We start from the raw sequence: 57671 nt of genomic DNA on the forward strand, positions 1-57671 counted from the left end.
GGCGTATAATACGCTTTCCCTCCTCAGAGTCAACCTCTTTTTCAGAAGCTTTTCTCCGGCGACTCAGTCTCCTGAATCTCTCAACCCGTCAGCCCGTTGCCGGTTTGCCGTGTCAGTGGAGGCGCATTATAGGGAACCATTCTGAGAGCGCAAGTGCGAATTCAAACTTTTTTGCTGTTCGCCTGAATTTTAATCACAATGCCTATTTTAAGCGCTTTTAATCCGCTCAGCGAGGTCTGCAAGGCTATTAATTACCCAATCCGCTGCCGCTTCACCTTCAGCTGTTACGGGTTTACCAGTGCGGACCAATACTTTTGTTCCAACACCAGCAGCTTGTCCTGCAAGCATATCCTCAACTTTGTCACCGACTATATAAGAAGAAGCCATATCGATATCCAGTTCTTCCTGGGCGGAGAGCAGCATTCCGGGTTGCGGCTTACGACAGTCACATTGTTGACGATAGGCTTCAACTGACCCTTCAGGATGATGCGGACAGAAATAGATACCATCCAGGTCAACATCACGATCTGCCAGCGACCAATCCATCCACTCGGTTAGCGTCATAAACTGGTCTTCAGTAAACATACCGCGCGCTATGCCTGACTGGTTTGTTACGACTACAAGGGCAAAGCCCATTTTCTTCAATTCTTGCAGCGCCTCGATGGTGCCATCAATGAACTGGAAATTATCGATTTCATGGACGTAGCCATGATCAACATTTAGGGTGCCATCGCGATCAAGAAAAATGGCTGGGACTTTATTCGCCACGTAGAAACTCCTGCTATAAAAATTACCGTTCAGTATCGCATGATTGCAATAAAAGGGAGAACGGCAGATTGAATGACTTTGATTGATTTAGACGTCTGGATGCCTTAACATCCATTGGGCTCTCTTATGGCTAAGCTTATAGAAAGCATCCCACACCACGGACAACGTAATACGATAATAAATAACGCAATGATAAAACTCGAAAATATAACCAAAGTGTTCCAGCAAGGTACGCGTAAGATTCAGGCGTTATCTGACGTCAGTCTTCATGTCCCTGCGGGTCAGATATATGGTGTCATCGGTTCTTCCGGTGCCGGTAAAAGTACATTAATTCGTTGCGTAAACCTGTTGGAGCGCCCTACTTCTGGTCGCGTGCTGGTTGATGGTGCTGATTTAACTGCATTGAATGAACGCCAACTGACTCAAGCCCGTCGCCAAATAGGCATGATCTTCCAGCATTTTAATCTGATGAATTCACGCACCGTGGCGGGCAATGTCTCGCTTCCGCTGGAATTAGGTAATCTGTCGCGTAGCCAGATCAACCAACGTGTTACCGAATTGCTGGACTTAGTGGGATTGTCTGACAAGCACGATGCCTGGCCAGCTAACCTTTCAGGGGGCCAAAAGCAGCGGGTTGCCATTGCTCGTGCGTTGGCCAGTAATCCAAAAGTCTTGCTGTGTGACGAAGCCACCAGCGCACTTGATCCCGCAACCACGCGTTCCATTCTTGAGTTACTAAAAGATATTAATCGTCGCCTGGGCCTGACCATTCTCTTAATTACCCATGAAATGGATGTTGTGAAACGCATCTGTGATCAGGTGGCCGTTATTAGTCACGGCGAATTAATCGAGAAAGACAGCGTCAGCGAAGTGTTCTCACACCCTAAAACGCCGTTAGCGCAACAATTTATTCAGTCCACCTTGCATCTGGATATTCCTGACGACTATCAGCAACGCATGTCATCGGAAGCGAAAACCGATAGCGTACCGCTGTTGCGCCTGGAATTTACCGGTAAATCAGTGGATGCCCCACTGTTGTCAGAGGCCGCTCGTCGCTTCAATGTTAATAACAACATTATTAGCGCGCAGATGGATTACGCCGGTGGCGTTAAGTTCGGCATTATGCTGGCTGAAATGCACGGTACAGAAAGTGACACCAAAACAGCCATCGCCTGGCTGCAAGAGAACCATGTAAAAGTTGAGGTATTAGGTTATGTCTGACGCGATGATGTGGTTACTGGCGCGTGGCGTATGGGAAACGCTAATGATGACCTTTGTCTCGGGCTTTTTTGGTTTTGTGCTGGGCTTGCCGGTCGGCGTATTGCTGTATGTGACACGCCCCGGACAAATTCTTGAAAACCAAGGTTTGTATCGCGTGCTCTCAGCGGTAGTGAATATCTTCCGCTCCATTCCTTTCATTATCTTATTGGTGTGGATGATCCCCTTCACCCGCGTCATTGTAGGTACTTCGATTGGTTTACAAGCCGCTATTGTGCCATTGACGGTTGGGGCCGCACCTTTTATTGCACGTATGGTGGAAAACGCCTTACTGGAACTACCCACTGGTTTGATTGAAGCGTCCCGCGCCATGGGCGCAACGCCAATGCAGATTGTGCGTAAGGTGTTGCTGCCTGAAGCGCTGCCAGGTTTGGTGAACGCCGCGACAATAACGTTGATTACCTTAGTCGGTTATTCAGCCATGGGCGGTGCAGTCGGTGCAGGCGGATTAGGTCAGATTGGTTATCAGTACGGTTATATCGGATACAACGCTACCGTGATGAATACAGTATTGGTATTACTGGTGGTTCTGGTGTATCTCATTCAATTCTGTGGCGACCGCATCGTGCGTGCTGTGTCCCATAAGTAAGCAAGCAATATCAATATTAAGGAAAGGATATGTCTTTCAAGTTTAAAAACATTGCCGCTGTGGGTGCACTAATTGGCGCGATTGCGCTGGCTGGATGCGATCAGAAAGAAAAAGATCCAAACCACATTAAAGTGGGTGTGATTGTCGGTGCTGAACAGCAGGTTGCTGAAGTGGCTCAGAAAGTCGCTAAAGAAAAATATGGCCTCGATGTCGAGCTGGTGACGTTCAACGATTATGTTTTACCAAACGAAGCGCTGAGCAAAGGTGACATTGATGCCAACGCTTTCCAGCATAAGCCCTATCTGGATCAGCAAATCAAAGATCGTGGTTACAAGCTGGTATCGGTAGGCAATACCTTTGTTTACCCAATCGCCGGCTATTCGAAAAAAATCAAATCACTGGACGAATTGCAGGATGGCGCACAAATCGCCATTCCTAACGATCCGACCAATCTGGGACGTACCTTGCTGCTGCTGCAAAAAGTGGGCCTGATCAAATTGAAAGATGGCGTTGGCTTGCTGCCGACTTCACTGGATATCACTGAAAACCCGAAAAAATTAAAAATTGTTGAGCTGGAAGCGCCGCAGCTGCCACGTTCACTGGACGATGCCCAGATTGCATTGGCAGTGATCAACACCACTTACGCTAGCCAGATTGGCCTGACGCCAGCGAAAGACGGTATCTTTGTTGAAGATAAAGATTCACCTTACGTCAATATGATTGTGGCGCGTGAAGACAATAAAGACGCAGAGAACGTGAAGAAGTTTGTTCAGGCTTATCAGTCTGACGAAGTGAATGACGCGGCTAATAAAGTCTTTAACGGTGGTGCAGTAAAAGGCTGGTAATTCTGCCTTGCTCCTTCCCTCAGGGCGGCGCTATGCCGCCCTTTCTTTTGCTTAGCGCCTCGCTCGACTTGTTATTTATTCTGGTCCTTGTTTCAATAACGCCACTTTTTACAACATGAGGATGTTGCTATGCGTTTTTTACCGCTCTGCTTGTTAGCATTGATGCTGACTGGGTGTGTTCGGGAATATCACCCCATAAGCAGCGCACCTTCTCGCCCGCAGGCATCCAGCGAGCCGACACGTAAGCCTGCGTCGCGTCCTGCGCCGGTCAAAGTTTATACCGATGCTACCGATCTGGTCAGCAAACCGTTCCGCGATTTAGGTGAAGTGTCCGGCGATGATTGCCAGACCAGCACGCAAGATTCACCCCCCAATATCGCGACGGCACGCAAACGCTTACAAGTAAAAGCGTCTCAGATGAAAGCCAACGCCGTTTTACTGCACAAATGCGAAATTGTCAGCAGCACGCCAGGTTGTTATCGCCAGGCTATTTGCCAAGGCTCGGCGCTGAAAGTCAGTAATCAATGAGTGAATTCGCCTTTGCGCAAATTGGTGTAATCCGTTCACCGTGGAAAGAGAAATTCGCCGTGCCGCGCCAGCCAGGTCTGGTTCAGGATGGCGGCGGCGAGCTCCATCTTTTGCCCCCTTACAATCAGCCTGAGGCCGTACGTGGACTGGAAGATTTCAGTCACCTTTGGGTGCTGTTTGTGTTTCATCAAACGATGGAAGGTGGATGGCGGCCCACGGTGCGACCACCGCGCCTCGGCGGTAATGCACGCGTAGGTGTTTTTGCTACGCGTTCAACGTTTCGACCTAACCCAATTGGCATGTCGCTGGTTGAGTTAAAAGGTATTCGCTGCGCGAAGCAGCAGGTCATTCTGGATCTGGGTAGTCTGGATTTAGTTGATGGCACGCCAGTGGTGGATATCAAACCTTACCTGCCTTTTGCTGAAGCCTTACCGAATGCGCGTGCTGGCTTTGCTCAGGCTGCACCTGAAGCGGATATGCCAGTGCGTTTTTCTCTGCTGGCACAACAACAGCTTTTGCAGCAGCAAGTGAGCTATCCCCAACTCGCGCGATTTATCAGCGACGTTTTGGCGCAGGATCCCCGCCCCGCTTACCGCAAAGGCGAAGCGCTGGAGCGGGAATATGCTGCCTGGTTGCTGGATTTTAATGTGCGCTGGCGTATTGATGAAGCCGGCACTGAAGTCGTTGCTATCGACCCACGTTAAAACCCGCTTTTGAGCCAGAGATCTCGCTGGTACACTAGCCGCCAGCAAAATTCTGTCTGTGACTTTCCGATCAACTGGAATCGTAACCAATGCGTACTACTCAATATCTGCTCTCTACTCAGAAAGAGACGCCATCCGACGCTGAAGTGATCAGCCATCAGCTGATGCTACGCGCCGGAATGATCCGCAAACTGGCCTCGGGCTTGTATACCTGGTTGCCGACCGGTGTGCGTGTGCTGAAAAAAGTCGAAAACATCGTGCGTGAAGAGATGAACAACGCGGGCGCGATTGAGATTTCAATGCCGGTCGTTCAGCCTGCCGATCTGTGGCAAGAGAGCGGCCGCTGGGAACAGTATGGCCCAGAGCTGCTGCGCGTTGCGGATCGCCATGAGCGTCCCTTCGTGCTGGGTCCAACGCATGAAGAAGTGGTCACTGACCTGATTCGTAACGAGCTCAGCTCCTACAAACAGCTACCACTTAACCTGTATCAGATTCAAACCAAATTCCGTGACGAAGTCCGTCCGCGTTTTGGTGTGATGCGTTCACGCGAATTCATTATGAAAGATGCGTACTCATTCCACATTTCGCAGGAATCTCTGCAAGAAACGTATGATGCGATGTATCGCGCCTACAGCCAAAGCTTTAGCCGCATGGGACTCGATTTCCGCGCCGTACAGGCAGATACCGGCTCAATCGGCGGCAGCGCATCACATGAATTCCAGGTGCTGGCACAGAGCGGCGAAGATGATGTGATCTTCTCCACTGATTCCGATTACGCCGCTAACATTGAGTTCGCAGAAGCGGTGGCTCCAGCGGGTGAACGCGCTCTGCCAACGCAGGAACTGAGCCAGATCGATACGCCGAATGCGAAAACCATCGCGGATCTGGTTAATCAATTCCAGCTGCCCATTGAGAAAACCGTCAAAACGCTGATCGTCAAAGGTGCCGAAGAAAGCGGTCATGCGCTGGTTGCGCTGCTGGTCCGTGGCGATCATGCGTTGAACGAAATCAAAGCTGAGAAATCAGACATGGTTGCCTCACCGCTGGTTTTCGCCACTGAAGAAGAGATTCGTGCAGCCGTGGGCGCAGGTCCAGGCTCGCTTGGCCCAATTAACCTAAATATGCCGATTATCGCCGATCGTACAGTCGCGAAGATGAGTGATTTTAGTGCAGGTGCCAACGTTGATGATAAACATTACATTGGCATTAACTGGGAGCGCGATCTGCCCGCACCACATGTTGCGGATATTCGTAATGTAGTAGAAGGCGATCTGAGTCCAGATGGCAAAGGCACGCTGCAGATCAAACGCGGCATCGAAGTGGGACACATCTTCCAGCTAGGTACCAAATATTCTGAAGCGATGAAAGCCGCGGTTCAGGGTGAAGATGGCCGTAACCAAGTGTTGACCATGGGTTGTTACGGTATCGGTATTACGCGCGTAGTGGCGGCGGCTATTGAGCAAAACCATGATGAACGCGGCATTACCTGGCCTGCGGCCTTGGCTCCGTTCGAAGTGGCCATTCTGCCAATGAACATGCAGAAATCTTTCCGAGTGAAAGAAGTGGCAGAAGAGCTCTATAACCAACTGCGCGCCAAAGGCATCGATGTGATTCTTGACGATCGCAAAGAACGTCCTGGCGTAATGTTTGCTGATATGGAACTGATTGGCGTACCGCATACTATCGTTATTGGCGATCGTAACCTCGATAACCAAGAGATTGAGTACAAAGCGCGCCGCGACAGTGAAAAACAGATGATTAAGCAGGACGATATTGTCGACTTCCTGCTGAAAGCGCTGAATAAGTAGCATCTTCACGTTCAAACGCCCCGGTTATGGGGCGTTTTTTATTGCACTTTTCCACGCAACGCTTTGGTATTTGCACGCCGTGTTTTGCCTTCCAGACGCCGTACTTTTGATGCACGCGTAGGTCGCGTTGCGCGTCGCGTTTTCTCAACCGTAGTAAGTTCAGCAATCAAATTGACTAAACGCTGTAAAGCAGCTTCACGGTTCATCTCCTGACTGCGATATTCCTGAGCCTTAATCACTACCACGCCTTCGCCAGTAATCAAATGGTGATTAGCAGCCAGCAACCGTTCTTTGTAAAACGGCGGCAGGGACGATGAAGCGATATCAAAGCGCAGATGAATCGCCGTGCTGGCTTTATTCACATGCTGCCCACCCGCGCCTTGTGCACGGATCGCCGTCAGTTCGATTTCGTTATCGGGGAGCTCAATATTGCGCGACAGCATAATCATCTGTCACCTTCCAGAGCGAAATCGCTGCTTAAATGCCTTAACTGATTCATCAACTTAACCTTTTGTGCGGGTATTAATCTGGTGTCAAACAGCGGAATCTGTCACTTTAGCAGTGAATCGCGTGTCGATCCTGCTTTAGCCGGGCTGATTTCCTGTAAATGCCTGTGTTATAGTCGCCTATCATCCAGAGTATTTACGCTCTGCTGAGGAGGGGCTTGTGCAAAAATATTGTGAATTAGTTCGCCAAAAATATGCCGAAATCGGCAGTGGGGATTTAGGCTATGTCCCGGATGCAATTGGCTGCGCTTTAAAGGCGCTTGATGATATTGCCGCGAATTCTGCGCTAAACTCTTCTGTCAGGGAACAGGCGGCATACGCCGCTGCAAACTTATTGGTGAGCGACTATGTTGATGAACGAAGCTTATAAACCCATCAATTGCGATGACTACGATAATCTGGAACTCGCCTGCCAAAAGAATTGGATGCTGTCGCTGGAATTGAAGGATGGCGAGCAGCTCAAGGCAAAAGCTAATGTTATCGTGTCCCGTAAAAACGTGGAATATCTGGAGATTGACCTTTCTGGTGAAACGCGTGAATTGCGTCTCGATCACATCGCCAGTTTCAGCCACCCCGAACTGGGAAAGGTTGTCGTCAGCGAAGAGTAACTCAATCCTCATGGGCGGGATTCTATCCCGCCTCCTTCGCTACGGTTTCAAAGAGTTATAATAGGCCGCAATATCCGCCATATCTTCATCACTTAATCCCGCCACAAACGCTTTCATTACTTCCGCTTGCCCACCGCTGCGCTCACCTTTTTTATAAGCCTGTAAAGCATGATTAAGATAAGCGCTATTTTGCCCGGCAAGATTAGGATAGAGCGGTACCGCCGTTTTTCCTTCCGCACCATGACACGCCATGCAACTCGCGGCTTTTTGTGCGCCTGCATTCACATCACCCTCGGCAAAAGCCGGCACTGCCGTTACCACCAATAAGGCGGCAATAAAGTTTTTCATCATTGCTCTCCAGCACTATTATTGTTTGTGCCAGATCGCTTGCCAGCCGTGCGCATCCACGGTCGCGCCTTCCCGGGTAACAAACAAACCGGGCGCGCAGACAAGCGTCTGATTATAAAAAATTAAAGGAATGCGTTCGCGCTGCCATGGCGGAACATTTAATTCCTGCCAAAGCTTTTTCATTTCTCGACCACCCGCGCGATTAACCAGATGCAAATAGCCTTGTGCCTGAAAACGGACAAAGACGTGCTCACCAGCCGTTGGCTGCCGTAATACATTTTCCGAGTGATCAGCCTGCAGCGAGCCTAAATTAGGCGGAAGCGTCAGTGAGTCGTTGAGATCGGGCCAGCTCAATTCACTGTTACGCAAAGATTCCTGTACCGGCAGCCAGTAAAGTTGCTGGCGAAAGCGGCGTATTTCAAAATGGCCTAGCTGCAAACGCGGCTGAGCATCTTCCCGGCTCAACATCACTTCCTGATGAATACGCTTTAGCGCGTCACGGGAAGGCATCTTGCCGCCCTGCCCGGCAATCCAGCGGCGAAGCAGCGCATTAACACGCACATCGCTGAAATTCAGGAGTTCGGTGAACGTCAGGCTACCGTCGGCCTGAACCAGCGACTGTAATTGCTCAGACAATAACTCATCCAGCAGCTGTTCTTGTTCACCACATAACGCGGCGCTGCGCGCTGTCGCTTCGGCAAAATGGGGCCAACGCGTTAATAATTCAGGTAATAAACGCTGACGTAAAAAATTACGGTCATAACGTACATCCTGATTACTTTCATCCTCTATCCAGATGAGTTGATGCTTGTGAGCATAATCTTCCAGCACCTGACGGGAGATATCCAGCAGAGGACGCAGCAGGCGATGATTGCCCAACTGCATTGCTTTTGGCATTGCTGCTAAGCCTGCCGGGCCGCTACCGCGTTTCAACGCGAGCAGTAAAGTTTCACACTGATCGTCAAGATGCTGCGCGGTTACCAATATTTCATCTGGCTTTAACGCGCCACTCAACGCCTGATAACGTGCCTGACGAGCTGCCGCTTCAATGCCTTGCTCGCGGCTATCGACGTTTACCCGCAATACCTCACAACTCAGCTGCCACTGCTGGCAAATCGCTACGCAATGCGCAGCCCAAGCGTCAGCATTGGGGCTGAGCCCATGATGAACGTGTAAGGCACGTAAACGGATTTGAGGATGATGTTGCTGCCATGCCAGCATATGATGCAACAGCACAGTTGAATCCAGGCCACCGCTGAAAGCCACGACAAGCGCAGCGTCAGAATTCAACAAATGATCAAGCTGTGGCAAAGACATGGCGCAATCCAAAGATTCGGGCCGCCGAATGCGGCCCGTTGAAGCGCGCTATTTTACGCCTGATACAGCTCCAGCGGCAAACCATCTGGATCAGCAAAGAAAGTGCATTGCTTACCGGTAAGATCATCAATGCGAATCGGCTCGCAAGTTACCCCTTTTTCTGCCAGCGCCTGAACCGCGATTTCAACGTCTGCCACGGTAAAAGCGAGATGACGTAAGCCGCAGGCTTCGGGATGACTAACCCGAGCAGGTGGCGTAGGGAAAGAAAACAGCTCAATGGTGTACTGGCCATTAAGCGCTAAATCCCCTTTCCATGAATCGCGCGCTTCCCGATAGTATTCGCCTAACAGGCTAAACCCGAGCACGTCGCAATAAAAGGCTTTGCTGCGCTGGTAATCGGACGCAATGATAGCGATGTGATGGATTTGAGTTAACTGCAGCATGCTGGCTCCTTGAGTTCGGTAATTCATTACCTTACGGCCGAGACTCTACGCTGACAATGCGTAATCTTCTGAACTCATTCACTTTTCAGCACCCGCACGCGATATTCACCCTCTTCAGTCAGTGTTGCGCCATGAATATCGGTCTCGAAACCGGGATAATGACGGCCAATGCTGCAAAGCATTAACAGAAAATCGAGCACGGCACGGCTCGCCTCAGTGATCATTTCACCAGGCATGACCAGCGGAACACCTGGCGGATAAGGCAAAATCATATTGGCCGAGACACGCCCAACCAGTTCACTGATATCCACCGTTTCGATATTGCCTTTAACCTGTTGTTGAAAAGCCTGATGCGGCGTCATTTTCATCTCTGGCAAGACATCAAAAGCTTTCAGCATCAGGCGCGGCAGATCATGTTGACGGATCATCTGATGGATCCCTTGCGCCAGCGTCTGAATGCGCATGTTGCGATAGAAATCAGGATCTTCTGCATACAGATCCGGCAGCATATTTTTGACCCGCAAATTCAGATCGTAAGCGCGTTTAAACTCAGTTAAGCCCCGCAGCACACTCATCGCTTTAGTTTTATCGATGCCGATACTGAACAAAAACAGCAAATTGTACGGCCCGGTTTTTTCCACCACGATACCGCGCTCATCAAGGAATTTGGCTACCAGCGCAGCCGGAATACCGTCATCTGCCATCACGCCCAGTTCGCTCATGCCTGGCGTGAGGATGGTGACTTTGATCGGATCCAGATACATATGATCGCGATCGGCCTGCGTAAAACCGTGCCACTCCTCTTCACCCGGCTGGATCGGCCAGCACTGCGCTTCATCGACGTGCTCAGGCTGCCAGATATCAAAAAACCAGCTGTCAGACTCTTCTCGCAAACGCTGAATCTCACGACGGAAATGCAGCGCACGCTCGACTGAACGGTTAATTAAACGCTTGCCGGGATTACCGCGCAGCATTGCCGCTGCCGTTTCGATTGAGGAAACAATTGCATAGTTCGGCGATGTGGTGGTGTGCATCATGTAGGCTTCGTTAAACGTCTGCTCGTCGTAATCGCCTTTAATATGGATCATTGATGCCTGCGAAAATGCTGCCAGCAGCTTATGCGTCGACTGCGTTTCGTAGACCACTTTTCCCGGCGTGCGCTCGCCGCTCATGCCGCTTTTACCCTCATAAATAGGATGGAAATTAGTGTAAGGCACCCAGGCTGAATCAAAATGAATCGACGGAACGTCCAGCGTCTGTTTGATGTATTGCGTGTTGTACAGCAAGCCGTCATAGGTGGAGTTAGTGATGACTGCATGCACCGGCCAGGTCGCGCGGGGTGTTGCCGCCACCTTTGCTTCGATGTTCGGGCGAGTAAATTCACGTTTAGGAATACCGCCAAGAATGCCGAGTGCATTTCGTGTCGGCTTCAACCAAATCGGCACCAGATCGCTCATCATCAGCAGATGCGTGAGGGATTTATGGCAATTACGGTCAATCAACACCGTGCTGCCTGCGGGTGCTGCATACATCCCCACTATTTTGTTCGACGTTGAGGTGCCATTGGTCACCATGTAGCTCTGTTCCGCCCCGAAGGTTCGCGCAATATACTCTTCCGCTTCAAGATGCGGCCCGGTGTGATCGAGCAGCGATCCCAACTCGGTAACGGAAATTGAAATATCAGACTTCAGCGTATTCGCACCAAAGAAATCGTAAAACAAGCAGCCAACCGGGCTTTTTTGAAACGCGGTACCCGCCATGTGACCCGGCGTACAGAAGGTGTACTTGCCTTCTTTTACATAGGTAAACAGTGCTTTCGTCAGCGGCGGAGTAATGTGATCCAGATAGTCGTCAGTGTATTGACGGATATGCAGCGCAATATCTTCAGCAGCATTGAGCGCGTATTCAAAAAAATGCAGAGGCATACGCATTTCATTGATGCTGATGTCCATTTGCGAATGGGTGTTGATGAAAGCATACAGCGGCAGATATTCGTTCAGCTGATTGATTTCGCCACATAACTCCATGCTGTTATGCGCATCCCAGTCAAAAATCACGCCACTGATACGGGGATTGTGTTCGATCAGCTTGAGCAAATCGACGGCGTTTTTGGGATAGATGAGTTGGAAACCCTGCTGACTTAACGCAGCATCCAGTTCGCGCAACGGTTCATCTTTATAGAACACACCGTGCCCGCCCATGATTGCCAGAATATTCAATGCGCACCTCCTAAGTTGTTGTGGCATTGGCTAAGCATAGCGAATTGCAGGGCCGCTCTCAGTCAGAATTAAGGCATAAAAAAAGCGGACCGAGGTCCGCTTAGTTTTTTATCATGCAAAATCAGGCGTAGCCGTAGCTCATCAGACGCTGATAACGACGATCCAGCAACTCTTCAGTCGTGAATCCATCGAGATCGGCCAAGTCAGCCAGCAGTTGCTGTTTCAGCGAGATCGCCATATCCACTGGGCGACGATGCGCGCCACCCAACGGTTCTGGGATCACAGAGTCAATCAGCTTCAGCTCTTTCAAACGTTCGGCAGTGATGCCCATCGCTTCCGCAGCCAGTGGCGCTTTGTCTGCGCTCTTCCACAGAATTGACGCACAACCTTCCGGTGAAATCACCGAATAGGTGCTGTATTGCAGCATATTCACTTTGTCGCCAACGCCGATCGCTAACGCACCACCTGAACCGCCTTCACCAATCACGGTACAAATGACCGGCACTTTTAGGCCAGACATTTCACGCAGGTTACGAGCAATCGCTTCAGACTGGCCGCGCTCTTCTGCACCTACACCCGGATAAGCCCCCGGCGTATCAATGAAGGTAATGATTGGCATTTTGAAGCGCTCAGCCATTTCCATCAAACGCAGTGCCTTACGATAGCCTTCAGGTGCAGGCATACCGAAGTTGCGACGAATTTTCTCTTTGGTTTCGCGACCTTTCTGGTGACCGATGATCATCACCGGACGTCCATCAAGACGAGCAATACCGCCGACAATTGCTTTGTCATCAGCATAAGCACGGTCGCCAGCTAACTCATCAAAATCGTCAAACGCGTTGCGCACGTAGTCAAAGGTATAAGGACGCAAAGGATGGCGCGCCAGTTGAGCGATCTGCCATGCGCCTAAGTCGGCGAAGATTTTACGCGTCAGCTCAACGCTTTTTTCGCGCAAACGCTGAACTTCTTCATCCAGATTTACGTGTTTATCATCCTGACGACCAATCGATGTCAGCGAATCAATCTTCGCTTCCAGTTCTGCGATTGGTTGTTCAAAATCCAGGTAATTAAGACTCATAATGTTCCTGTTTTAGTCAAACTCCAGTTCTACCTGCTCCGATCCGATCAACGACCGCAGATCATTAAGTAAACGATCGCTGGGCGAAATTCGCCACGCTGCACCAAAGCGCAGCTTGGCACGCGCGTCGGCTCTCTGATAGTAGAGATGCACCGGAATGGTCCCTGATCGATGAGGTTCCAGGGACTGGCGGAGTCGGTTTAATAGCTGGTCATCAATTTGCCTGTCCGTCAGCGAGATAGCAAGACCACGCGCATATTTTTCGCGTGCTTCGTCAATGTCCATGATTTCGCGGGCGGTCATTTTAAGGCCTCCACTGAAGTCATCAAAGCTGACCTGTCCGCTGACGATCAGGATACGGTCTTTCTCCAGCAACTGCTGGTATTTATCTAACGCATCGGTAAATAACATGACTTCCAGACGACCGGAACGATCGTCCAAAGTACAAATACCAATTCGGTTGCCGCGCTTAGTCACCATTACACGCGCGGCAATCACCAGACCGGCCGCGACAGTAATTTTACCACGATCGGTGGGATGCATATCTTTAAGACGTACACCGCCGACATAGCGCTCAATTTCTTTCAAATACTGGTTGATGGGATGACCGGTAAGATACAGTCCCAGCGTTTCACGTTCACCATCCAGTTGGACCTGTTCAGGCCACGGTGTGACGCTCGCGTAAGACTTTTCAACCTGCTCCGGCTCTTCCGCCAATACACCAAACATATCCGCCTGGCCAATCGCTTCGGCTTTGGCATGTTGATCGGCAGCTTTTAGCGCATCGCTGAGCGAACTCATCAGCGCGGCGCGGTGCGGGCCAAGGCGATCAAACGCACCGGACATGATCAATTTTTCCATCACGCGACGGTTGATTTTTTTCGTGTCAGTGCGCGCACAGAGATCGAACAGCTCGCGGAAATAGCCACCTTCGTTACGCGCATCAATGATCGCTTCGATTGGGCCTTCGCCGACGCCTTTGATGGCGCCAATACCGTAAACGATCTCTCCTTCTGGATTAACATGGAACTGATACAAGCCAGAGTTAATATCTGGCGGCAAGACCTTCAGTCCCATGCGCCAGCATTCATCCACCAGCCCAACCACTTTCTCTGTGTTATCCATATCGGCAGTCATTACCGCTGCCATGAATTCGGCTGGATAGTGCGCTTTTAGCCACAGCGTTTGATAGGAAACCAATGCATAAGCAGCGGAGTGCGATTTGTTAAAGCCGTAGCCAGCAAACTTTTCGACCAAGTCGAAGATTTTCATCGACAGCTCGCCGTCGACGCCCATCCGCTCCGCGCCATCTTTAAAGACAGAACGCTGCTTGGCCATCTCTTCCGGTTTCTTTTTACCCATCGCGCGACGCAGCATATCTGCACCGCCAAGGGTATAACCGGAAAGTTCTTGGGCGATCTGCATCACCTGTTCTTGATACAGGATGATGCCATAAGTCGGTTCCAGCACTGGCTTCAGCGTGTCGTGCTGCCACTGAATATCTGGATAGGAAATCGCTTCGCGACCATGTTTACGGTCGATAAAGTTGTCCACCATGCCCGATTGCAGCGGCCCAGGACGGAACAGCGCCACCAATGCGATCATGTCTTCAAAACAGTCAGGCTTCAGGCGTTTGATCAAATCTTTCATGCCGCGCGATTCAAGCTGGAAAACCGCTGTGGTCTCCGCGCGCTGCAGCATATCGAAACTTTTCTTGTCTTCTAACGGAATCGCCGCAATATCGATGGGCGGCTCGCTCTGCTTCTCGCGTCGGGCGTTGATCATTTCCAGCGCCCAGTTAATGATGGTTAAGGTACGCAGGCCAAGGAAGTCGAACTTCACCAAGCCAGCATATTCAACATCATTTTTATCAAACTGAGTCAGTGGATTCTGGCCGTTCTCATCGCAATAAAGCGGTGCAAAATCGGTGATTTTAGTGGGTGCGATAACAACACCCCCGGCGTGTTTACCGGCATTTCGCGTTACGCCTTCCAGCTTGCGCGCCATGTCAATCAGCGACCGGACTTCTTCATCCGCCTCGTAAATTTCTGGCAACTGCGGTTCAGCAGCAAATGCTTTTTCCAGCGTCATGCCAGGATCAGGTGGAATGAGTTTAGATATGCGATCAACGAAACCGTATGGATGGCCCAATACACGACCTACGTCACGAATAACCGCTTTTGCCGCCATGGTACCGAAGGTGATGATTTGCGATACCGCTTCGCGGCCATACATATCGGCAACGTGCTCAATAACCTGATCGCGCTTCTCCATACAGAAGTCGACGTCGAAGTCTGGCATCGATACACGTTCCGGATTGAGGAAGCGTTCGAATAGCAGATCAAACTCCAGCGGATCGAGATCGGTAATTTTTAGTGCATACGCCACCAAAGAGCCAGCACCAGAACCACGACCCGGCCCGACGGGCACGCCGTTATCTTTCGACCACTGGATAAATTCCATTACGATCAGGAAGTAGCCGGGGAAGCCCATCTGGTTGATTACGTTAAGCTCTATTTCCAGGCGCTCATCATATTCTGGGCGTTTCTCAGCGCGAACGGCTTCGTCTGGGAACAAGAATTCGAGACGCTCTTCTAACCCTTCACGCGACTTCATTACCAAGAAATCTTCGGTGGTCATTTCGCCGGTCGGAAATTGTGGCAAGAAGTATTCGCCCAACCGCACCGTAACGTTACAACGCTTAGCAATCTCTACGCTGTTTTCCAGCGCTTCAGGGATGTCCGAGAACAGCTCGCACATCTCCTCTTCGCTACGCATGTATTGCTGAGGACTGTATTTGCGTGGACGTTTAGGATCATCCAGCGTGTAACCATCGTGAATAGCAACGCGGATTTCGTGTGCGTCAAAATCTTCTTCATTAATGAAGCAAACTTCGTTGGTCGCTACGACTGGAATGCCTTCGGCGATGGCTAGCTCAACGGCTGCATGCAGATAGCTTTCTTCATCCTGACGTCCGGTGCGTGTAAGCTCAAGATAATAGCGATCGGCAAAATGCTGTTGATAAAAATTCAGGCATTGCGAAACCAGACCGGTATTACCACGTAACAGGCAGCGGCCAACATCACCACAGCGTCCCCCTGAAAGCAGAATTAAGCCTTCCTGTAACTCAACCAACCAGTCACGGTCAATGACTGGGCCGGCAATGCCATAACCACGCTGGTAGGCACGCGAAATGAGTAAAGTAAGATTTTGATAACCGACATTGTTGCTGGCTAACACTGTCAACTGCGTTAATTCATCGCCCATCAGTTCGCTGGCAACGCTAAAGTCAGCACCGATTACGGGCTTTATCCCTGCGCCATGCGCGCTGCCATAGAACTTCACTAACCCGCACAGGTTGGTATAGTCGGTAATCGCAATAGCAGGCATACCCAAAGCAGCCGCTTTCTTGATTAATGGCCCGGTTTTCGCCAAGCCATCGACCATCGAATAGTCGCTGTGGACACGCAAATGTATAAAACGAGGTTCAGCCATATCAGTTTCCGATTAAAACAGTGTCAGGCTATTAAAGCGTGGTTGTCTGGCACGTAGCCAGTACTTCGGCGTCGATAAGGACATTACGCACCGGTGCAAAGCTGCGGCGATGGTGCGGTGTCGCACCGTACTGCGTCAGTTTTTCCATATGCAGCGCAGTTGGATAGCCTTTATGCTGAGCAAATCCATATTGCGGAAACAGCAGATCTAGCTCGGCCATTTCACGATCGCGCGTCACTTTAGCAATAATGGATGCGGCGCTAATTTCTGCCACCAGGCTGTCGCCTTTTATTACTGCTTGCGAAGGCATGGGTAACGCCGGGCAGCGATTTCCATCGATCAAGACATAATCGGGCATTATCGACAACCCCGCTACTGCGCGTTGCATCGCGAGCATGGTGGCGTGCAGAATGTTGATTTGATCGATCTCTTCTGGTTCAGCGCGGCCTAAACTCCATGACAACGCCTTCTCTTTGATTTCGTCATACAACGCCAGCCGACGTTTCTCGGATAACTTTTTCGAGTCAGCTAAACCCACGATCGGCTTCGCCGGATCGAGAATCACCGCAGCGGTAACTACCGCACCAACCAATGGTCCACGCCCGACTTCGTCTACACCCGCGATAAGGCTAGCAATAGGATAGATAAAATCAGACATCAGCGATCTCCAGTACCGCATCCGCCGCTTGCTCATCGGCATTCCAGCGGATCTGTTGGTGTAATTCATGGAAATTGTTCAGCAACTCGGCGCGCTCAACACCGGGGTGCAGCAACGGCTCTAAAGCCGCCGCCAACGCTTCAGGCTGACATTCATCTTGCAGCAACTCTTTAACGAGTTCACGTCCGGCCAATAAATTGGGTAACGATACATACGGCGTTTTTACCAGCCGTTTCGCCAACCAGAAAGTGAAAGGCTTCATGCGATAGCCAACAACCATGGGGCATTTTGCCAGCATACATTCCAGTGCGGCAGTTCCCGATGCCAGCAATGCGGCATCGCTCGCAATCATTGCTTCACGTCCTTTGCCATCCAGCAGATGCATAGGCAATTCTGGGGCAACTTCGGCTTTTATCAGCTCAAATTGTTCACGGCGCTTTGCGTTGACCAGCGGTACAACAATTTCCAACGCAGGATATTGCACGCGCAGCAGTTGGGCTGTTCTTAGAAAATCGCCGCTTAACATCTCGACTTCTGCCCCACGACTACCAGGCAATAGCGCGAGACAGAGCGCATCATCAGCAATACCCAGGTAGCGGCGAGCAGCAAGCTTATCTGGCTGTAATGGCATAGCATCAGCCATGGTATGGCCAATGAAACGGCAAGGTACATCAAAGCGATCATAAAAAGCTTTTTCAAACGGTAAAAATGCCAACACCAGATTGGTGTTGCGACCGATTTTGAATACACGTTTTTGCCGCCATGCCCACACCGATGGGCTGACGTAATGAATAGTGCGGATCCCCGCTCGCTTCAATCGTCCTTCAAGCGTGATATTGAAATCCGGTGCATCAATACCGACGAACACATCCGGTTTAAGATCGATAAATCGTTGGGTTAAATCGCGGCGGATTTTTAGCAGGCGCGGTAAGCGACCCAGCACTTCCACAATTCCCATCACCGCCAACTCTTCCATTTCGTACCAGGTTTCGCAGCCTTCCGCTTGCATCAACGGACCCGCTACACCAACGAAATGGGCATTAGGATGACGCGCTTTTAGCGCACGAATCAGGCCTGCGCCAAGAATATCGCCGGAGGTTTCTCCGGCGATTATGGCTATCGTTAAAGGACGCGATGACATGAATTAGCGAATTAATCCACGGGTTGAGCGGGCAAAGAAGTCATAGAATGGCTGCACTTCGCTGTGCTGCTTAGCGATTTCTTCAATTTCCGGCTTCACTTCATCCAGCGTTCTTCCGCTACGATAAAGCAATTTATATGCATTGCGTATCGCGTGCAGTGACTCTTTACTGAAGCCACGGCGTTTCAGACCTTCAATATTGATACCAAACGGTGTCGCGTGGTTGCCCTGCGCAATCACGTAAGGGGGCACGTCTTGTGCCACGCCTGAACAACCGCCAACCATCACATGTGCACCGATAGTGCACCACTGATGCACGGCCGTCATGCCACCAATAATGGCAAAATCATCCACGGTTACATGACCGCCAAGGGTTGCATTATTAGCAAAAATGCAACGATTGCCGACTACGCAATCATGCGCAATATGCGCATTAACCATCAGCAGGTTGTCGCTACCCAGCGTCGTGACGTGACCGCCCTGGATGGTGCCACGATGAATGGTGACGCTTTCGCGAATACGGTTGCGATCGCCAATCTCAACGCGAGTCGGCTCACCGGCGTACTTCAGATCTTGATTTACTTCACCAATCGAGGCGAACTGATAGATCTGGTTATCTTTACCAATGCGCGTATGGCCGTTAACGACCACATGCGATTTAAGTACCGTTCCTTCACCAATCTCCACATTTGCCCCAATAAAGCAGAACGGGCCGATGTGAACATTGGGACCAATAATGGCCCCATCTTCAATGACAGAACTGGGATGGATGTTGGCGGTTGGATCAATCACGAATTATGCCTCCCGGCTGCGGGCACACATCATGGTTGCTTCACAAACGATTTTACCGTCGACGGTCGCCACGCCTTTGAAGCGAGTCAGGCCACGGCGGGTTTTTTCGAAAGTGACTTCCATGATCATTTGATCGCCCGGTACGACTGGACGTTTAAAACGCGCATCATCGATACCGGCGAAGTAATACAGCTCGCCCGGCTCCAGTTTGCCGACGCTTTTAAACGCCAGAATACCGGTAGCCTGCGCCATCGCTTCAAGGATCAGAACGCCAGGAAAAATCGGTTTACCAGGGAAATGGCCCTGGAAAAACGGTTCATTTACGGAAACGTTCTTCACTGCACGCAGGTATTTGTGCTCTTCAAATTCCAGCACACGGTCAACCAGCAAAAACGGATAGCGGTGCGGCAGCAGCTCTAAAATCTCTTCAATTTTCAGAGTATGAGTTTCAGTAGTCAAAATACTCTTCCTGTCCTAAAAATCTGATGACATCAATAACACGGCCTGCACAGATCAACATGATCTTCCGCAGGCCGCAAATAGGTTCCGTGGCGCCTGGCTTCCTGCTTAACACTTTTATTATGAAAGCCGGGCAGGTTTGGGATGCCGCTTAGTCTTTACCGACTTTGCGTTCGATGGCTTTTAAGCGTTTGCTTATTTCATCGATGTTCATCACCAGCGCTGCAGTTTTACGCCAGGTTTTGTTAGGTTGTAGCGGAATGCCTGAGGAGTATACACCAGGCTCTGTAATAGGACGCATCACCATGCCCATACCGGTCACGGTCACCTTGTCACAGATTTCCATATGGCCGTTAATGACGCTGGCACCGCCAATCATACAGTAACGACCAATTTTCAAACTACCCGCCATGATCACACCACCTGCAACAGCGGTATTGTCACCAATAACCACGTTGTGGGCGATCTGACATTGGTTGTCTATGATAACACCATTGCCGATTAGAGTGTTATCCAAGGCGCCGCGATCAATGGTGGTACAAGCCCCAATTTCGACGCGATCGCCGATAATTACCGCACCCAGCTGTGGGATTTTCACCCAATTGCCGCGATCGTTAGCGTAACCAAAACCATCGGAACCAATTACTGTGCCTGACTGAATCAGACAATCCTGACCAATTTGAATCTCATGATAGATAGAAACGTTGGCCCATAAACGCGTACCGCTGCCGATGCGTGTTTTTTTACCCACAAAACAGCCTGCGCCGATAACAACGTTATCACCCAGTTCAACATCTGACTCGATCACCGCATTAGCACCAACTGAAACGTTGTTGCCTAATTTTGCACTGGGATCGATGACGGCGCTGGGAGCGAGGTTTTGGGCTGGCTGAGGTGTAGTATCAAGCAGCTGCGCCATACGCGCATAGGTCAGGTAAGGATTTTTCACCACCAACGCTGCCGAGTTGCACCACTCCAGATCCGCTTCCGTCAGCACCACGGCTGAGGCCTTAATCAGGGCGAGTTGCTCGCGGTAACGGCTGTTTGCAAGAAAAGTGATTTGGCCAGTTGTGGCGGATTGCATAGAAGCAATGCCGGAGATGACGATATCGCCATCTCCGTGCAATTCTGCATCCAACTGCTGGGCTAAATCAGCCAGTCGAATAGATGACATCGATTATTTAACCTGTTTCAGCACGTCTGCAGTAATGTCTTTCGCGTTTGAAGCGTAAGCCACAGCATTAGCGTCGATGACTACGTCGTAACCATCGTCATCAGCAACTTTCTTCACTGCGTCCTGAATACGGCTCAGCAGTTTGTTACGCTCTTCCGTCTGACGACGGCGATTGTCTTGCTCAAAAGCCTGCGCTTTGGTTGAGAAGGTTTCACGCTGTGACATGACGTCTTTTTCCATGCGGCTACGTTCGCTGGCCTTCATGGTAGAACCGTCACGCTGCAGGCGCTGCATTTTAGTCTGCAGATCGCGCTCCTGGCTTTGCAACTCGGTTGCACGGCCTTTGAACTCATTTTCCAGCTGTTTAGCAACAGTCGCACGTTGCGGTAACTGTTGGAAAATGCTGGACACGTTTACCACTGCAATTTTGTCAGCAGCCTGAACACCAGCGGAAACCGCTAAAGCAAGACCCAGACCGGCGGCACACAACAACTTTTTCACTATAAACTCCTTACCATCAACGTTTGTGTCAGCGACACAGTGTTTGCCCCGGAACAGCTGTTAGCAGCTGCCCGGCGGCAATACTCTAGCTTATGCATCCATGCTCAGAACATTACCAGGTTTTACCAATGTTAAACTGGAATTGCTCTGATTTGTCTCCCTCGTATTTCTTGATCGGCTGGGCGTAAGAGAACACCAGCGGACCCAACGGCGACATCCATTGCAAAGCGATACCGCTTGATACACGAATGTTACTTGGATCGCTGTAGTCCGGCACGTCAGCAGCGCGTGTATCGTCAGTATTTTCCCACTTGGTATCCCATGCGGTACCGGCATCAACAAACAGTGAAGTACGCACTGAGTTAGAGTATTTCTCACTCAGGAACGGCGTCGGTGTAATCAGCTCAAGGCTGGCGATCGCCATTGCGTTACCACCTACAGCATCATCTGAATTACAGATTTTGTTCGTGCCAGAACAAGTAGACGAGTTATCGTTCAAATACGCGGCTTTAGGACCAATCGTATTCGACTGGAAACCACGCACAGTACTTGAACCACCCGCATAGAAGTTCTCATAGAATGGCAATTCTTTGCCACCCAAGCCGTCACCGTAGCCTACACGACCACGACCTAACAGCACCCAAGTACGATCTTGGTTGATCGGCATGTACTGTTGGCTGTCCAGCGTCACTTTATAGAAGCTGTTATCAGAACCTGGAATAGTGACTTTACCATTCAGGTTAGTGCGGTTACCTGCGGTTGGGAAGAAGCCGCGGTCCAGCGTGTTGTACGTCCAACCATAGTTAAAGGTGAAGTCATCCGCAGAGAAATCACCTTCATCGTTAAGCTGTTGTGGTTTACCAACCGAGTCGAGATAACGCCACATAGCAACTTGTGGTTGCATGTTAGACAGGTCGTTGTGTACATAACCTAATCCCACGCGCAGCGTGTTGTTCTCGTTAATCGGGAAGCCCAGCGTACCGTCTAAACCGTAACTTTTGTTGGTGTAGTCGGAGAGATCAGCATCGTCAGCTTTAAAGTCGTTATAGAACAGACGACCGCCTAAGCTCACCCCATCAACCGTGAAATAAGGATCGGTAAGCGAGAACTCGGCATAGGTCTGGTAATCGTTTTTGGTACCGCTGATACCGACAGTATTACCGGTGCCAAGCCAGTTGTCCTGCGTGACGCCAACCTGGAAGCTGACGCCGCTTTCCGTCCCGTAACCCACACCAAAGTTGAAGGTACCGGTGTTACGCTCTTTAACTTTATAAACCACGTCGACCTGATCAGGAGAACCCGGCACGCGCTGCGTATCGACATCAACTGTCTCAAAATAGCCGGTGCGGTTCAGACGCTCTTTACCCTGATCGACCAAATCGCTGCCCAGCCATGCACCTTCCATCTGACGCATTTCACGGCGCAATACGGAGTCTTTCGACGTGTCGTTCCCTTCAAAGCGAATATTGCGCACGTAGTAGCGGTTGCCGGCGTCGACATTAATATGCAGTTTTACTGTTTTATCAGCATCGTTAATTTCCGGCTGTGTAACAACGCGCGGATAGGCATAACCATAACGGCCCAGCAGCTTTTTGATATCATCTTCCATCTGCGTCACTTTGGTGCCGTTATACAGCTCGCCCGCAGGGATTTTGGTCAGATGTTCGATTTCTGCCGAGTGGCCCGCCATGCTGCCATTCACAATCACGCCAGCAATCTTGTACTGATCGCCTTCGTTGATGTTCACGGTGATGTAAATGCCTTTTTTATCTGGCGTCAGGCTCACTTGCGTTGAGTCGATATTAAAGCGTGCGTAACCGCGATCAAGGTAGAAGCTGCGCAGGGTTTCAAGATCGCCCGCCAGTTTCTGTTTCTGATATTTGCGATCGCCTACCACGTTCCACCACGGCACTTCGTCGCGCAGCTGGAAACGTGAAATGAGTTCATCGGAACTGAACGCTTTGTTACCAACGATGTTTATCTGCTGAATTTTTGCAGAAACACCTTCAGTAAACACCAGCTTCAAGTCGACACGGTTGCGTGGCAACGGCGTAACGACCGCTTTTACGCTGGCGGTGTATTTACCGACGCTGTAGTAAAAGTCTTCAAGTCCTTTCTCGATTGAAGAGAGCATGGTGCGGTCCAGCGCTTCGCCGACACGAACACCTGATGCTTCAAGATTCTGTTTGAGCTGATCCTCTTTCACCGCTTTGTTACCGGTGAAGGTAATGCTGGCAATGGTAGGACGTTCTTTGACCTGGACAATCAGCGTATTACCGTCTCGCAGGACCTGAACATCCTCAAAGTTGCCAGTAGCGAACAGCGAGCGAATCGTATTTCTGACGTCATCGTCAGACACCGTATCGCCAACCCGTACCGGCATGCTCAGCAGAGCCGCGCCGACGGCGACTCGCTGCAGCCCTTCGAAATGAATATCCTTCACCACGAAACCGTCTGCACCGTAAACGGTGGCGCTGCTAAACAGCAGCGACGCTATGAGCAACTTTTTCATCGCCATCGTTATTATGCGTTTTCCTAACACATCCCTCGTCTATCCGCTATCCAGCTATTACAGACGTGAGAAATCATTGAAAAGTGCAAGCCCCATTAACAACACCAGCAAGATTGAGCCAATGCGATAACTAAAGTCCTGAACTCGTTCGGACACCGGTCCACCTTTGATCTTTTCGATCGCCAGAAAGAGCAAGTGCCCACCATCTAAAACCGGGAGAGGGAACAGGTTGATGATGCCAAGGTTGACGCTAATCAACGCTAAGAACATCAGGTAGTAAATCATCCCGTACTCTGCTGACAATCCTGCACCTTGCGCGATAGAAATCGGCCCGCTCAGATTGTTTAACTTCACATCACCGGTTATTAACTTGCCCAGCATGGAAACAGTTAGCTTCATCAGTTGCCAGGTTTTTACACTGGCCTCACCAACAGCTGCGAACGCGCCATACTGTCGTACCGTTTTATATTCTTCCGGCAGCGGAATGATACGTGGGATCACACCCGCAAATCCTTCCGTTTTTGCTCCCGGCTTCGCTTCAGGTGTCATGGCTAACTGCACCGATTCACCATTACGAACAACCTCAAGTGCCATGCTTTTGCCAGGATTATCTCTCACCTGTGTGACAAAAACCTGCCACTGCGATAATGGCTGACCATCGACTTTAACGATCCTGTCACCAGCTTGCAAACCAGCTTCACTGGCTGGGGAGTTCGCCTGCACTTCTGCCAACGTAGTTTCAAGCTGCGGTCCACGTGGTCGAATACCCAATGCCACAATCGGATCTTGCTTATCAGGCTCAAAATGCCAGTTACGCAGATCAAGCTGTTTCTGCTGAGTTGCCTGTTCACCAAAACGCGCCACCGTTAACGTGGTTGCGCTGTCGCCGATTTTTCCTACCAGCTCCATACGCACAGCATCCCAATCAGGCGTTTCGATACCGTCAACGGCCTTAAGTTCCATACCCGGCGCAATTTGCGCTTCAGCAGCGACCGATCCGTTTAATATTTCACCAATTACTGGGCGCACACCGGGTACGCCGTGAATAAACACAACCCAGTAAGCCAGGATAGCGAAGATGAAGTTTGCGACAGGACCTGCCGCAATAATTGAGGCGCGCTGCCATATAGCTTTGTTATTAAAAGCCTGATGGCGCAGCTCCGCAGGAACGCTCTCGACGCGCTCGTCGAGCATTTTGACGTAACCGCCAAGGGGAATAAGAGCAATAACAAATTCGGTGCCGTGACGATCCTGACGTCGCCACAGTGTTTTACCGAAGCCAACAGAGAAACGTTCAACGTGCACACCGCAACGGCGCGCTACCCAAAAATGGCCAAATTCGTGCACGGTAATCAATACGCCAAGTGCAACGATAAAGGCGACGAAACTCCAGAGTATGCTCAACATCTTTGCCTGTCCTCAGAGGGTGCGGAACACCAATAGCAATAAACAGGCAAAAACCGGCACGGCTGCGGTCAGACTATCAATGCGGTCAAGAATACCACCGTGGCCAGGAATCAAATTGCCACTGTCTTTAATACCCGCTTCACGTTTGAACATGCTCTCGGTGAGATCACCCAGCGCCGATGCTAATGTCGCGATGACGGCGCAAATGACCAGCGTACCGACAGGCACGCTCAACGGCGCCAGACTAGCAAATAATAATGCAATGATGGCTGAAGAAATCAGACCACCAATAAAGCCTTCCCAGGTTTTACCGGGTGAAACTTTTGGTGCCAGCTTATGTTTACCGAACAGTTTGCCGAACATAAACGCACCTGAATCCGCACCCCATACCAGAAACATAACAAACAGCAGCCACCAGGCTCCCGCGAAGTGATCGCTGTCGTAATGATATTGGCGCAGTGCAAGCATGCCCCAGAAGAAGGGGATAATGGTTAAGATGCCAAACAGTAGGCGCAGCGGGCGCGAATGACGCCATAATGCTGCAGAAGCGGGATAACAGAGCACCAGTAAAAGCGCTACAACCCACCACACTAATGACGCCCAAAGAGAAATTTCCACCTGCGGCAGATGGACATCATGCTGATAGGGGGGAAGTGTAAAAAGCATCAGCGACAGCAATAAGCCACAAAGTACGGCTAACCAGATGCGTTGTTGACGGGATGCCATGCCCGCAAGCTGCCCCCATTCCCAGGCGGCCAGCATGCAGATAATGATGGTTGTAATCGCAAAACCAACGGGCGGTAACCAGAACAGCGCAGCAATCACCAGCGGTATTAGAATAAACGCGGTAATCAGACGAGACTTCAGCAAAGGTTACCCCCAGATTGCTCAGGCGCCGCCTGGTGCAGCGCCGCCATAGCGTCGCTCCCGCAGAGAGAATGCATTCAGTGCACCTTCAAAAACGTGTTCATCGAAATCAGGCCAAAGAACATCGGTAAAATAGAATTCAGCATAGGCAATTTGCCACAGCAGGAAGTTGCTAATCCGATGCTCTCCCCCGGTCCTTATCACTAAATCCACTGGCGCTTGATCCTGCATACACAGGTGCGGTGCCAGATTCTCTTCGGTAATTTGGTCAGGACGTAATAATCCTTCCTGAACCTGTTCTGCCAGTTTTTTTACGCCTTCGATGATATCCCAACGCCCACCATAGTTGGCGGCAATGTTAAGGGTCAAACCATCGTTATTTTCAGTCAGCATTTCAGAACGACGAATACGTTCCTGGATGCGGGCACTGAAACGACTAATATCGCCGATAATACGTAAACGAACATTGTGTTTGTGCAGGCTCTTCACTTCACTGTCGAGTGCCCAGACAAACAATTCCATTAAGGCAGTCACCTCTTGCGCTGGGCGGCTCCAGTTTTCGCTACTGAAGGCGTACAGCGTCAAGGATTCTAAATTGTTGCTGACAGCAAAGCTAACGGCACGTCGTACCGACTTCACACCGGCTTTGTGACCGGTTATACGCAATTTTCCCTGATTTTTAGCCCAGCGACCATTGCCATCCATAATGATAGCAACATGACGTGGACCGTTTCCCTGTTGGTCATCGGTGTTGTTTTGATTGTTAGACGACATAACGCGTAATCAATTCCTTTCATCAGAAATGCTGTGGTTTCTGAATACATTGCGCTCGGTACAAATCCCGACACTCTATGTCGGGCCACACCGAATTCGGTGTCAGACCGTGAAACGCGAGCCAGCGACTATACCAGTTTCACCGGAAGTGAACAAACAGCCTCGGCGCGATCAACGTAATGACGTGACGCGCGGCAACATTTCTGTTGCAACTTTGCGCGCTATGCGATCGATTTCAAGGACTGCGTCCACCGAATCCGGTTCCTGACACGTTTGCGCTGCCAGCACCTCACTATTAAGTGCCGCAATATCAGTAAAGCGGATCTGGTGACTCAGGAAAGCCGCGACGGCAACCTCATTGGCGGCGTTAAGCGTGGTGGTCGCCGCTTGTCCGGCTTCACAGGCATCAATGGCCAGTTTCAAACACGGATAGCGACCATAATCGGGTTCTGCGAATGTCAACGCCGACATGCGGGTGAAGTCCAGCGGCGTGACGCCCGCCTTGATACGCGCTGGCCACGCCATGCTGTGAGCAATCGGCGTACGCATATCGGGAGAACCCAGCTGGGCTAACACGCTCCCATCGCAGTAACGCACCATGGAGTGAATGACCGATTGCGGATGCAAAATCACTTCCATCTGCGCTGCGCTAGCGTTAAACAACCAACGGGCTTCAATGTATTCAAGACCTTTATTCATCATGGTGGCTGAATCAACAGAGATTTTTCGCCCCATTGACCAGTTCGGATGTGCACATGCCTGATCGGGCGACATACCCGCCAGATCGGTTAATTGCGTGTCACGAAAAGGACCACCTGATCCCGTAAGAATAATCGACTCAATGCCATTATCCTGGAGGTCAGCGTAACCTAACTGATGCTGGATGGAAGCCGGTAAACTCTGAAAAATGGCGTTATGCTCGCTGTCGACGGGCAGTAATTGCGCGTTATGTTGGCGTACAGCCTCCATAAACAAACGGCCGCAGGTGACAAGGGATTCTTTATTCGCCAACAGGACAGTTTTACTGGCGCGAATAGCGGCCAGCGTGGGGAGTAAGCCCGATGCACCCACAATCGCCGCCATGACCTGATCGACGTCGTCCAATGCCGCCAGTTCGCAAGCCGCCTGAACGCCGGAGAGCACTTCGGTATTTACCTTGAGTGCTCTCAGTCGTTCACGCAGCGCCGCTGCTGAAGTTTCATCGGCCATCGCCGCATAGCGTGGTTGAAAAGTTGCGCACTGTTCAGCCATCAAATCAACGTTGCGGCCGGCAACTAATGCGGTTACCTGATATAAATCTGGATTAGCGCGAATTACCGCCAGCGTACTGACGCCAATCGAACCGGTTGAACCTAGCAGAGTTAGTCGCTTCATTATGCTGTCCATGTGGAGTCAAAAAGGCCGTGCTAAGAAGCACAATGTAAAACGCCGCCAGATAGCGTATTCGAGAGAATACTTCATCTGTACGGCGTTTTGTCTGGCAGTGATGGGATTAGAAATCCATCAGCTCTTTCTCTTTTTCTGACAGAGCAGCATCAACATTCTTGATGTGTGCATCGGTCATTTTTTGAATCTCGTCTTGCGTACGACGCTCGTCGTCTTCGCTGATCTCTTTATCTTTCAGCAATGCTTTGATTTTATCGTTGGCATCGCGGCGGACGTTACGTACCGACACTCGGCCCTGCTCGGCTTCGCCGCGCACGATTTTAATCAAATCTTTACGACGTTCTTCGGTTAACGCAGGCAGCGGAACACGGATGTCTGTACCGGCTGAACTTGGGTTCAGACCGAGATCAGACGTCATGATCGCTTTCTCAACGGCTGGGCCGAGTGAGCGATCAAACACGTTGATTTTCAGCGTGCGTGAGTCTTCTACGGTAACAGAAGCCAGCTGACGCAGCGGCGTCGGCGTGCCGTAATATTCGACGATGATACCGTCGAGCAGCGAAGGTGAAGCACGGCCCGTGCGTATTTTGCTGATGGTGTTTTTGAATGCTTCCACGCATTTGTCCATGCGCGTATCAGCATCTTTTTTGATGTCGTTAATCACGTTGAAACCCTTGGATTCGGTTTGACCTGGCCAGTTCCGGCATAACCGGAAGCGGGATCGATAATCATCGATAATCCTGACTGGTGCGCGATGAATTGTCACCGCGCTGACAGAATATACCTTATTTTATCTCGCCTCGGGTATTAATGCGTAATCAGGGTACCTTCTTTTTCACCCATCACTACGCGGCGCAACGCGCCAGGCTTATTCATGTTGAAGACGCGAATCGGCAATTTATGGTCACGCGCCAGCGTAAAGGCAGCAAGATCCATCACTTTCAGCTCTTGATCCAGCACTTCAGCATAGGTCAATTGTTCGTAAAGTGTCGCATCGGGATTTTTCACTGGATCGGCTGAGTAAACGCCGTCAACCTTGGTCGCTTTCAATACCACGTCGGCTTCAATCTCGATGCCGCGCAGGCAAGCTGCAGAGTCAGTGGTGAAGAAAGGATTACCCGTACCCGCAGAGAAAATCACAACACGGTTATTCCGCAACAGGCTGATAGCTTCGGCCCAGCTGTAATTGTCACACACGCCATTCAGTGGAATTGCAGACATCAGGCGCGCATTAACATATGCACGGTGCAGCGCATCACGCATCGCCAGGCCGTTCATCACGGTCGCCAGCATGCCCATGTGATCGCCTACAACGCGATTCATGCCAGCTTGTGCAAGACCAGCACCACGGAACAAGTTACCGCCGCCAATCACGACGCCAACCTGGATGCCCAGTTCGACCAGCTCTTTCACCTCTTGTGCCATGCGGTCAAGCACACTCGCGTCAATACCAAAACCTTCGGCGCCTTGCAGTGCTTCGCCACTCAGTTTTAGCAGGATACGTTGATAAACAGGTTTTGCGTTGGTCGCCATGGCAATTCTTCCTGGAAGATATGATGAAAAGGAGAAGTAAAATCTGATCGATCATCCGCTTACCGCAATGAAATTGCTATTGGGATGAGACTGAAAATGTATCTGTTGCAAATCACAGACAAAAAAGAACCGCCTTCTGGCGGTTCTTTCAGAACATTAAGACTGTTTAGACATTGCTGCAACTTCTGCAGCGAAGTCAGATTCAGCTTTCTCAATGCCTTCACCCACTTCGAAGCGGATGAAGTTGATAACGTCAGCGCCCTGCTCTTTCAGAGCCTGGCCAACAGTTTTGCTTGGGTCGATAACAAAAGCCTGACCGGTCAGAGAAACTTCGCCGGTGAATTTCTTCATGCGGCCTTCAACCATTTTCTCTGCGATTTCTTTTGGCTTGCCAGATTGCATCGCGATGTCCAGCTGAACCTGGTATTCTTTGTCAACCACTTCAGAAGATACGTCTTCTGGTTTAACAAACTCAGGCTTGCTCGCTGCAACATGCATAGCGATCTGCTTAATCAGCTCTTCGTTAGCGCCTTTGGTTGAAACCAGAACGCCAATACGTGCGCCGTGCAGGTAGCTGCCCAGCTCTTCGCCTTCCAGGATCGCAACGCGACGAATGTTGATGTTCTCACCGATTTTAGCAACCAGCGCCACGCGCTCTTCTTCGAATTGCGCTTTCAGAACTTCAACATCAGTAACGCGGTCGGTCGCAGCAGCTTCCAGAACTTTGTCTGCGAATGCCTGGAAACCACCATCTTTAGCGACAAAGTCGGTCTGGCAGTTGACTTCCAGAATCACACCGTAGTTGCCAACGATTTTGGTTTTGATCACGCCGTCAGCAGCTACGTTGCCTGCTTTTTTCGCTGCTTTAATTGCGCCAGACTTACGCATGTTTTCGATTGCCAGCTCAATGTCGCCATTCGCTTCAGTCAGCGCTTTTTTGCAATCCATCATGCCTGCGCCAGTACGTTCGCGCAGTTCTTTTACCAATGCAGCGGTAATATCAGCCATTCCAGAATCCTCGGTTCGTACCTGTGTACATTTGCACTAGCAGGCACTTATTGCGGAAAGATTACTCTGTCCCGCCTTCCCAATGGGGGCGTTACAGACTTAGATAAAATAAAGGGGCCAATCTTGGCCCCTTACAGATCACATCTGAATACTAAGGGCTCTTATGCAGAGCAAACCTTATTAAGCGTTTTCTAAAGACGCTTCTTCAGCTTGCTCAGCCAGATCCTGAGAACGGCCTTCGCGAACAGTGGTCGCAACGGCAGTCAGGTACAGGCTTACAGCACGGATCGCATCGTCGTTACCAGGGATAACGAAATCAACGCCATCTGGATCAGAGTTGGTATCAACGATAGCAAATACTGGGATACCCAGGTTGTTTGCTTCTTTGATTGCGATGTGTTCGTGGTCAGCATCGACAACAAACAGTGCATCCGGCAAACCGCCCATATCTTTGATACCGCCCAGGCTGTTTTCCAGCTTGGCCAGTTCACGAGCGCGCATCAGCGCTTCTTTTTTGGTCAGTTTGTCGAAAGTACCGTCCTGAGACTGAGTCTCAAGGTCTTTCAGACGTTTGATAGACTGACGAACAGTTTTCCAGTTAGTCAGCATGCCACCCAACCAGCGGTGGTTTACGAAGAACTGGTCGCAGCTCAGTGCAGACTCTTTTACCGCTTCAGCAGCAGCGCGCTTAGTACCAACGATCAGGATCTTACCTTTACGGGAAGAGATCTTGTTCAGTTCAGCCAGAGCGTCGTTGAACATTGGTACAGTTTTCTCAAGGTTGATGATGTGAACTTTATTACGTGAACCAAAGATGAATGGCTTCATTTTTGGGTTCCAGTAACGGGTCTGGTGACCGAAGTGAACACCAGCCTTGAGCATGTCGCGCATGGAAACAGTTGCCATGATTACCTCTATGAGTGATTGGGGTTGGGCCTCCATGTATCCCATACAACCGACCTCTTACAAGGCACCCCGGCGTATGTGTCGATACATGTGTGTTTTATTACACATAATGAGAGTTATGCGTTTCCTGCCGACCAAAACGGTCGTACAGAGAATCGTCGGCGCGCTTTATACCATAATCACGCCCGAGACACCAATAATAGTTCGCTAACTCAGGCCAGCGCGTTCTCTATTTGGCAGCCCATTTGCTGGCTGCTAACATGACAGCACAGAATTTATTATTGTCGATATTTTCGACAAATGCGGATTAATTTAATGGCAATCTCAATAAAAACCCCTGAAGAAATCGAAAAAATGCGCGTCGCGGGCCGTCTGGCTGCCGAGGTGCTGGAGATGATTGAACAGCACGTAAAGCCGGGTGTCACCACTGGCGAGCTGGATCGCATCTGTCACGACTACATCACCAACGAGCAGCACGCGATTTCCGCTTGCCTCGGCTATCACGGTTTCCCGAAATCCGTGTGCATCTCTATCAATGAAGTTGTGTGTCATGGTATTCCCAGCGATGATCGTCCCCTGAAAGATGGAGATATCATTAACATTGACGTCACCGTGATCAAAAATGAGTATCACGGAGACACCTCAAAAATGTTCCTTGTTGGCAAGTCGACTATTCAGGGCGAGCGTCTGTGCCGCGTCACTCAGGAAAGCCTTTATCTGTCGCTGCGCCTGATCAAGCCAGGCATTCGCTTACGCGAGCTGGGCCGCGCTATTCAAAAATATGTTGAAGCGAACGACTTCTCCGTAGTACGTGAATATTGTGGTCACGGCATTGGCAAAGGCTTCCATGAAGAGCCGCAAGTATTACATTACGATGCAGACGACAGCGGCGTTGTGCTGCAAGCGGGCATGACCTTCACGGTTGAACCGATGGTCAACGCGGGTGATTACCGCATCCGCACCATGAAAGATGGCTGGACGGTGAAAACCAAAGATCGCAGCTTGTCCGCACAGTACGAGCATACTATTGTGGTGACGGAAAACGGCTGTGAGATTTTAACCCTGCGTAAAGACGACACCATTCCTGCAGTGTTAGTCAACGAAGGGTGATTCCCCCACTTAAGAAAAGGCCGGCGCTATGCCGGTTTTTTTATGGCTAAAGAAGAGAAGAGCTGCATGAGTGTGAGCCTGTCGGATGATGTTAAAAATGGCCTAAAAGATTCCCCCGCGCATTGGGATGATGACCAGCTAACACGCGAACTGTTAAAACAGCGGCTGGAGAATTTTCAGCAATATTTAGCTGCGGCGTTCGACGCAGGTGAAGCGGTTGAAACATTGATCGATGCGCGTACGTTGTATATCGATCGCCTGCTGCGTCGTTTGTGGCGCTTCTTTGGTTTTGACAGCATGAAGTCTATCGCCTTGGTTGCGGTAGGCGGTTATGGGCGCGCCGAACTGCACCCCCTTTCCGATATTGATGTTCTGATCCTCAGCCGTCAGCCACTCGACGAACAGGCGGCGCAGCGCACCAGCGAACTGCTGACCCTGATGTGGGATCTCAAACTTGAAGTCGGTCACAGCGTCCGAACGCTGGAAGAGTGTTTGCTGGAGGGTTTGTCCGATCTGACTGTCGCCACCAACCTGATTGAATCACGCATGCTGACTGGCGATGTCGCGCTCTTTCTTGAATTGCAAAAAAATGTCTTCAGCGATGGGTTCTGGCCTTCCTCTGATTTCTTCGCCGCCAAAATTGAAGAGCAGCAAGAGCGTCATAAACGCTACCACGGCACCAGTTATAACCTTGAACCCGATATTAAAAGTAGCCCCGGCGGATTACGCGATATTCACACGCTGCAATGGGTTGCGCGACGCCATTTCGGTGCCACCACGCTGGATGAAATGGTTGGGTTTGGCTTCCTCACGGAGGTTGAGCGCAACGAACTCAATGAATGTCAGGATTTTCTCTGGCGCATCCGCTTCGCCCTGCACCTCTCGCTGACGCGTTATGACAACCGTTTGTTATTTGATCGCCAGCTAAGCGTGGCTCAGCGCCTGAATTATCAAGGCGAAGGCAACGAGCCGGTTGAACGCATGATGAAAGATTTTTATCGCGTCACCCGTCGCATCAGCGAACTGAACCACATGCTGCTTCAACTGTTCGATGAAGCGATTTTAGCCCTTTCTACCAGTGAAAAACCGTGTCCAATAGATGATGATTTCCAGCTACGCGGTGACTTGATCGATCTGCGCGATGAAACCCTGTTTGGTCGCGAGCCGCAGGCGATTCTGCGCATGTTCTATGTGATGGTACGCAACGAAAATATCAAAGGTATCTACTCCACAACCTTGCGCCATTTGCGTTATGCACGTCGTCATCTTAAGCAACCGCTGTGTCAGATTCCCGAAGCGCGTCAGCTGTTCATGGCCATTTTGCGCCATCCAGGCGCTGTTAGCCGTGCGCTGGTTCCTATGCATCGCCATAGCGTGCTGTGGGCTTATACGCCGCTTTGGGGACATATCGTCGGGCAAATGCAGTTTGACCTGTTTCATGCTTACACCGTTGATGAACATACTATTCGCGTGTTGCAGAAACTGGAAAGCTTTGCCAACGAAGCAACGCGCCCGCAACATCCTCTGTGCGTCGAACTGTGGCCGCGTCTGCCGCAGCAAGAACTGCTGCTGATGGCAGCATTGCTGCACGATATCGCCAAAGGACGCAACGGCGATCATTCGATTCTCGGCGCGCAGGACGCACTCGATTTCGCCGAACTGCATGGGCTCAATTCGCGTGAAACGCAATTAGTGGCCTGGCTGGTGCGCCATCATTTGTTGATGTCAGTCACCGCCCAACGTCGTGATATTCAGGATCCTACTGTTATTCAACAGTTTGCTGAAATCATGCAAAACGAAAACCGCCTGCGCTATCTGGTGTGTTTGACCGTAGCGGATATCTGCGCAACCAATGAAAGTTTATGGAACAGTTGGAAGCAGAGTTTATTGCGAGAACTGTTCTTTGCGACGGAAAAACAGCTGCGTCGCGGTATGGAAAATAGCCCGGATCTGCGCGAACGCGTACGCCATCATCGCCTACAGGCTTTGGCCCTGTTGCGCATGGACAATATCGATGAAGAACGTTTGCACCAGATTTGGAATCGCTGTCGCGCTGATTATTTCCTGCGACATACGCCAAACCAAATTGCCTGGCACGCTCGACATTTAATGGGACACGATCTGACTAAACCGTTGGTATTGGTCAGCCCGCAAGCCACGCGCGGCGGCACTGAGATTTTTATCTGGAGTCCGGATCGCCCTCACCTATTCGCGGCGGTTGCTGGCGAACTGGATCGCCGTAACCTCAGCGTTCACGATGCACAAATTTTTACCAGCCGCGATGGCATGGCAATGGACACGTTTATTGTGCTGGAACCGGACGGCAGCCCACTGGCACCGGATCGTCACCCCATCATCATTCAAGCGCTGGAACAGGCGATTACCCAATCAGATTGGGTTCCGCCACGCACTCGCCGTCAGTCCGCCAAGCTGAAACACTTTAGCGTTGATACCGAAGTCAACTTCCTGCCTACGCACACCGATCGGCGCAGTTATCTTGAACTGGTGGCGCTCGATCAGCCGGGCTTGTTGGCACGCGTAGGTGAAGTGTTCGCCGATCTCGGCGTCTCACTGCACGGCGCACGCATCAGCACCATTGGCGAACGCGTCGAAGATTTGTTTATTTTAGCAAACAGCGATCGCCTGGCGCTTGATGAGGAAATGCGCAAAGCGTTGCAACAACGGTTGACAGAAACCCTTAATCCAAACGATAAAGTGTGACCGCAATCGATTTGTGAAATTAAAACTCTTTACTTGTATCGGGTCATTACCCGGCACTGAACACGACAAATCAGGAAAAAAACATGCAACAGTTACAGAGCGTTATTGAATCCGCCTTCGAACGTCGCGCCGACATGACACCGAACAATGTCGATACCGAAACCCGTGATGCCATCAATCAAGTTATCTCATTACTGGACAGCGGTGCGCTGCGCGTTTCTGAAAAGATTGACGGCGAATGGATAACGCATCAGTGGCTGAAGAAGGCGGTACTGCTGTCATTCCGCATCAATGACAACCAGGTTATGGAAGGCGCTGAAACGCGTTTTTATGACAAAGTGCCAATGAAATTTGCCGGTTGGGATGAGGCGCGCTTCAAAGAAGCCGGTTTCCGTGTGGTGCCGCCCGCAGCCGTTCGTCAGGGCGCGTTCATTGCACGTAATACCGTGTTGATGCCTTCTTACGTCAACATTGGTGCTTTCGTTGACGAAGGAACAATGGTTGATACGTGGGCGACCGTGGGTTCTTGCGCGCAGATCGGTAAAAACGTTCACCTGTCAGGCGGCGTTGGTATTGGTGGTGTGTTGGAGCCGCTGCAGGCAAACCCAACCATCATTGAAGATAACTGCTTCATTGGCGCACGTTCAGAAATCGTAGAAGGCGTGATCGTAGAAGAAGGCGCTGTGATTTCAATGGGCGTCTACATTGGACAAAGCACCAAGATTTACGATCGTGAAACCGGTGAAGTGCATTACGGACGCGTACCAGCAGGTTCTGTAGTGGTTTCCGGTAACTTGCCGTCTAAAGATGGCAGTTACAGCTTGTACTGTGCCGTAATCGTTAAGAAAGTTGACGCGAAAACCTTGGGTAAAGTAGGCATCAACGAACTGTTGCGTACCATCGAATAAAGCATCAGACGGGCTGGAAATCAGCCCGTCATCTTTTCTTTACACTTCCCGCCCAACATCCTGATTCGCGCCACGAATTAACAGGTGCGTTTGTTTTTCAAACAGTTCATAATCCGCGCCAGTTAAATCCTGTCGCGCAATGTTCATCCTGTTATTAATGTCTACAGTTGTTAAGTCATGAACACATCTGCGCGCTTCTCAATCTTGGTGGAAACAACGCTATGTACGACAATCTTAAAAGCTTAGGCATCAATAATCCCGACGATATCGACCGTTACAGCCTGCGTCAGGAAGCAAACAACGACATTCTGAAGATTTACTTTCGCAAAGATAAAGGTGAATTCTTCGCTAAAAGCGTCAAGTTTAAATACCCACGTCAGCGTAAAACCGTGGTTGCCGATCACGCGAGTCAGGGTTACAAAGAAGTTCAGGAAATCAGCCCGAATCTGCGCTATGTGATTGATGAATTAGATCAAATTTGCCAGCGCGATCAGGTAGAAGTTGATCTGAAACGTAAAATTCTTGATGACTTGCGTCATTTAGAAAGCGTGGTTTCACACAAGATCACAGAAATTGAATCAGACCTTGATAAATTAACCCGTAATTCACGTTAATCTCACCGCTCTAATATAAAAGGCTGGCTGACGCTGGCCTTTTTTATTTTCGGCCGAATAACCCTTAATACACATGGTTTCTTCCAACATCGCTACGCAGCGGCTTGCTGCGTTTGCCGTCAAAAAGCGGGCTAGCCGCCCTGCTCATCAAGCTGTAGGGCCACATACAACAACAGCCGATCGTCAAAATGGCTCAGATTAAGCCCCGTTAATTCAGAGATACGGTTCAATCGATATTCCAGCGTATTACGATGTATAAACAGCGCCCGCGCCGTGGCGCTCGGTTGTACGTTATGGGTAAACCAGGCAATTAATGTACGGCGCAACAAGCCGTTATTATCCATGCTTTTAAGCTTCGCCAACGGCCGCGCCAGCTCGTTCGCCTGCCATCCACCACGCAAACTATCCAGCAATACCGGCAACACTAAATCCTGATAAAAATAACTTCTTACATCCGGCATCCGCTGTTTACCGACCATCATGGTAGTGCGAGCGGTACGATAAGATCGCGCAATGCTACCAGGCCCCGTAAAAAAGTTACCCAAGGCGATGCGCATACGTATTTGTCCGCTCTCTTTCATACGATGCAAAAGCTGTTCAACACGCTTACGGTGGTCTTCCTGATCGTAACGTCCGTGCGGATTAAGTGCCGGTTTCAGCACCACCATTTCTGTTAACGAAACAATAGCGATCAAGTTATCGCGCTCCGGCGTAGTAAGCAGCGTTTGCAGCTGTTGCAGTTCGGACATGGCACTGTCAACGCCGAGCTGTCCGCTGTCCACTTCCACGACTGCGACGACACGTGGCTGATTAAGATCGATGCCCAGCCGCTGCGCCCACTCGGTTAGCTGTGGCGATAAGGTATCGCTGCGAATCAGATTAAGCACCAGCTCTTCACGTAAACGGCTGTCCTGTGCCAGCATGTGCAGCAAGCGCGCCTGCTCCAGCATCATTTCTGCAGTCATACACACCAGCTCGCCATAATGACGCAGCGCGACTGGCTCGCCGGTCAGTCCGATCACTCCAACGATATCGCCATCAATACGCAGTGGCAGATTTATGCCTGGCCTGACGCCGTGCAGATGCTTAGCTACCGCTTCATCAATGTCTACCACCCGTCCCTGAGAGAGCACCAGCAAAGCGCCTTCGTGCAATTCTCCAATACGCTCCCGATCACCGCTGCCAATAATCCGTCCACGTGCGTCCATGACGTTGACATTGCTATCAATAATTCTCATGGTGCGTGCCACAATATCTTGGGCTAGTCGAGCGTCGAGGTGATAGGTAGCCATCCATTACTCCTGACAAAGAGGGGAATGACAGAATACGCGTAGGTTACGCACAGAACATTGTGCAACTGCACAGAGCCAGAGTGTCATTTACTCATTTTGCGGCGGCCATCACATTCTGATCGGTTAGCGCATGGGTACAAAAAAGGCGGGCCAAAGCCCGCCTGAATCAGATAATCGTGAATTTTTACTGCATCAGCAAGTAAAGGTTACTGTCGCCGCGCTTCACGTTAAGCGCGAGCACGGAGGGCTTGCTGTCGAGGATCTTGCGCAGTTCGCCCAGATTAGCGACGCTTTGCTGGTTCACGCCCATGATCACATCGCCTTTCTTCAGGCCAATGCGCGCAGCTGAGCTGCCCGGCTTAACATTATCGATACGCACACCTTTATCACTGGTGTCGCTGTTGCTGAGATCGGCGCCTTCAATACCGGTGTAAATGATGGCGGATTGCACTTTATCCTGCGTGCTTTGCTGCAACTGCACGGAAACGTCCATGGGTTTACCGTCACGCAACAAGCCCAGTTTCAAGGTTGTACCAATCGGTAATGTACCTACTTCGGCACGCAGCGCAGCGAAGCTGGTTAATGGCTTACCGTTCATCGACACCACGACATCGCCCGCTTTGATACCCGCTTTTGCTGCGGCGGAATTGGGCAGCACCTGGCTAACAAATGCACCGCGCTGGGCATCCACTTTCATCGCTTTTGCCAGTTCAGAGTTAAGCTCGGTGCCCATAACGCCCAGTTCACCGCGTTTCACCTGACCAAACTCCACCATCTGTCCGGTGAGGTTTTTAACCATGTTACTTGGGATAGCAAAACCGATACCGATATTACCGCCATCTGGTGCCAAAATTGCGGTGTTAATCCCAATCAGTTCACCGTTGAGATTGACCAGCGCTCCGCCGGAGTTACCACGGTTAATCGCCGCATCGGTCTGAATAAAGTTTTCGTAGTTTTCTACGTTCAATCCGCTACGACCCAGCGCTGAAACGATGCCCGATGTTACGGTTTCACCCAAGCCGTAAGGGTTGCCGATGGCGACGGTGTAGTCACCCACGCGTAAATTATCAGAGTCAGCAATTTTCACAGCAGTGAGGTTTTTGGCATCTTGCAGCTGAATTAACGCGATGTCAGAGCTGGGATCTTTACCAATCACTTTAGCGTCATAACGGCGACCATCGCTGAGCTGCACCTGAATTTTAGTGGCGTCGTTTACCACATGGTTATTGGTTACCACGTAGCCTTTTTCAGCATTAATGACCACGCCTGAACCCAGAGCCCGGAATTTTTCTTTCTGGGTATCTGGCGCGTTGCCCCCCTCGCTGCCGCCACCGTTTTGACACATTGGCGAGCTCTGGAACGGCGAACCGTCCTGGCAGAACGGTGAATCATCACCAAAGAATTGCTGGAACTGCTGCGGCATGCGCGGCGTTTTTACCGTAGTGCTGCCTTCAACGCTGATACTGACAACAGAAGGCATCACTTTTTCTAACATAGGAGCCAAGCTGGGTAATTGCTGACTGGTAGAAGAGGCCGTTTCTGCTGCGAGAACACTGACAGGCGTCAGTGCCATACCAAGACTCAGCGCCAGCGCGCTTAACATTAGAACTTTTTTTTTCATTTTTCGGTATCTCTCAAAAATTATCGTCCAGACCCTTGCTGTGGTCGTATGATGAGATAAATGTTTTAACGCGAAGTTCCAGCAAAAGTTTTAGGTAAAAGTAAAAATTTATGCGCGCTCTTTACAATTCGCCCTTTATTCCACCGCCATTAAGCGACGATACTCATCCCAGGCATAAAGGTCGGTCATGCCGCTAATGTAATCCTGAATAAGGCGGAAACGATAATAACGCTCCCATAACAGACGCTCATATTTATGTTTTACCACCAGCGAACGCATTGCCTGCTGATAAGCTTTACGATGTTTTCCTGAAAGCTTATGAAACAAACGGGTTTCAATGGGATGCTGAGGAAGAAAATCTTCATTAATCAATGCAGTGAAAGCTTCGTAATTCAGCTTCATCAACGGTTCATAAATTTCTAATAGTCCTTTAATGACGCGATAACCTTGTAACTCCAGCTGTTCGACTTCGGAATGGTTAAATACCTGCTGCCGCGCCACGGTTTTAAATATCTGAAGAAGCCGCCCTTCTTCCCCTTCATCCTCTAATAAAGCATGATTAAAGCTACCATCAAAAATAGCGGCAAGATTATCAACAAAACGTTTTACTGCGTAGCCCACCAAAACGTTTTGAACATTGACACGTAGCGACATAAAAAATTGATCGCTGCGGCTGCGGCGTTTTTTGCTGCAGGCTTCACGCCAGGCCTCACCAATAGTTCGGCTAAATGCATCGTTGGGTTTAATTGTTCCCCAGGCTTTACTGAGAAATTCATACAAACTGTCGACATTAAAAATGGCTTTTTCTACCGCATCATCCAGATCGGCAATGCAATAAGAGATATCATCTGCCGCTTCCATTATATAAGTCAGCGGGAAACGATGATGCTCATCCATATTCGTCTCAGCCCGTAGCTCAGCAATATAATCTCGCTCGGATAAATAGAAGCCCGGTTTTTTCATTAATACGCTATATTCAGCCGGTTTTTCGCCTTGCCACCAGGCGGGTGCTGTATATTTCAACACGCAGGCAACTTGTGAATAGCTGAGATTCAGCTGCAGCAAAGTATGCACCATGCGAATGGCCTGCGCGTTGCCTTCAAAATGACATAAATCCTGGCGAATCATGGCATTCATTTGATCAAAAGCGCTGCGCTGCTCATCGGTTTCAACGCCAGCAACCAGCGGATCCACCAAGTTTGCGGGTAACTTATCCTCAAACCAGTCGTTAATTGCCGCTTCGCCAAAATGGCCAAACGGCGGATTGCCGACGTCGTGCAGCAGGCACGCCATTTCCACTAAGCTCTCAAAGGCACCTTCCAGCTCATCCAGACCATATTGCGCCAGCCCGCCCTGCATTTTCAGGGTTTGCAGGATCTCTTTACTGATATAGCGTCCGGTTTGTTGCACTTCAAGCGAATGGGTTAAACGCGAGCGCACCGCCGCATTTCGCTCTAAAGGAAAGACCTGGGTTTTCTGTTGCAAACGACGAATGGCCGCCGAGTTAATTATTCGACCGCGGTCACTTTCAAAATGGCGGCTAATATAATATTCCCCTTCGGGATCTTTTCGGCTGGTATAAGGGCGAGTAAAGCTGATCTTCGTCCTGAAATTGATCGCTGCCATTAATTGCCCCTCTTTTTTTCGTGAATTAATCCCCTGTCAGCCATGGTAGACTATGCCTTAATTTCGGCGAAAACATCTACATTAGCGAGACTCTTTATGAAAGCAGGCATTATTGGCGCGATGGAGCAGGAAGTCACTCTACTGCGTGACAAAATTGAAAACCGTCAAACCTTATCACTGGCTGGCTGCGAAATTTACACCGGCACGCTTAATGGCGTTGAGGTGGCTCTGCTGAAATCGGGCATCGGTAAAACTGCAGCTGCGCTTGGTACGACGCTGTTGTTACAGCTCTGCAAACCCGATGTCGTCATCAATACTGGTTCTGCGGGCGGTTTAGCGCCTACGCTGAAAGTGGGCGATATTGTGGTTTCGGAAGAGGTGCGTTATCACGATGCAGATGTCACCGCCTTTGGTTACGCGCCCGGCCAAATGGCGGGCTGCCCGGCAGCATTTGTTGCCGATGCGAATTTGATTGCGCAAGCAGAAGCTTGCATTCAGCAGTTGGATCTCAATGCAGTGCGTGGTTTGGTGGTGAGCGGCGATGCTTTCATCAACGGCGCTGAGCCGCTGGCACGCATTCGTAACACCTTCCCGCAGGCCATTGCCGTAGAGATGGAAGCCACCGCGATTGGTCACGTCTGCCATCAATTCGCGGTACCTTTCGTGGTGGTTCGCGCCATTTCGGACGTTGCCGATCAAGAATCACATTTGAGCTTTGATGAGTTCCTCAGCGTTGCGGCAAAACAGTCGTCGCTGATGGTAGAAAACTTGCTGGCGCGCCTGGCGCGTGGCTAAACGTTTTCTGCTCTGCTGGCTGCTGCTGTTTAGCGGCAGCCTGTTCGCTTCAACCCCACGCGTTATCGCTCTCGCCCCGCATTTAACCGAATTGGCTTTCGCCGCAGGCATCACACCAATTGCCGTTAGCGCCTGGTCAGACTATCCGACTGCTGCGCAAAAAATCGAACAGGTTGCCAACTGGCAAGGCATCAAAGTTGAGCGCATTTTGCAGCTAAAACCGGATGTGGTGTTGGCGTGGCGTGGCGGCAATCCACAACGTCAAATAGATCAATTGCAGCAGTTGGGTATCAAAATTGAATGGATTGATCCCGCTAATCTGGCAGGCATGATCGATGCGCTGGCCGCGCTAGGGAAATGGAGTCCGCATCCTGAGCAGGCGGAAAAGGCGGCGCAACAGCTGCGCCAGCAGGAAGCTGAATTGCGTCAGCATTACGCTTCGCTGACATCAATTCCGCTGTTTTTGCAGTTTGGTCAGCAGCCACTTTTCACCGCAGCTAAAGCGACCTTGCAGAACGACATCATTGAGCTGTGCGGCGGCAGAAATATTTTTGCTGATAGCCGCGTCAGCTGGCCACAAGTCAGCCGCGAACAAGTGTTAATGCGCCATCCTCAAGCGATAGTGATGGGCGGAAACACGCAGCAGGCAAGGAACGTAGCGCGATTCTGGCAGCCGCAGCTTAGCGTGCCGGTGATTGCTATCAATGATGACTGGCTAAGCCGCCCGGGCCCGCGTCTGATGCTGGCAGCAAAACAACTCTGTACAGCGCTGCATCCAGCACAATAAAATTGGCTTAATCGATTAAAGAAAAAACAATTATTGCCGTTAATTACTACATGAGACGCGCGAGCCACGTATGCTCGCCGTCCTTTTGCGCATAAGCGCCTTTTGACTACACCAGGACCTAAACATGACCAGAACAGTGCTTCTGGCCATAGCGCTGTTGATGGCTGGCTCCGCGTCTGCAGGGTCAATCACCGGCTCTATTGGCGTTAAACTGACCATTTTTTCTCGCTGTGAAATCAACAGCGCCACGAGCCAAAGCCCGCCCCAGGTTGATTGCGGACGCCACTTCAGCGCGCAGCCGCGCATTATGCAAAGCGTGCTGAAACGAGATGCAAAGCAGAGAGAAACCGATCGGTTAGTAACAATAGAGTGGTGAGCGAGGCCGCTGAACAGCGGCCTGCAAAATCAGATACTAAATGAAGAACCACAGCCGCAGGTGGTTTTAGCGTTCGGGTTAGTCACGATAAAGCGCGAACCTTCCAGCCCTTCGGTGTAATCCACCGATCCGCCCACCAGATATTGCAGACTCATCGGATCAACCACCAGTGACACGCCTTGCTTCTCAATCGTCATGTCACCATCATTCATTTTGTCATCGAAAGTAAAACCATACTGAAATCCGCTGCAACCGCCGCCAGTGATATAGACACGCAGTTTCAGTTCTGGATTCTCTTCATCAGCAATCAGGTTCTTCACTTTATTGGCTGCTGCTTCGGTAAATTGCAACGGCAGTGCTGCTACTTCATCACTCATGTTTGACTCCAGTAAACGCCCAGGTCAGAAAACGACCTTAATACCGCTATTATCTGCCAGCACACCAGCGCAATCAAGTTTTGAGCTTCGCACTCTGTGCCGCCTTAACTATGGTTAGACATATTGCAGGGTTTTCCACCCTTTCGCCTGCCGCGCCTCTTACGTAGAATGGCGCGATATTTTATTGAACTGCTGGAGCCGAAAATGAGTAAGTCCGAAAACCTGTTCGCCCAGGCGCAACGCCTGATTCCCGGCGGCGTAAATTCGCCGGTACGTGCGTTTACTGGTGTGGGCGGCGTACCGCTGTTCATTGAGCATGCTGACGGCGCCTATTTGTATGATGCCGATGGCAAAGCCTATATCGATTATGTCGGTTCATGGGGCCCGATGGTGCTGGGCCATAATAATGCTGAAATTCGCAATGCCGTGATTGAAGCTGCCCAGCGCGGTTTAAGCTTTGGTGCGCCTACCGAAATGGAAGTGACCATGGCGCAACTGGTCTGCGACCTGGTGCCAAGCATGGAAATGGTGCGCATGGTGAACTCCGGCACTGAAGCCACCATGAGCGCGATTCGTCTGGCGCGTGGTTTCACCGGCCGCGATAAGCTCATTAAGTTTGAAGGCTGCTATCACGGCCATGCCGATCACCTGCTGGTTAAGGCGGGTTCTGGTGCATTAACGCTGGGCCAGCCTAACTCACCGGGCGTGCCTGCTGATTTCGCCAAACACACGCTGACCTGCACCTATAACGATCTCGATTCTGTACGTGCGGCGTTTAAACTTTATCCGCAAGAGATCGCCTGTATCATCGTTGAACCGGTTGCGGGCAACATGAACTGCATTCCGCCACAGCCAGGTTTCCTGTCGGGTTTGCGTGCATTGTGTGATGAGTTTGGTGCGCTACTGATCATTGATGAAGTGATGACGGGCTTCCGCGTCGCACTTGGCGGCGCGCAGGCGCATTACAATGTCGTGCCCGATCTGACCTGCCTCGGCAAAATTATCGGTGGCGGCATGCCTGTCGGCGCATTTGGCGGTCGTCGCGACGTGATGGCAGCGCTAGCACCAACCGGCCCGGTTTATCAGGCAGGTACGCTCTCCGGTAACCCGATTGCGATGGCAGCGGGCTACGCCTGTTTAAGCCAAATCGCCCAGCCGGGTACGCATCAGAAGCTGACCGCACTCACCACGCAGCTGGCGGAAGGCCTGCTTGAAGCGGCGCAGCAGGAAAACATTCCGTTGGTCGTGAATTACGTAGGCGGTATGTTTGGCCTGTTCTTCACTGATGTCGCAACGGTAACGTGCTATGCCGATGTCACACAGTGTGACGTTGAACGCTTCAAAAAATTCTTCCACCTGATGTTGGAAGAGGGCGTTTATCTGGCACCATCAGCATTTGAAGCGGGTTTCATGTCGCTGGCGCACAGCGCTGAAGATATCCAGCGCACTATTGACGCCGCACGTCGCTGTTTCGCTAAGCTGTAATAAAAAAAGACCGGTGAAAGCCGGTCTTTTTTGTTCTGAATAACCCACCCTGAATCGGGTTGATGTTATGCAGTTTAACGCGACCGCCGCAATAACCAGATGAAGTACGGCGCACCCAAAAACGTTGCCATTAAGCCCGCCGGTATTTGATCCGGAAACGCTAACATCCTGCCGCACCAGTCAGCAAACACCATCAACCCTGCCCCTAACAATCCAGACAGCAACACCTGCGGCAACGCCCGACGAAAGCCCAACATGCGTGCGATATGTGGTGCCATCAAACCGATAAAGCTCAGCGGTCCGATGGTTAATGTCGCGGCAGCCGTCAACGCAGCGGCCAGCAGCAGCAGACTCAGGCGCGATGGCGTCAGCGCCATTCCTGCCGAGCGCGCCGTGGCGCTACCCAGCGGCAGCAGCGTCAACCAACGGCTGGCCAGCGGTGCCATCGACACCAGCACCAGTGCGCAAACGGCACTCTGGATCGCCTGCTTGCCGCTGATATTGTAGGTTGAGCCAGAAATCCAGCTGAGTAATCCGCCCATGCGCGGATCGCCACTTGCCAGCAAAAGCATCAGCAGCGTCACAAAAGCGCTGTTAAGCGCCATTCCCGCCAGCAGCATACGCTCCGGCGAGAAACCGCCTCGGCTGGCGACCAGCATGATGATCAGCAAAGTGACGCCAGCGCCCAGCACGCCCGCTGGTAGCAGATATGCCAGCGCATCCCCCGGTACGAAAAACAGCATGATCACCACGCCAAAAGCCGCACCTGAACTGATGCCCAAGACTTCCGGGCTCGCCATCGGATTACCGGTCAGACGCTGAATCAAACTGCCGGCAACGCCTAGCATCAAACCCACCACCAGCGCAGCCAGCAAGCGCGGTGCACGCCACGGCATGAGCTGTTGTAACATCTCGCCGCTGGACCAAGTCCAGCCATGCACACCGCGGCCAAATGCCAGGCCAAACCACGTCAGCAGCGCCAGGACGCCCAAAGCGACAAGACACCAACGCCCCACCGCTTGACGCTCAGCAGGCACGTTATCGCCAAGATTCATTGCAGGCGGCACCGAGCCGGTGCGCAAACGCGGCAACAACCACAACAAAATTGGCACGCCCAGCAGCGCGGTTGCGGTACCGGTTGAAACTTCGCGCCAATGCGTGGTGAGCCACAATACGCAAGCATCCGCCAGCCAGAGCAGTAACGCGCCGATAAGTGGCGCTAATAACATACGGCTGAGCAAACGGCGTCCGCCAAGCAACTTCGCCAGCAGCGGTGCAAACAGACCGATAAAGCCGATAATCCCGGCTGCGTTTACCAGTTGCGCACTCAGCAAAATCGCCAGCGCCAAACCGCCCAGCCGCGTCAGGGAAAGTGCGAGTCCCAGGTTTTTAGCGACACCATCATCTAGCCCCATCAAGGTTAATGGGCGCAGCAGCGCCAGCGCCACCGCAAATGCCAGCAGCAGACGCGGCCAGAGCTGACTCACATTCTCCCAACCCATTTGATTCAGCGATCCGGTGCTCCAAAGGAACATGTTCTGTAATTGATCGTGGTTAAAGATGGCAAAAATCTGGTTGACCGCGCCGCTGTACAGGCTCAGAACCAAACCTGCAAGGATCAGCGTGACCGGCGACAAACGTTTCCCCCACGCCACGCCAAACACAATCGCCCCCACCAGTAACGCGCCGCCCAGCGCCGCAAACTGCTGCGTCATCGCGCCGCCGGGTAATTGCCACAGCGTCGCTACCGTAATCCCTAGCTGCGCCCCCGACGAGACGCCCAATGTAGTGGGTTCTGCCAGCGGATTGCGCAACACTTGCTGAAACAGCAAACCGGCTAAACCCAAGCCTGCGCCAACCAGCAACGCTAAAATCAGGCGCGACAGCAAACTGTGATGAAACACCATTTGCTGAATATTATTCACATCCGGCGCCCACAGCGCCTGTGACCACTGCGCCAACGGCAACGCGTGCTGCAAATTAACCAGCGTTAATCCAAGCGCCAGCAAAAACAGCACACTCAACAACGCAACGGGGAAAAGACGATGGCGCATCAATGCGTCTCCAGCGCGCGTTCCAACACGCGAACAAAATGCAGCGCCGACAACGTCGCGCCGTAATACCACACCGCAGGAACGCGCTGAAAGCGGCCCGCGCGAATAAAGGGCAAAGATTGCCACAGCGGACTGCGCATCACCTGCTGCATGTCCGCCTCGTTGTCATGATCGAAGCAGATCACCTCAACATCCCTTAGCGAAGCCAGACGCTCAATGCCCACCACCGCGCTGCCCCAAAAATTGGTTTCGCCCTGCCAGGCATTTTCCAGGCCCAGCATATTCATCACCTCAAGAAACAGGCTGTTTTTACCGAACGTGATGGCGTGGCGACTATCGAGCAGTGACATCAAGAGAATGGGCCGCCCGCGATAAGCAGCAAGGCGCTGACGCGCCGCTGCAAGCTGATTATCCACCCACGCGAGATGCTGATCGGCTTGCGCTTCGCGACCGAGACGCTTGCCTAATTCTTGTAGCGACAGGCGCGCAGTCGTAAATGGTTTACCGTCGCCGCTGTTGAGGTCAAACCCCATAATCGGTGCAATGCGCGTGAGCTTCTCTTTTGGTGGACCATAACCGTTGGAACATAGAATCAGTGACGGCCGCATCTGCGTCATCAATTCAAGATTGGGTTCGGTACGCAATCCCACATCCACGACGCGGGCAGGTAGCGGCGGATCCCCCACCCAAATGTTGTAGTTGTGCATATCTGCCACGCCGAGCGGTGTTACGCCCAGCGCCAGCAGTAACTCCGTCGGCAACCACTCCAGCGCAATAATGCGTTGCAGATCCACGGGTGCGGCACGCAGCGGAAAACTGTGAAGTAACGGCGACAACGCCATTGCCATCATCAAACGACGGCGCAGCAGATCGGGCATTATCCCATCCTTAGTAAACAAAACTGACCGGCGCGCCGCCCTGCGGATGAGGCAAAATGCCCATGGGAATACCGTAAATGGCTGCCAGCACGTCGGCCTGCATAATGGTTTCCGGGCCGCCTTCGGCAATCATTGACCCGCCGCGTAGCGCCACCAGATGATCGCAATAACGCGCCGCCATATTGATGTCATGTAATACCGCGATCACGGTTAAACCGCGTTCACGGCTGAGGCGTTGAATCAGCGCGAGTACATCTACCTGATGCGCAATATCCAGCGCAGAGGTCGGTTCATCCAGCAGTAAACAGCGGCTGTTTTGCGCCACCAGCATCGCCAGCCATGCACGCTGCCGCTCACCGCCGGACAAGCTATCCACCAGCCGGCTGGCGAAGGGGTTTAGCCCAACCAGCGCAATCGCCTCATCGACACGATCGCGATCTTCCTGGCCGAAACGCCCCAGCGCGCCATGCCAAGGATAACGTCCAATCGCCACCAGTTCACGTACCGTCATTCCTTCTGCAGCAGGCAGTTGCTGTGGCAGATAAGCCACCTGACGCGCAAAAGCTTTGCTGCTCCAGTTCTCTATTGGCCGATTGTTAAGCAAAACCTGACCTTCGCTGGCAGCATGATGACGCCCCAACATTTTCAGCAAAGTGGATTTGCCCGATCCGTTATGACCAATCAATGCGGTGACTTTGCCAGGCGGAAAGGTCAGCGTGAGCGGATGGAGCAGCGTGCGGCCAGGCACGTGAAAGCTGACATTTTGCAGTGTAAAAGTGGTTTCTTCGGCGTGCTGATGCTGCATGAGAATCCCTGTAAAACGGGCGCCGCAGCGCCCGGTTAAATCAGAATCTGAAGGTCGCGGTGCCCACAATTTGACGTTCTGCGCCCCAGTAACACGCGTATTCGCGGTAACAGCTGGCGACATAATCACGGTCAAACAGATTATTGACGTTAACGCCTACCGTCGATCCAGGCAAACCGAAGCGACCTAAATCATACTTCAGCGCAGCATCAACCGTGGTGTAACCCGCAACGTCGAAGTTCTGGTTAACGTTGTCGCCCGTGCTATACAAACCTTTGCTTTCACCGACGTAACGCACGCCAGCCCCCACGGTGACACCCGAAAGCGCTGTCTCATGGAAGGTGTAATCACTCCACAATGACGCCATATGCTTCGGCACCTGAACCGGTGTTTTGCCTTTTAGCGTGGTGTCTTCGGTGTATTCCGCATCGGTGTAAGTGTACGACGCGGTCAGGTTGATGTTGGCATTCAGCGCCGCTTTGGCTTCCAGCTCAACGCCGCGTGAACGGATCTCACCGCTTTGAATGCTGGCAAAAGGATGGTTTACGCTATCGGGATCGGCGGTGAGGTTTTTGGTTTTGGTCAGCTGATACACCGCAGCAGTGATAACAACAGGGCGATCTTTCGGCACATACTTCACTCCCGCCTCATACTGTTTAGCGCGTGAAGGATCAAACGCCTCGCCACCCCACGTCGCACCCGCGTTAGGTATGAAAGATTCGCTGTAGCTGAAATAGGGTGCAATGCCGTTATCAAACACATAGTTCAGGCCACCGCGCCAGGTAAACGCTTGATCGTTCTGGCGATCAACCGAGTCTGCTACACGATCGTAAACTGAATTCATGGCGTAATCGTAGCGACCACCGAGCGTCAATACCCAGCGATCCCATTCCAACTGATCTTGCGCATACAAACCGGTTTGACGTTGTTTATTGAGATGCTGATAAGGATCGGCAAATGGCGTCACGCTGTCATCACCATATTGAGGACTCACAGCATTCAACGGCGATGCCGTACCAAACTGCGCATCTATATCGTTGCGCGTACGCTGGAAATCCACGCCCAGCAATAAGGTGTGGTCAACCTGACCAGTCGCAAATTTGGCCTGCGCCTGGTTATCCACCGCGAACTGGTTCAGCTTCTCATTTGAAGTGGCCGAACCACGTGTAATCTCCTGCGTGGCGGGCAGATAACCGTTGCCGTAAATACTGCGATAATCGGTACGTAAATCCGCGTAGCGCAGGTTTTGCCGCACCGTCCACGTATCATTAAAACTGTGTTCGACGTTATAGCCGACCATTTTGGTGTTACGCGAGATCTTGTTGCTGTCTTCGCCTTCATCAAAGTTGGTAGGAAGTTTGTATTCGCTGCCGTCGGCACGAATGATAGGTACTACCGTGCCCTGACGCGGTAGCCAGCCGTAATAGCCGGTTTCAGGTTCGTTCTGGAAATAGGTCAGCAGATCGAAGCGGGTATTTTCATCAGGACGCCAGCTGAATGACGGCGCGAGGGTATAACGCTTCTCTTTGTTCATATCCTGCTGCGCATCCTGACTGCGAGCCTGGCCAGTCAGGCGATAACTGTAAACGCCATCATCGTCCAGCGATCCGCTGAAGTCGAAGCCCGTCGAGAACAGATTGTCGTTGCCCATCTGGAATTGCACTTCACGCAGTGTTTCCTGAGTTGGGCGCTTGCTGACCAGTGAAACCACGCCGCCTGGATTGCTTTTGCCATACAGCACCGAAACCGGGCCGCGCAGCAGTTCCGCACGTTCAAGAAAATAGGGATCGATGGCAAATTCAGAGTAGTTGTCGCCCTGTAGCTTCAGGCCATCAAGATATTGATTGGTGTTGGTTTCGCTGAAACCGCGAATCGACAGCGCATCGATCACATCGGAGCTGCCGCGGTTACCGGTTAATACGCCTGGCGTGTAGTTAAAGGCACCTTTCACGCTGGTAACGTTACGCATCTCCATCTCTTCACGCGTTACTACGGAAACCGACTGCGGATTTTTTTCGATGGGTGTATCGGTCTTGGTACCCGTGGCACTGCGTTTCGCGGCAACAGTTGGAGCGGGTCCCCATGCGCTTTCCTGCTCTACGCCGCCTCCGCCATCTGCTGAAACAACAATCGTCTCTTCGGCAAAGGCACCGGCGCTGAAACCACTGAGCGCAAGGGCAATCATCAAGGTCAGAGGCTGACGAGAAAAAACACCGCTTTTGTAACAAGGAAAAGTCGTTCGCGCATTCATAAAGTTATCTCTAATAGATGAGTTTTGGGCAGGCGAATCGAAACGATAATGATTATTATAACGGTCGGATAATATGCGAAACGCAGCAATCACTGCAAGCAAAAAACCCAAGCGTGACGCCGTTTGCAGCGCGATTGACCGTTATTGATCAAGCACAAAAAAAGGGCGCATAAGCGCCCTTTTTACTCATTACTCTTTCAACTACTTGCCGAACATATCCTTTATCCAGCCCGCAACGCCATCGCTGTCTTTCTGCTCTTGCTGCTGCTGTTGCTGCTGCTGAACTTGTTGTTCCTGCTGCTGCTCTACCTGCTGCTGCTGTTCAACTTGCTGCTGCTGCTGCTCGCAAAGCGCATTAGGATCCAGCGCCCACACCGGCAGCGAGCGCCAGGTGCTGCTGCCTGTGCCGCAAACAAAGTTGCCCGCAGAATCAACATTCATCAATGACACATCTTCTGGCGGCGTCAGCTGAAGCGGCATCGGCGCCTGATTGTCGAGATAACGGCGATAAAGCTGCATCGCACCACTTGCACCATAAAGCTTGGTGGGTTGGTTGTTATCACGGCCTACCCAGGTAATCGCCACTTCTTTACCGTCGACACCGGCGAACCAGCTATCGATCAGGTCGTTAGTGGTACCGGTTTTACCCGCCAGATGCGCATTCGGGAAACGCGCGCCCAGCGCACGTGCAGTTCCGTGGCTCGCAACCTGCTGCATGGTGTAAAGCGTCAGGTAAGCCGCTTGCGCAGGCTCAACACGTTGCGCCTGTGGGAAGCTCTGATAGAGCACTGTGCCATCTTCTGCAATCACCGAACGCACCGCTGACAGGGGCGCACGGTTGCCGCCGCTGGCAATCGACTGGAAAGCTTGCGCGACTTCAATCGGCGTCAGGTTAAGGGCACCCAACAGCATTGAAGGAACCGGATGCAGCTGATCTTTCGGCACGCCCAGTTTGGTCCAGGTATCCATTACCGCATCCAGACCCAGCGTCATACCAAGGTTAACTGTCGGCACGTTCATGGAGTTGGTCAGCGCATCCACCAGCATCACTTTGCCGCTGAATCGACGATCGTCATTCATCGGTTTCCAGATCGAACCGTTTGGCTGTTTCAGCGCAATCGGTTCATCCGCAATCCAGCTGTTGAGACGATAGCTGTTCGGCTGGCTCAGTGCTGTTAAATAGGTCGCCGGTTTTGCCAGCGAACCGATAGAACGACGCGCCTGCAGCGCACGGTTATAACCGGCAAACTGCGGATCGGCACCGCCGACCATGGCACGCACTTCGCCACTGAAGCGATCAACCACCACCATCGCGGTTTCCAGATCTTTTAAGCCGCGCTGTTTTTTCAGGGTTGGAATACCGTCAAGTACCGCTTTTTCCGCTGCATCCTGCGATACCGGATCGAGCGTGGTAAAGATTTTCACGCCAGAGAGATCTTTAACTTTGTCGCCCAGCCGGGTCTGGAGTTCGTTACGCACCATCTGCATGAAAGCAGGCTGCGGCGTAATCACGCCACCTTTCGGCTGCACACCCAGCGGACGCGCCGACAGCATGTCGTAGAGTTCCTGATCGATCACTTTTTGCTGCTGCAACAAACGCAGCACTAAGTTACGACGTTCCAGCGCCAGTTTCGGGTTACGCCACGGATTATAGAGCGAAGCGCCTTTTACCATGCCGACCAGCATCGCCTGTTGGTCGAGGCTCAGCTCATCGACCGGACGACCAAAATAATACAAGCTGGCCAGCGGGAAGCCGCGAATCTGATCGTTGCCAGCCTGGCCGAGGTAAACCTCGTTCAGATAGAGCTCAAGGATGCGATCTTTGCTGTAGCGCGCATCCATGATCACCGCCATGTAAGCTTCACGGGCTTTACGCCACAGCGAACGCTCATTGGTCAGGAACAGGTTTTTTACCAACTGCTGAGTCAGCGTACTGCCGCCCTGCACCGCTTTACCGGCGGTAATGTTCGCCAGGAAAGCGCGACCAATCGAATAGGGGCTAATACCATCATGTTCATAGAAGTGGCGATCTTCAGTGGCGATCAAGGTATCGACCAGCAGATCCGGGAAACCTGCGCGTGGCACAAACAAGCGCTGCTCACCATTGGGTGATTGCAGCATGGTGATCAGACGCGGATCGAGGCGGAAAAAGCCAAAGTCGCGACCGTTATCCAGGTTCTTGATCTCACTCAGCTCATCTTTGCTGAAGGTCATGCGCGCGTGGATCTGCCCTTCTTTACTGTCCGGGAAGTCAAACGGACGACGCAGCATATCGATGGTGTTGCCTTTGATCGAGAACTCGCCGGGACGGGTAATGCGCGATACTTCGCGATACTGCGTACCTTCCAGCAGCGCCACCATTTCGCTTTTGTTGTACGCCATACCGGGTTCGAGGCTGACCATACGTCCGTACACCGTGGCAGGCAACTGCCATACTTTACCATCAATGCGGCTTCGGATTTCCGAGTCGAGATAGACGCCCCATGCCGCCATTACCACTACAAATACCAGGAAGAGTTTAATTAACCATCCCAACCAACGGCGTTTGCCGCGCGGCTTTCCGCTTTTACCTTTACGTGGCACGGGTGCCTTCTCCTCGTAATCATCGTCAAAATCATCCTGCGCGATATCGTCATCGATATCTCTGCGGCGACCCCGGTTCGCGCTGCGGCGCGGCGGCAGCTGCTTTCCTTTGCGCCCAATAGGTTCGCGATCGTTCCCAGACATTCGTTTCGTTCTCCAGGCATAGCCATCGGCAAGGCGGTTACTCTAACTGCTTTATCGCATTCCGCATGGCAGAACCCTCTGAATTCGATCCAGCGTTCTCAACCTTGCGGGGAATATTTTTTCGTGCGTCTTGTTGGCAAAGCGTTTGCTGGATCGTCAGGCCAGGGATGTTTGGGATAGCGCCCTTTCATCTCCTTTTGGACGTCCAGATACGCGCCACGCCAGAACGCAGCGAGGTCACGGGTGATCTGCAGCGGGCGCTGTGCGGGTGATAACAGCTCCAGCACCAGCGGCACGCGCCCTTCTGCGACGGCGGGATTGATGGCTTCGCCAAACATCTCCTGAATCCGCACCGCCAGCGCCGGAGGCTTATCCGCATGATAGCGAATAGGTAGACGACTTCCGGTCGGCACAGTGTAATGAGTTGGCAGCACAGTATCCAGCCGCTGACGTTGTGACCATGTGAGCAAATGTAATAGCGCGCTAACAAGATTGACCGACTGCAGGCTTTTTAGATCGCGTACCGCGCTCATCTGCGGCAACAGCCATTGCTCCAGTGAATCAAGCAACGCGGCATCGTCCATCGCGGGCCAGTTCTCTTCCGGCAGCCATTCAACCGCGCAGTGTAGACGCAGACGCAGCTGTTCAGCTTCCGGTGTCCAGCCGAGCACCGATAAACCTTTCTCGCTGATCCAGCGCAGCATCGCGGCATGCAGTACCTCTGGTTCAGGGCGCGCCAGCGGTTGCGTTTTGAGGATTAACGCTCCGATCTGCTCACGTCTGAAAGCGCGCAACGTGCCTTTTTCATCATCCCATTCCACTTCCATACGTTGCTCAATCAACGCGGGATGCTGGCGACACAACGCATCGATATCTACCGGCAACGCCAGCAACATGCGTGCATCCGGTGCGGCGCTGCCTTGTAACAACGCAGGCGCAATCAGCCATTCATTACGCGTTAATCCATCCTGCTCATCCAGTTTCGCGCCCAGGCCGTTAGCCAGCTGATAGCGACCACTTTGATCGCGACGACGTGCCAGACGATCGCCAAATCCCGCAGCCAGTAAGACGGCAAAGCGATCTTCATCCACACGCCCACCGCTGACCTTAAGCCGCTTTTGCCACTGCTGAGCACGACGTTGCCAGTGCGGCTGGGGCCGATGCAGCGCATCCCGTAAATCGGCGCTGCCGCTGCGCGGGGGATCTTCCAGAATCGCCACCAGCAAAGCGGCGCTGGCAACCGCATCAGCATCCTCGCCAGCGGCGAGCAAGATAGCAGCTAAACGCGGATCGCTACCGAGCTGCGCCATACGGCGACCTTGCGCGTTAAGTTGACCCTTGTCGGCTAACGCGCCGAGGTGCGTTAACTGTTGCTGTGCAGCGCGCAGATGTTTTGCGGGCGGTAAATCGAGCCATTGCAGCTGCTCGGGTTGCGTACAGCCCCATTGCAGCAAATCCAGCCACAACGATGAGAGATCGCTGTGCAGAATTTCCGCTTCGCTTTGTGCTGCTGCCCGTGAAGCTTGTTCTTGAGGAATGAGATGCAAACAGATGCCGGGCGATAAACGTCCGGCGCGTCCGGCGCGCTGCGTCATTGAAGCCTGGCTAATACGCTGGGTTTGCAGCCGCGTGACACCGCTGCGCGCATCAAACAACGCGCTGCGTTCCAGTGCGCTGTCAACCACCAAGCGAATACCTTCAATCGTCAGGCTGGTTTCAGCAATATTGGTGGCGAGCACCACTTTGCGTCGCCCTGCAGGTGCAGGAAGAATGGCGCGCCGCTGCGCCGCTAACGGCAATGCACCATATAAAGGCGCAAGATCAATATCCTCCGCCACACGTGATTCCAGCGCGTGCTTTACGCGTTCAATCTCTGCGACACCGGGTAAAAACAGCAGCAGCGAGCCGCTTTCTTCGCGCAACAGTTGCGCCACTTCACGCGCGACCGCCTCATCGAAGCGAACCGATTGATTGAGCGATGCGTAACGCCGCTCGACGGGGTAACTGCGCCCTTCTGAAATGATCAACGGCGCATCTGGCAGCATCGCCGCCAAACGGGCATTGTCGAGGGTTGCCGACATCAACAAAATCTTCAGGTCTTCGCGCAGACCTTGCTGCACGTCAAGCAACAGCGCGAGCGCGACATCAGCTTGCAGGCTGCGCTCATGAAACTCATCCAGGATCACTAACGAGACGCCATCCAGCATGGGATCTTGCTGCAACATCCGGGTGAGAATGCCTTCGGTCACGACCTCTAATCGGGTATTACCGCTAATGCAGGTTTCACCGCGCATGCGATAACCCACGGTTTCGCCCGGCTGCTGATTGAGCTGTTCCGCCAGCCGCTGCGCCACGTTGCGCGCCGCCAGACGACGCGGTTCCAGCATAATGATCCGGCCAGGCAGCGCCGCATGTTCCAGTAATTGCAGCGGCAGCCAGGTCGATTTGCCTGCGCCGGTAGGCGCGGCCAGCAGGATTTGTGACGCCGTGTTAAGCGCCGCTAAAATGTCAGGCAGCACCGCGCTGACGGGTAAATCACTCACAGCAAACTCCGATTCCGCCTGTGCTAATATAGCGCGCATTGTAGCACCCATCCGTGAGGATTGCCGGAGACCGCCATGCCGACACAACGCTTATTCTTTGCTATCAGCCTGCCCGACGATCTTCAGCAACAGCTGGTGCGTTGGCGGGCAGAAAACTTTGCTGAAGAGGCTGGACGCCCGGTTGCTGCGGCCAATATGCATATTACGCTGGCATTTCTGGGCGAGGTTTCCAGCGAGACGTCGCAGCGCTTACAGACGCTGGCGTCACGCATTGTGCAGCCTGGTTTTGATGTCGATCTTGATGATGCCGGACACTGGCCACGTCCCGGCGTGGTATGGCTCGGTTGTCAGCGCCCGCCTCGCGGCTTGTTACAGCTCGCCAGCCTGCTGCGAGCCCAAGCTGCGCGTCACGGCTGTGTACAAAGCACCCAGCCGTTTCATCCGCATGTGACCTTATTACGCCACGCTTACCAGCCGGTTGCGCTACCGCCGCGCGGCTTTCATTGGCGCTTTCGCGTGGCGCATTTTTCTCTTTATGCTTCGGAGTTTGCTAAAGGCCGCACGCGTTATCGCGCGCTGGCAAGCTGGCCGTTGCAGGCTTGATCAGGAATCCTATGCACTTTTCTCCACCGCTTAAATCCGCCCGTTTACTTGCCCGTTACAAACGTTTTCTCGCCGATGTGGTGACACCCGAAGGCGAAACATTGACGATTCACTGCGCCAATACCGGTGCAATGACCGGCTGCGCTACACCGGGCGATACAGTGTGGTATTCCACGTCGGAGAGCCTGACGCGTAAATATCCCCACAGTTGGGAAATTACTGAGACGCAATCAGGCCACTGGATTTGCGTTAATACCTTGCGCGCCAATCAGTTAGTGCGTGAAGCGTTGGATCAGCAACGTATTCCAGAGTTATCCGCTTACGAACATTGCCAGGCTGAGGTGAAGTACGGCAGCGAAAAAAGCCGAATTGACTTCCTCCTCCAGGCGAAGGACAAGCGCAACTGCTATATTGAGGTGAAATCCGTGACCCTTTTACATCAAGGA

The 57671-nt window shown here is 51.8% G+C and carries 51 protein-coding genes (1 of these 51 running past the window's edge); 18 read left to right on the plus strand and 33 right to left on the minus strand.

What is annotated here, in order from left to right:
• Positions 1-207 precede the first annotated feature (207 nt).
• Entirely contained in the window at positions 208-768 is a 561-nt protein-coding gene (gene gmhB, locus MUG06_RS10210) for a D-glycero-beta-D-manno-heptose 1,7-bisphosphate 7-phosphatase (protein ID WP_215847553.1), read from the minus strand.
• 189 nt (positions 769-957) lie between these two features.
• Here gmhB and metN point away from each other — a divergent pair, with 189 nt between their 5' ends.
• The 6 genes from metN (at position 958) to proS (ending at position 6520) form a co-directional block, all read left to right on the plus strand.
• Positions 958-1989: a methionine ABC transporter ATP-binding protein MetN gene (metN, locus tag MUG06_RS10215; protein ID WP_215847554.1), complete on the plus strand. Its 1032-nt coding sequence runs from the start codon at positions 958-960 to the stop codon at positions 1987-1989.
• Complete coding sequence (locus MUG06_RS10220; protein ID WP_243078536.1) at positions 1982-2635, plus strand: methionine ABC transporter permease MetI; 654 nt, start codon at positions 1982-1984, stop codon at positions 2633-2635. The genes metN and MUG06_RS10220 overlap by 8 nt, the downstream gene beginning before the upstream one ends.
• A gap of 29 nt (positions 2636-2664) precedes the next feature.
• Entirely contained in the window at positions 2665-3480 is an 816-nt protein-coding gene (locus MUG06_RS10225) for a MetQ/NlpA family lipoprotein (RefSeq protein WP_243078537.1), read from the plus strand.
• Between the two features lie 129 nt (positions 3481-3609).
• On the plus strand, positions 3610-4008 hold the full coding sequence (gene rcsF, locus MUG06_RS10230; protein ID WP_243078538.1) for an Rcs stress response system protein RcsF: 399 nt from the start codon (positions 3610-3612) through the stop codon (positions 4006-4008).
• Complete coding sequence (gene tsaA, locus MUG06_RS10235) at positions 4005-4712, plus strand: tRNA (N6-threonylcarbamoyladenosine(37)-N6)-methyltransferase TrmO (protein WP_243078539.1); 708 nt, start codon at positions 4005-4007, stop codon at positions 4710-4712. Before rcsF ends, tsaA begins: the two co-directional genes overlap by 4 nt.
• Positions 4713-4801: 89 nt before the next feature.
• Entirely contained in the window at positions 4802-6520 is a 1719-nt protein-coding gene (gene proS, locus MUG06_RS10240) for a proline--tRNA ligase (RefSeq protein ID WP_243078540.1), read from the plus strand.
• 38 nt (positions 6521-6558) lie between these two features.
• Here proS and arfB read toward each other — a convergent pair whose 3' ends face one another.
• Complete coding sequence (arfB, locus tag MUG06_RS10245; protein ID WP_215847556.1) at positions 6559-6969, minus strand: alternative ribosome rescue aminoacyl-tRNA hydrolase ArfB; 411 nt, start codon at positions 6967-6969, stop codon at positions 6559-6561.
• A gap of 217 nt (positions 6970-7186) precedes the next feature.
• On the opposite strand from arfB, the gene MUG06_RS10250 reads away from it, so the two are divergent.
• Both MUG06_RS10250 and rof read left to right on the plus strand, forming a co-directional pair.
• Positions 7187-7396 (plus strand): YaeP family protein, encoded by a 210-nt coding sequence (locus MUG06_RS10250; RefSeq protein ID WP_215847557.1) that lies wholly within the window; start codon positions 7187-7189, stop codon positions 7394-7396.
• Positions 7374-7634, plus strand: coding sequence for a Rho-binding antiterminator (gene rof / locus MUG06_RS10255; RefSeq protein WP_215847558.1), 261 nt, complete (start codon positions 7374-7376; stop codon positions 7632-7634). Before MUG06_RS10250 ends, rof begins: the two co-directional genes overlap by 23 nt.
• A 39-nt stretch (positions 7635-7673) precedes the next feature.
• Here the strand turns inward: rof and MUG06_RS10260 are convergent, their stop codons facing one another.
• From MUG06_RS10260 to rpsB, 21 genes are all read right to left on the minus strand, one after another.
• Positions 7674-7982: a cytochrome c gene (locus MUG06_RS10260; protein WP_215848332.1), complete on the minus strand. Its 309-nt coding sequence runs from the start codon at positions 7980-7982 to the stop codon at positions 7674-7676.
• Positions 7983-8000: 18 nt separating this feature from the next.
• Positions 8001-9299 (minus strand): tRNA lysidine(34) synthetase TilS, encoded by a 1299-nt coding sequence (tilS, locus tag MUG06_RS10265; RefSeq protein WP_243078541.1) that lies wholly within the window; start codon positions 9297-9299, stop codon positions 8001-8003.
• Positions 9300-9352: 53 nt separating this feature from the next.
• Positions 9353-9742 (minus strand): VOC family protein, encoded by a 390-nt coding sequence (locus MUG06_RS10270; protein ID WP_215847560.1) that lies wholly within the window; start codon positions 9740-9742, stop codon positions 9353-9355.
• A gap of 74 nt (positions 9743-9816) precedes the next feature.
• Positions 9817-11961 (minus strand): lysine decarboxylase LdcC, encoded by a 2145-nt coding sequence (locus tag MUG06_RS10275; RefSeq protein WP_243078542.1) that lies wholly within the window; start codon positions 11959-11961, stop codon positions 9817-9819.
• Between the two features lie 121 nt (positions 11962-12082).
• Positions 12083-13039, minus strand: a complete 957-nt coding sequence (gene accA, locus MUG06_RS10280) for an acetyl-CoA carboxylase carboxyl transferase subunit alpha (RefSeq protein WP_215847561.1) — start codon at positions 13037-13039, stop codon at positions 12083-12085.
• Between the two features lie 12 nt (positions 13040-13051).
• On the minus strand, positions 13052-16534 hold the full coding sequence (gene dnaE, locus MUG06_RS10285; RefSeq protein WP_243078543.1) for a DNA polymerase III subunit alpha: 3483 nt from the start codon (positions 16532-16534) through the stop codon (positions 13052-13054).
• Positions 16535-16565: 31 nt separating this feature from the next.
• On the minus strand, positions 16566-17192 hold the full coding sequence (rnhB, locus tag MUG06_RS10290; RefSeq protein ID WP_243078544.1) for a ribonuclease HII: 627 nt from the start codon (positions 17190-17192) through the stop codon (positions 16566-16568).
• Positions 17185-18333: a lipid-A-disaccharide synthase gene (gene lpxB / locus MUG06_RS10295; protein ID WP_243078545.1), complete on the minus strand. Its 1149-nt coding sequence runs from the start codon at positions 18331-18333 to the stop codon at positions 17185-17187. The genes rnhB and lpxB overlap by 8 nt, the downstream gene beginning before the upstream one ends.
• A gap of 3 nt (positions 18334-18336) precedes the next feature.
• On the minus strand, positions 18337-19125 hold the full coding sequence (gene lpxA, locus MUG06_RS10300) for an acyl-ACP--UDP-N-acetylglucosamine O-acyltransferase (RefSeq protein WP_215847563.1): 789 nt from the start codon (positions 19123-19125) through the stop codon (positions 18337-18339).
• Between the two features lie 3 nt (positions 19126-19128).
• The gene (gene fabZ / locus MUG06_RS10305; protein ID WP_031375286.1) at positions 19129-19584 is read right to left on the minus strand and encodes a 3-hydroxyacyl-ACP dehydratase FabZ; all 456 of its coding nucleotides are present in this window, start codon (positions 19582-19584) and stop codon (positions 19129-19131) included.
• Between the two features lie 151 nt (positions 19585-19735).
• Positions 19736-20758, minus strand: coding sequence for a UDP-3-O-(3-hydroxymyristoyl)glucosamine N-acyltransferase (gene lpxD / locus MUG06_RS10310; protein WP_215847564.1), 1023 nt, complete (start codon positions 20756-20758; stop codon positions 19736-19738).
• 3 nt (positions 20759-20761) lie between these two features.
• Positions 20762-21259, minus strand: coding sequence for a molecular chaperone Skp (gene skp, locus MUG06_RS10315; RefSeq protein WP_215847565.1), 498 nt, complete (start codon positions 21257-21259; stop codon positions 20762-20764).
• A gap of 112 nt (positions 21260-21371) precedes the next feature.
• Positions 21372-23777 carry an outer membrane protein assembly factor BamA gene (gene bamA, locus MUG06_RS10320; protein WP_243078546.1) on the minus strand — a complete coding sequence of 802 codons (2406 nt, stop codon included), beginning with the start codon at positions 23775-23777 and terminating at the stop codon, positions 21372-21374.
• Between the two features lie 51 nt (positions 23778-23828).
• Positions 23829-25178 carry a sigma E protease regulator RseP gene (rseP, locus tag MUG06_RS10325; RefSeq protein WP_215847567.1) on the minus strand — a complete coding sequence of 450 codons (1350 nt, stop codon included), beginning with the start codon at positions 25176-25178 and terminating at the stop codon, positions 23829-23831.
• 12 nt (positions 25179-25190) lie between these two features.
• On the minus strand, positions 25191-26048 hold the full coding sequence (cdsA, locus tag MUG06_RS10330) for a phosphatidate cytidylyltransferase (RefSeq protein ID WP_215847568.1): 858 nt from the start codon (positions 26046-26048) through the stop codon (positions 25191-25193).
• 18 nt (positions 26049-26066) lie between these two features.
• Positions 26067-26819, minus strand: coding sequence for a (2E,6E)-farnesyl-diphosphate-specific ditrans,polycis-undecaprenyl-diphosphate synthase (ispU, locus tag MUG06_RS10335; protein WP_243078547.1), 753 nt, complete (start codon positions 26817-26819; stop codon positions 26067-26069).
• Between the two features lie 171 nt (positions 26820-26990).
• The gene (ispC, locus tag MUG06_RS10340; protein WP_243078548.1) at positions 26991-28193 is read right to left on the minus strand and encodes a 1-deoxy-D-xylulose-5-phosphate reductoisomerase; all 1203 of its coding nucleotides are present in this window, start codon (positions 28191-28193) and stop codon (positions 26991-26993) included.
• Positions 28194-28311: 118 nt separating this feature from the next.
• Positions 28312-28869: a ribosome recycling factor gene (frr, locus tag MUG06_RS10345; protein ID WP_243078549.1), complete on the minus strand. Its 558-nt coding sequence runs from the start codon at positions 28867-28869 to the stop codon at positions 28312-28314.
• A 143-nt stretch (positions 28870-29012) separates the two neighbouring features.
• Positions 29013-29738 carry a UMP kinase gene (pyrH, locus tag MUG06_RS10350; protein ID WP_128084920.1) on the minus strand — a complete coding sequence of 242 codons (726 nt, stop codon included), beginning with the start codon at positions 29736-29738 and terminating at the stop codon, positions 29013-29015.
• A gap of 156 nt (positions 29739-29894) precedes the next feature.
• Positions 29895-30746, minus strand: coding sequence for a translation elongation factor Ts (gene tsf, locus MUG06_RS10355; RefSeq protein ID WP_215847571.1), 852 nt, complete (start codon positions 30744-30746; stop codon positions 29895-29897).
• Between the two features lie 180 nt (positions 30747-30926).
• Positions 30927-31652 carry a 30S ribosomal protein S2 gene (gene rpsB, locus MUG06_RS10360; RefSeq protein WP_243078550.1) on the minus strand — a complete coding sequence of 242 codons (726 nt, stop codon included), beginning with the start codon at positions 31650-31652 and terminating at the stop codon, positions 30927-30929.
• A 315-nt stretch (positions 31653-31967) separates the two neighbouring features.
• Here rpsB and map point away from each other — a divergent pair, with 315 nt between their 5' ends.
• From map to MUG06_RS10380, 4 genes are all read left to right on the plus strand, one after another.
• Entirely contained in the window at positions 31968-32762 is a 795-nt protein-coding gene (map, locus tag MUG06_RS10365) for a type I methionyl aminopeptidase (RefSeq protein WP_215847572.1), read from the plus strand.
• 66 nt (positions 32763-32828) lie between these two features.
• The gene (glnD, locus tag MUG06_RS10370) at positions 32829-35483 is read left to right on the plus strand and encodes a bifunctional uridylyltransferase/uridylyl-removing protein GlnD (protein WP_215847573.1); all 2655 of its coding nucleotides are present in this window, start codon (positions 32829-32831) and stop codon (positions 35481-35483) included.
• An 83-nt stretch (positions 35484-35566) separates the two neighbouring features.
• Positions 35567-36391 carry a 2,3,4,5-tetrahydropyridine-2,6-dicarboxylate N-succinyltransferase gene (gene dapD / locus MUG06_RS10375; protein WP_243078551.1) on the plus strand — a complete coding sequence of 275 codons (825 nt, stop codon included), beginning with the start codon at positions 35567-35569 and terminating at the stop codon, positions 36389-36391.
• A 221-nt stretch (positions 36392-36612) separates the two neighbouring features.
• On the plus strand, positions 36613-37005 hold the full coding sequence (locus MUG06_RS10380) for a DUF3461 family protein (protein ID WP_215847575.1): 393 nt from the start codon (positions 36613-36615) through the stop codon (positions 37003-37005).
• Positions 37006-37136: 131 nt separating this feature from the next.
• On the opposite strand, the gene MUG06_RS10385 is transcribed toward MUG06_RS10380, so the two are convergent.
• The 3 genes from MUG06_RS10385 to dgt form a co-directional block, all read right to left on the minus strand.
• Positions 37137-38297 carry a CdaR family transcriptional regulator gene (locus tag MUG06_RS10385; RefSeq protein ID WP_243078552.1) on the minus strand — a complete coding sequence of 387 codons (1161 nt, stop codon included), beginning with the start codon at positions 38295-38297 and terminating at the stop codon, positions 37137-37139.
• A gap of 184 nt (positions 38298-38481) precedes the next feature.
• Positions 38482-39918: a serine endoprotease DegP gene (gene degP, locus MUG06_RS10390; protein ID WP_243078553.1), complete on the minus strand. Its 1437-nt coding sequence runs from the start codon at positions 39916-39918 to the stop codon at positions 38482-38484.
• 135 nt (positions 39919-40053) lie between these two features.
• Positions 40054-41544: a dGTPase gene (dgt, locus tag MUG06_RS10395; RefSeq protein WP_215847577.1), complete on the minus strand. Its 1491-nt coding sequence runs from the start codon at positions 41542-41544 to the stop codon at positions 40054-40056.
• A gap of 96 nt (positions 41545-41640) precedes the next feature.
• On the opposite strand from dgt, the gene mtnN reads away from it, so the two are divergent.
• From mtnN to MUG06_RS10410, 3 genes are all read left to right on the plus strand, one after another.
• Positions 41641-42339, plus strand: a complete 699-nt coding sequence (gene mtnN, locus MUG06_RS10400; RefSeq protein WP_215847578.1) for a 5'-methylthioadenosine/S-adenosylhomocysteine nucleosidase — start codon at positions 41641-41643, stop codon at positions 42337-42339.
• Positions 42332-43126 carry a vitamin B12 ABC transporter substrate-binding protein BtuF gene (gene btuF / locus MUG06_RS10405; RefSeq protein WP_243078554.1) on the plus strand — a complete coding sequence of 265 codons (795 nt, stop codon included), beginning with the start codon at positions 42332-42334 and terminating at the stop codon, positions 43124-43126. Before mtnN ends, btuF begins: the two co-directional genes overlap by 8 nt.
• A 124-nt stretch (positions 43127-43250) precedes the next feature.
• Positions 43251-43502 carry a hypothetical protein gene (locus MUG06_RS10410; RefSeq protein ID WP_243078555.1) on the plus strand — a complete coding sequence of 84 codons (252 nt, stop codon included), beginning with the start codon at positions 43251-43253 and terminating at the stop codon, positions 43500-43502.
• Positions 43503-43531: 29 nt separating this feature from the next.
• Here the strand turns inward: MUG06_RS10410 and erpA are convergent, their stop codons facing one another.
• Positions 43532-43879 (minus strand): iron-sulfur cluster insertion protein ErpA, encoded by a 348-nt coding sequence (gene erpA, locus MUG06_RS10415; RefSeq protein ID WP_215847580.1) that lies wholly within the window; start codon positions 43877-43879, stop codon positions 43532-43534.
• A gap of 204 nt (positions 43880-44083) precedes the next feature.
• Here erpA and hemL point away from each other — a divergent pair, with 204 nt between their 5' ends.
• Positions 44084-45364 carry a glutamate-1-semialdehyde 2,1-aminomutase gene (gene hemL, locus MUG06_RS10420; protein WP_243078556.1) on the plus strand — a complete coding sequence of 427 codons (1281 nt, stop codon included), beginning with the start codon at positions 44084-44086 and terminating at the stop codon, positions 45362-45364.
• A 74-nt stretch (positions 45365-45438) separates the two neighbouring features.
• Here hemL and fhuB read toward each other — a convergent pair whose 3' ends face one another.
• From fhuB to hrpB, 6 genes are all read right to left on the minus strand, one after another.
• Positions 45439-47418 (minus strand): Fe(3+)-hydroxamate ABC transporter permease FhuB, encoded by a 1980-nt coding sequence (fhuB, locus tag MUG06_RS10425; protein ID WP_243078557.1) that lies wholly within the window; start codon positions 47416-47418, stop codon positions 45439-45441.
• The gene (fhuD, locus tag MUG06_RS10430) at positions 47418-48296 is read right to left on the minus strand and encodes a Fe(3+)-hydroxamate ABC transporter substrate-binding protein FhuD (RefSeq protein ID WP_243078558.1); all 879 of its coding nucleotides are present in this window, start codon (positions 48294-48296) and stop codon (positions 47418-47420) included. The genes fhuB and fhuD overlap by 1 nt, the downstream gene beginning before the upstream one ends.
• Before the next feature lie 10 nt (positions 48297-48306).
• Positions 48307-49101 (minus strand): Fe3+-hydroxamate ABC transporter ATP-binding protein FhuC, encoded by a 795-nt coding sequence (fhuC, locus tag MUG06_RS10435; RefSeq protein ID WP_215847583.1) that lies wholly within the window; start codon positions 49099-49101, stop codon positions 48307-48309.
• Between the two features lie 40 nt (positions 49102-49141).
• Entirely contained in the window at positions 49142-51352 is a 2211-nt protein-coding gene (gene fhuA / locus MUG06_RS10440) for a ferrichrome porin FhuA (RefSeq protein ID WP_243078559.1), read from the minus strand.
• 201 nt (positions 51353-51553) lie between these two features.
• Positions 51554-54079, minus strand: coding sequence for a bifunctional glycosyl transferase/transpeptidase (gene mrcB, locus MUG06_RS10445; RefSeq protein ID WP_243078560.1), 2526 nt, complete (start codon positions 54077-54079; stop codon positions 51554-51556).
• A 98-nt stretch (positions 54080-54177) separates the two neighbouring features.
• Positions 54178-56661 (minus strand): ATP-dependent helicase HrpB, encoded by a 2484-nt coding sequence (gene hrpB, locus MUG06_RS10450; protein WP_243078561.1) that lies wholly within the window; start codon positions 56659-56661, stop codon positions 54178-54180.
• A 36-nt stretch (positions 56662-56697) separates the two neighbouring features.
• Here hrpB and thpR point away from each other — a divergent pair, with 36 nt between their 5' ends.
• Positions 56698-57225: an RNA 2',3'-cyclic phosphodiesterase gene (thpR, locus tag MUG06_RS10455; protein ID WP_243078562.1), complete on the plus strand. Its 528-nt coding sequence runs from the start codon at positions 56698-56700 to the stop codon at positions 57223-57225.
• A gap of 11 nt (positions 57226-57236) precedes the next feature.
• A protein-coding gene (gene sfsA, locus MUG06_RS10460) for a DNA/RNA nuclease SfsA (protein ID WP_215847586.1) crosses the window boundary here: on the plus strand, positions 57237-57671 show its 5' portion. It continues 270 nt past the right edge of the window; 435 of the gene's 705 nt are visible here — the first part of the coding sequence; its start codon is at positions 57237-57239; its stop codon lies off the right edge, out of view.

The sequence above is a fragment of the Pantoea sp. MQR6 genome (assembly GCF_022761075.1).
Classification (GTDB): domain Bacteria; phylum Pseudomonadota; class Gammaproteobacteria; order Enterobacterales; family Enterobacteriaceae; genus Pantoea; species Pantoea phytostimulans.

What these genes read in the sequence shown, in the direction of transcription:
- metN (WP_215847554.1), top strand. Translation starts at nt 958, where the DNA reads ATGATAAAACTCGAAAATATAACCAAAGTGTTCCAGCAAGGTACGCGT.
- MUG06_RS10220 (WP_243078536.1), top strand. Translation starts at nt 1,982, where the DNA reads ATGTCTGACGCGATGATGTGGTTACTGGCGCGTGGCGTATGGGAAACG.
- MUG06_RS10225 (WP_243078537.1), top strand. Translation starts at nt 2,665, where the DNA reads ATGTCTTTCAAGTTTAAAAACATTGCCGCTGTGGGTGCACTAATTGGC.
- rcsF (WP_243078538.1), top strand. Translation starts at nt 3,610, where the DNA reads ATGCGTTTTTTACCGCTCTGCTTGTTAGCATTGATGCTGACTGGGTGT.
- tsaA (WP_243078539.1), top strand. Translation starts at nt 4,005, where the DNA reads ATGAGTGAATTCGCCTTTGCGCAAATTGGTGTAATCCGTTCACCGTGG.
- proS (WP_243078540.1), top strand. Translation starts at nt 4,802, where the DNA reads ATGCGTACTACTCAATATCTGCTCTCTACTCAGAAAGAGACGCCATCC.
- arfB (WP_215847556.1), bottom strand. Translation starts at nt 6,969, where the DNA reads ATGATTATGCTGTCGCGCAATATTGAGCTCCCCGATAACGAAATCGAA.
- rof (WP_215847558.1), top strand. Translation starts at nt 7,374, where the DNA reads ATGTTGATGAACGAAGCTTATAAACCCATCAATTGCGATGACTACGAT.
- MUG06_RS10260 (WP_215848332.1), bottom strand. Translation starts at nt 7,982, where the DNA reads ATGAAAAACTTTATTGCCGCCTTATTGGTGGTAACGGCAGTGCCGGCT.
- tilS (WP_243078541.1), bottom strand. Translation starts at nt 9,299, where the DNA reads ATGTCTTTGCCACAGCTTGATCATTTGTTGAATTCTGACGCTGCGCTT.
- MUG06_RS10270 (WP_215847560.1), bottom strand. Translation starts at nt 9,742, where the DNA reads ATGCTGCAGTTAACTCAAATCCATCACATCGCTATCATTGCGTCCGAT.
- accA (WP_215847561.1), bottom strand. Translation starts at nt 13,039, where the DNA reads ATGAGTCTTAATTACCTGGATTTTGAACAACCAATCGCAGAACTGGAA.
- dnaE (WP_243078543.1), bottom strand. Translation starts at nt 16,534, where the DNA reads ATGGCTGAACCTCGTTTTATACATTTGCGTGTCCACAGCGACTATTCG.
- rnhB (WP_243078544.1), bottom strand. Translation starts at nt 17,192, where the DNA reads ATGTCTGATTTTATCTATCCTATTGCTAGCCTTATCGCGGGTGTAGAC.
- lpxB (WP_243078545.1), bottom strand. Translation starts at nt 18,333, where the DNA reads ATGTCATCGCGTCCTTTAACGATAGCCATAATCGCCGGAGAAACCTCC.
- lpxD (WP_215847564.1), bottom strand. Translation starts at nt 20,758, where the DNA reads ATGTCATCTATTCGACTGGCTGATTTAGCCCAGCAGTTGGATGCAGAA.
- bamA (WP_243078546.1), bottom strand. Translation starts at nt 23,777, where the DNA reads ATGGCGATGAAAAAGTTGCTCATAGCGTCGCTGCTGTTTAGCAGCGCC.
- rseP (WP_215847567.1), bottom strand. Translation starts at nt 25,178, where the DNA reads ATGTTGAGCATACTCTGGAGTTTCGTCGCCTTTATCGTTGCACTTGGC.
- ispU (WP_243078547.1), bottom strand. Translation starts at nt 26,819, where the DNA reads ATGTCGTCTAACAATCAAAACAACACCGATGACCAACAGGGAAACGGT.
- ispC (WP_243078548.1), bottom strand. Translation starts at nt 28,193, where the DNA reads ATGAAGCGACTAACTCTGCTAGGTTCAACCGGTTCGATTGGCGTCAGT.
- pyrH (WP_128084920.1), bottom strand. Translation starts at nt 29,738, where the DNA reads ATGGCGACCAACGCAAAACCTGTTTATCAACGTATCCTGCTAAAACTG.
- tsf (WP_215847571.1), bottom strand. Translation starts at nt 30,746, where the DNA reads ATGGCTGATATTACCGCTGCATTGGTAAAAGAACTGCGCGAACGTACT.
- rpsB (WP_243078550.1), bottom strand. Translation starts at nt 31,652, where the DNA reads ATGGCAACTGTTTCCATGCGCGACATGCTCAAGGCTGGTGTTCACTTC.
- map (WP_215847572.1), top strand. Translation starts at nt 31,968, where the DNA reads ATGGCAATCTCAATAAAAACCCCTGAAGAAATCGAAAAAATGCGCGTC.
- glnD (WP_215847573.1), top strand. Translation starts at nt 32,829, where the DNA reads ATGAGTGTGAGCCTGTCGGATGATGTTAAAAATGGCCTAAAAGATTCC.
- dapD (WP_243078551.1), top strand. Translation starts at nt 35,567, where the DNA reads ATGCAACAGTTACAGAGCGTTATTGAATCCGCCTTCGAACGTCGCGCC.
- MUG06_RS10380 (WP_215847575.1), top strand. Translation starts at nt 36,613, where the DNA reads ATGTACGACAATCTTAAAAGCTTAGGCATCAATAATCCCGACGATATC.
- MUG06_RS10385 (WP_243078552.1), bottom strand. Translation starts at nt 38,297, where the DNA reads ATGGCTACCTATCACCTCGACGCTCGACTAGCCCAAGATATTGTGGCA.
- degP (WP_243078553.1), bottom strand. Translation starts at nt 39,918, where the DNA reads ATGAAAAAAAAAGTTCTAATGTTAAGCGCGCTGGCGCTGAGTCTTGGT.
- dgt (WP_215847577.1), bottom strand. Translation starts at nt 41,544, where the DNA reads ATGGCAGCGATCAATTTCAGGACGAAGATCAGCTTTACTCGCCCTTAT.
- mtnN (WP_215847578.1), top strand. Translation starts at nt 41,641, where the DNA reads ATGAAAGCAGGCATTATTGGCGCGATGGAGCAGGAAGTCACTCTACTG.
- MUG06_RS10410 (WP_243078555.1), top strand. Translation starts at nt 43,251, where the DNA reads ATGACCAGAACAGTGCTTCTGGCCATAGCGCTGTTGATGGCTGGCTCC.
- erpA (WP_215847580.1), bottom strand. Translation starts at nt 43,879, where the DNA reads ATGAGTGATGAAGTAGCAGCACTGCCGTTGCAATTTACCGAAGCAGCA.
- hemL (WP_243078556.1), top strand. Translation starts at nt 44,084, where the DNA reads ATGAGTAAGTCCGAAAACCTGTTCGCCCAGGCGCAACGCCTGATTCCC.
- fhuB (WP_243078557.1), bottom strand. Translation starts at nt 47,418, where the DNA reads ATGCGCCATCGTCTTTTCCCCGTTGCGTTGTTGAGTGTGCTGTTTTTG.
- fhuD (WP_243078558.1), bottom strand. Translation starts at nt 48,296, where the DNA reads ATGCCCGATCTGCTGCGCCGTCGTTTGATGATGGCAATGGCGTTGTCG.
- fhuC (WP_215847583.1), bottom strand. Translation starts at nt 49,101, where the DNA reads ATGCAGCATCAGCACGCCGAAGAAACCACTTTTACACTGCAAAATGTC.
- fhuA (WP_243078559.1), bottom strand. Translation starts at nt 51,352, where the DNA reads ATGAATGCGCGAACGACTTTTCCTTGTTACAAAAGCGGTGTTTTTTCT.
- mrcB (WP_243078560.1), bottom strand. Translation starts at nt 54,079, where the DNA reads ATGTCTGGGAACGATCGCGAACCTATTGGGCGCAAAGGAAAGCAGCTG.
- hrpB (WP_243078561.1), bottom strand. Translation starts at nt 56,661, where the DNA reads ATGCGCGCTATATTAGCACAGGCGGAATCGGAGTTTGCTGTGAGTGAT.
- thpR (WP_243078562.1), top strand. Translation starts at nt 56,698, where the DNA reads ATGCCGACACAACGCTTATTCTTTGCTATCAGCCTGCCCGACGATCTT.